Origin of the sequence: Bradyrhizobium centrosematis, assembly GCF_045571495.1 — a bacterium.
GTDB lineage: Bacteria > Pseudomonadota > Alphaproteobacteria > Rhizobiales > Xanthobacteraceae > Bradyrhizobium > Bradyrhizobium centrosematis.
The window spans coordinates 4,822,972-4,879,212 of sequence record NZ_CP120703.1 but is presented as its reverse complement, the minus strand read 5'-3'; the positions used below and the strand labels follow the sequence as shown (position 1 = coordinate 4,879,212).

Annotated in this window: 54 protein-coding genes and 3 riboswitches (2 of these 57 cut by a window edge); of the genes, 39 read left to right on the top strand and 15 right to left on the bottom strand. The window is 66.1% G+C overall.

Going from position 1 to position 56,241, the window contains the following annotated elements; all coding sequences use genetic code 11:
- The 8 genes from P6U31_RS23485 to P6U31_RS23450 all read left to right on the top strand — a co-directional run.
- On the top strand, positions 1 to 744 hold the 3' portion of the coding sequence (locus tag P6U31_RS23485) for a sugar-binding transcriptional regulator (RefSeq protein ID WP_407184153.1). Its footprint begins 207 nt before the window's first position; only the last 744 of its 951 coding nucleotides appear in the window; its start codon lies off the left edge, out of view; its stop codon occupies positions 742 to 744.
- Positions 745 to 997: 253 nt separating this feature from the next.
- Positions 998 to 2,344 carry an ABC transporter substrate-binding protein gene (locus P6U31_RS23480; protein ID WP_407184152.1) on the top strand — a complete coding sequence of 449 codons (1,347 nt, stop codon included), beginning with the start codon at positions 998 to 1,000 and terminating at the stop codon, positions 2,342 to 2,344.
- An 85-nt stretch (positions 2,345 to 2,429) separates the two neighbouring features.
- On the top strand, positions 2,430 to 3,302 hold the full coding sequence (locus P6U31_RS23475) for a carbohydrate ABC transporter permease (protein ID WP_407184151.1): 873 nt from the start codon (positions 2,430 to 2,432) through the stop codon (positions 3,300 to 3,302).
- Positions 3,303 to 3,305: 3 nt separating this feature from the next.
- Positions 3,306 to 4,136, top strand: a complete 831-nt coding sequence (locus P6U31_RS23470) for a carbohydrate ABC transporter permease (protein WP_128924845.1) — start codon at positions 3,306 to 3,308, stop codon at positions 4,134 to 4,136.
- A gap of 10 nt (positions 4,137 to 4,146) precedes the next feature.
- The gene (locus tag P6U31_RS23465) at positions 4,147 to 5,154 is read left to right on the top strand and encodes an ABC transporter ATP-binding protein (RefSeq protein ID WP_407184150.1); all 1,008 of its coding nucleotides are present in this window, start codon (positions 4,147 to 4,149) and stop codon (positions 5,152 to 5,154) included.
- A 31-nt stretch (positions 5,155 to 5,185) separates the two neighbouring features.
- On the top strand, positions 5,186 to 5,959 hold the full coding sequence (locus P6U31_RS23460; protein ID WP_407184149.1) for an SDR family NAD(P)-dependent oxidoreductase: 774 nt from the start codon (positions 5,186 to 5,188) through the stop codon (positions 5,957 to 5,959).
- A 40-nt stretch (positions 5,960 to 5,999) separates the two neighbouring features.
- Positions 6,000 to 7,646, top strand: coding sequence for an FGGY-family carbohydrate kinase (locus tag P6U31_RS23455; RefSeq protein WP_407184148.1), 1,647 nt, complete (start codon positions 6,000 to 6,002; stop codon positions 7,644 to 7,646).
- 5 nt (positions 7,647 to 7,651) lie between these two features.
- The gene (locus P6U31_RS23450; protein WP_407184147.1) at positions 7,652 to 8,587 is read left to right on the top strand and encodes a carbohydrate kinase family protein; all 936 of its coding nucleotides are present in this window, start codon (positions 7,652 to 7,654) and stop codon (positions 8,585 to 8,587) included.
- A gap of 7 nt (positions 8,588 to 8,594) precedes the next feature.
- Here the strand turns inward: P6U31_RS23450 and P6U31_RS23445 are convergent, their stop codons facing one another.
- The gene (locus P6U31_RS23445; RefSeq protein ID WP_407189924.1) at positions 8,595 to 9,482 is read right to left on the bottom strand and encodes a LysR family transcriptional regulator; all 888 of its coding nucleotides are present in this window, start codon (positions 9,480 to 9,482) and stop codon (positions 8,595 to 8,597) included.
- A gap of 123 nt (positions 9,483 to 9,605) precedes the next feature.
- On the opposite strand from P6U31_RS23445, the gene P6U31_RS23440 reads away from it, so the two are divergent.
- The 9 genes from P6U31_RS23440 to P6U31_RS23400 all read left to right on the top strand — a co-directional run bounded on the left by P6U31_RS23440 (position 9,606) and on the right by P6U31_RS23400 (position 19,637).
- Positions 9,606 to 11,027 (top strand): amidase, encoded by a 1,422-nt coding sequence (locus P6U31_RS23440; protein WP_407189923.1) that lies wholly within the window; start codon positions 9,606 to 9,608, stop codon positions 11,025 to 11,027.
- A gap of 84 nt (positions 11,028 to 11,111) precedes the next feature.
- Positions 11,112 to 12,062, top strand: a complete 951-nt coding sequence (locus P6U31_RS23435; protein ID WP_407184146.1) for an ABC transporter permease — start codon at positions 11,112 to 11,114, stop codon at positions 12,060 to 12,062.
- Positions 12,059 to 12,952 carry an ABC transporter permease gene (locus P6U31_RS23430; protein WP_407184145.1) on the top strand — a complete coding sequence of 298 codons (894 nt, stop codon included), beginning with the start codon at positions 12,059 to 12,061 and terminating at the stop codon, positions 12,950 to 12,952. The genes P6U31_RS23435 and P6U31_RS23430 overlap by 4 nt, the downstream gene beginning before the upstream one ends.
- A gap of 2 nt (positions 12,953 to 12,954) precedes the next feature.
- Positions 12,955 to 13,968: an ABC transporter ATP-binding protein gene (locus P6U31_RS23425; protein ID WP_407184144.1), complete on the top strand. Its 1,014-nt coding sequence runs from the start codon at positions 12,955 to 12,957 to the stop codon at positions 13,966 to 13,968.
- Positions 13,965 to 14,990: an ABC transporter ATP-binding protein gene (locus P6U31_RS23420; protein ID WP_407184143.1), complete on the top strand. Its 1,026-nt coding sequence runs from the start codon at positions 13,965 to 13,967 to the stop codon at positions 14,988 to 14,990. Before P6U31_RS23425 ends, P6U31_RS23420 begins: the two co-directional genes overlap by 4 nt.
- Positions 14,991 to 15,023: 33 nt before the next feature.
- The gene (locus tag P6U31_RS23415) at positions 15,024 to 16,517 is read left to right on the top strand and encodes an ABC transporter substrate-binding protein (protein WP_407184142.1); all 1,494 of its coding nucleotides are present in this window, start codon (positions 15,024 to 15,026) and stop codon (positions 16,515 to 16,517) included.
- Between the two features lie 156 nt (positions 16,518 to 16,673).
- Positions 16,674 to 16,937, top strand: coding sequence for a hypothetical protein (locus tag P6U31_RS23410; RefSeq protein WP_407184141.1), 264 nt, complete (start codon positions 16,674 to 16,676; stop codon positions 16,935 to 16,937).
- 98 nt (positions 16,938 to 17,035) lie between these two features.
- Positions 17,036 to 18,238, top strand: coding sequence for a calcium-binding protein (locus tag P6U31_RS23405; RefSeq protein ID WP_407184140.1), 1,203 nt, complete (start codon positions 17,036 to 17,038; stop codon positions 18,236 to 18,238).
- 193 nt (positions 18,239 to 18,431) lie between these two features.
- Entirely contained in the window at positions 18,432 to 19,637 is a 1,206-nt protein-coding gene (locus P6U31_RS23400) for a calcium-binding protein (protein ID WP_407184139.1), read from the top strand.
- A 144-nt stretch (positions 19,638 to 19,781) separates the two neighbouring features.
- On the opposite strand, the gene P6U31_RS23395 is transcribed toward P6U31_RS23400, so the two are convergent.
- A complete protein-coding gene (locus tag P6U31_RS23395; RefSeq protein WP_407184138.1) occupies positions 19,782 to 21,401 on the bottom strand; it encodes an alpha-amylase family protein in 1,620 nt (539 codons plus the stop codon).
- Positions 21,402 to 21,739: 338 nt separating this feature from the next.
- Positions 21,740 to 22,360: a uridine kinase gene (locus tag P6U31_RS23390; RefSeq protein WP_407184137.1), complete on the bottom strand. Its 621-nt coding sequence runs from the start codon at positions 22,358 to 22,360 to the stop codon at positions 21,740 to 21,742.
- A gap of 292 nt (positions 22,361 to 22,652) precedes the next feature.
- On the opposite strand from P6U31_RS23390, the gene P6U31_RS23385 reads away from it, so the two are divergent.
- The gene (locus P6U31_RS23385; protein WP_407184136.1) at positions 22,653 to 23,195 is read left to right on the top strand and encodes a 2'-5' RNA ligase family protein; all 543 of its coding nucleotides are present in this window, start codon (positions 22,653 to 22,655) and stop codon (positions 23,193 to 23,195) included.
- A 132-nt stretch (positions 23,196 to 23,327) separates the two neighbouring features.
- Here P6U31_RS23385 and P6U31_RS23380 read toward each other — a convergent pair whose 3' ends face one another.
- On the bottom strand, positions 23,328 to 23,954 hold the full coding sequence (locus P6U31_RS23380; protein WP_407184135.1) for an alpha/beta hydrolase: 627 nt from the start codon (positions 23,952 to 23,954) through the stop codon (positions 23,328 to 23,330).
- Positions 23,951 to 24,889, bottom strand: coding sequence for a ring-cleaving dioxygenase (locus P6U31_RS23375; RefSeq protein WP_407184134.1), 939 nt, complete (start codon positions 24,887 to 24,889; stop codon positions 23,951 to 23,953). Before P6U31_RS23375 ends, P6U31_RS23380 begins: the two co-directional genes overlap by 4 nt.
- Positions 24,890 to 25,016: 127 nt before the next feature.
- Here P6U31_RS23375 and P6U31_RS23370 point away from each other — a divergent pair, with 127 nt between their 5' ends.
- Positions 25,017 to 25,922, top strand: a complete 906-nt coding sequence (locus P6U31_RS23370; protein WP_407184133.1) for a LysR substrate-binding domain-containing protein — start codon at positions 25,017 to 25,019, stop codon at positions 25,920 to 25,922.
- Here the strand turns inward: P6U31_RS23370 and bluB are convergent.
- The 3 genes from bluB to cobU are packed head-to-tail and all read right to left on the bottom strand — an operon-like array spanning position 25,919 to position 27,838.
- Entirely contained in the window at positions 25,919 to 26,551 is a 633-nt protein-coding gene (gene bluB, locus P6U31_RS23365) for a 5,6-dimethylbenzimidazole synthase (protein ID WP_407184132.1), read from the bottom strand. The genes P6U31_RS23370 and bluB overlap by 4 nt on opposite strands.
- Before the next feature lie 4 nt (positions 26,552 to 26,555).
- Entirely contained in the window at positions 26,556 to 27,338 is a 783-nt protein-coding gene (cobS, locus tag P6U31_RS23360) for an adenosylcobinamide-GDP ribazoletransferase (RefSeq protein ID WP_407184131.1), read from the bottom strand.
- Positions 27,335 to 27,838, bottom strand: a complete 504-nt coding sequence (gene cobU / locus P6U31_RS23355) for a bifunctional adenosylcobinamide kinase/adenosylcobinamide-phosphate guanylyltransferase (protein ID WP_407184130.1) — start codon at positions 27,836 to 27,838, stop codon at positions 27,335 to 27,337. The genes cobS and cobU overlap by 4 nt, the downstream gene beginning before the upstream one ends.
- A 168-nt stretch (positions 27,839 to 28,006) precedes the next feature.
- Here cobU and cbiB point away from each other — a divergent pair, with 168 nt between their 5' ends.
- Both cbiB and cobD read left to right on the top strand, forming a co-directional pair.
- The gene (gene cbiB, locus P6U31_RS23350) at positions 28,007 to 28,930 is read left to right on the top strand and encodes an adenosylcobinamide-phosphate synthase CbiB (protein WP_407189922.1); all 924 of its coding nucleotides are present in this window, start codon (positions 28,007 to 28,009) and stop codon (positions 28,928 to 28,930) included.
- Positions 28,931 to 28,941: 11 nt separating this feature from the next.
- A complete protein-coding gene (cobD, locus tag P6U31_RS23345; protein ID WP_407184129.1) occupies positions 28,942 to 29,907 on the top strand; it encodes a threonine-phosphate decarboxylase CobD in 966 nt (321 codons plus the stop codon).
- Here the strand turns inward: cobD and P6U31_RS23340 are convergent.
- Together P6U31_RS23340 and cobO are read right to left on the bottom strand one after the other, a co-directional pair.
- On the bottom strand, positions 29,896 to 31,344 hold the full coding sequence (locus P6U31_RS23340) for a cobyric acid synthase (protein WP_407184128.1): 1,449 nt from the start codon (positions 31,342 to 31,344) through the stop codon (positions 29,896 to 29,898). The genes cobD and P6U31_RS23340 overlap by 12 nt on opposite strands.
- A 5-nt stretch (positions 31,345 to 31,349) precedes the next feature.
- Positions 31,350 to 31,985: a cob(I)yrinic acid a,c-diamide adenosyltransferase gene (gene cobO, locus P6U31_RS23335; protein ID WP_407184127.1), complete on the bottom strand. Its 636-nt coding sequence runs from the start codon at positions 31,983 to 31,985 to the stop codon at positions 31,350 to 31,352.
- Positions 31,986 to 32,025: 40 nt separating this feature from the next.
- Positions 32,026 to 32,246, top strand: a riboswitch (cobalamin riboswitch).
- 93 nt (positions 32,247 to 32,339) lie between these two features.
- Between cobO and P6U31_RS23330 the strand changes: the two genes are divergently transcribed.
- From P6U31_RS23330 to cobJ, 7 genes are read left to right on the top strand one after another with little or no spacing between them, the layout of a single operon-like run.
- Positions 32,340 to 32,714, top strand: coding sequence for a DUF1636 family protein (locus P6U31_RS23330; protein ID WP_407184126.1), 375 nt, complete (start codon positions 32,340 to 32,342; stop codon positions 32,712 to 32,714).
- A complete protein-coding gene (cobW, locus tag P6U31_RS23325) occupies positions 32,711 to 33,745 on the top strand; it encodes a cobalamin biosynthesis protein CobW (RefSeq protein WP_407184125.1) in 1,035 nt (344 codons plus the stop codon). The genes P6U31_RS23330 and cobW overlap by 4 nt, the downstream gene beginning before the upstream one ends.
- Entirely contained in the window at positions 33,745 to 36,993 is a 3,249-nt protein-coding gene (gene cobN / locus P6U31_RS23320) for a cobaltochelatase subunit CobN (protein ID WP_407184124.1), read from the top strand. The genes cobW and cobN overlap by 1 nt, the downstream gene beginning before the upstream one ends.
- The gene (gene cobG, locus P6U31_RS23315) at positions 36,990 to 38,153 is read left to right on the top strand and encodes a precorrin-3B synthase (RefSeq protein ID WP_407184123.1); all 1,164 of its coding nucleotides are present in this window, start codon (positions 36,990 to 36,992) and stop codon (positions 38,151 to 38,153) included. Before cobN ends, cobG begins: the two co-directional genes overlap by 4 nt.
- Entirely contained in the window at positions 38,153 to 38,782 is a 630-nt protein-coding gene (locus P6U31_RS23310; protein WP_407184122.1) for a precorrin-8X methylmutase, read from the top strand. The genes cobG and P6U31_RS23310 overlap by 1 nt, the downstream gene beginning before the upstream one ends.
- A 2-nt stretch (positions 38,783 to 38,784) precedes the next feature.
- On the top strand, positions 38,785 to 39,516 hold the full coding sequence (locus P6U31_RS23305; RefSeq protein ID WP_407184121.1) for a precorrin-2 C(20)-methyltransferase: 732 nt from the start codon (positions 38,785 to 38,787) through the stop codon (positions 39,514 to 39,516).
- A complete protein-coding gene (gene cobJ, locus P6U31_RS23300; RefSeq protein WP_407184120.1) occupies positions 39,513 to 40,247 on the top strand; it encodes a precorrin-3B C(17)-methyltransferase in 735 nt (244 codons plus the stop codon). Before P6U31_RS23305 ends, cobJ begins: the two co-directional genes overlap by 4 nt.
- Here cobJ and P6U31_RS23295 read toward each other — a convergent pair.
- Entirely contained in the window at positions 40,223 to 40,987 is a 765-nt protein-coding gene (locus P6U31_RS23295) for a cobalt-precorrin-6A reductase (RefSeq protein WP_407189921.1), read from the bottom strand. The two genes, cobJ and P6U31_RS23295, sit on opposite strands and share 25 nt — an antisense overlap.
- Between P6U31_RS23295 and cbiE the strand changes: the two genes are divergently transcribed.
- The 8 genes from cbiE (at position 40,965) to cobT (ending at position 48,168) form a co-directional block, all read left to right on the top strand.
- The gene (gene cbiE / locus P6U31_RS23290) at positions 40,965 to 42,146 is read left to right on the top strand and encodes a precorrin-6y C5,15-methyltransferase (decarboxylating) subunit CbiE (RefSeq protein WP_407184119.1); all 1,182 of its coding nucleotides are present in this window, start codon (positions 40,965 to 40,967) and stop codon (positions 42,144 to 42,146) included. The genes P6U31_RS23295 and cbiE overlap by 23 nt on opposite strands.
- Positions 42,143 to 42,511: a cobalamin biosynthesis protein gene (locus tag P6U31_RS23285; RefSeq protein WP_407184118.1), complete on the top strand. Its 369-nt coding sequence runs from the start codon at positions 42,143 to 42,145 to the stop codon at positions 42,509 to 42,511. The genes cbiE and P6U31_RS23285 overlap by 4 nt, the downstream gene beginning before the upstream one ends.
- Entirely contained in the window at positions 42,508 to 43,290 is a 783-nt protein-coding gene (cobM, locus tag P6U31_RS23280) for a precorrin-4 C(11)-methyltransferase (protein ID WP_407184117.1), read from the top strand. The genes P6U31_RS23285 and cobM overlap by 4 nt, the downstream gene beginning before the upstream one ends.
- Positions 43,290 to 44,600, top strand: a complete 1,311-nt coding sequence (locus P6U31_RS23275; protein WP_407184116.1) for a cobyrinate a,c-diamide synthase — start codon at positions 43,290 to 43,292, stop codon at positions 44,598 to 44,600. Before cobM ends, P6U31_RS23275 begins: the two co-directional genes overlap by 1 nt.
- A complete protein-coding gene (gene cobA / locus P6U31_RS23270; RefSeq protein ID WP_407184115.1) occupies positions 44,597 to 45,328 on the top strand; it encodes a uroporphyrinogen-III C-methyltransferase in 732 nt (243 codons plus the stop codon). The genes P6U31_RS23275 and cobA overlap by 4 nt, the downstream gene beginning before the upstream one ends.
- 45 nt (positions 45,329 to 45,373) lie before the next feature.
- A riboswitch (cobalamin riboswitch) is annotated at positions 45,374 to 45,595 on the top strand.
- 36 nt (positions 45,596 to 45,631) lie between these two features.
- A complete protein-coding gene (locus tag P6U31_RS23265; protein WP_407184114.1) occupies positions 45,632 to 46,309 on the top strand; it encodes an energy-coupling factor ABC transporter permease in 678 nt (225 codons plus the stop codon).
- Positions 46,310 to 46,349: 40 nt separating this feature from the next.
- On the top strand, positions 46,350 to 47,099 hold the full coding sequence (gene cobF, locus P6U31_RS23260) for a precorrin-6A synthase (deacetylating) (protein ID WP_407184113.1): 750 nt from the start codon (positions 46,350 to 46,352) through the stop codon (positions 47,097 to 47,099).
- Between the two features lie 10 nt (positions 47,100 to 47,109).
- Positions 47,110 to 48,168, top strand: coding sequence for a nicotinate-nucleotide--dimethylbenzimidazole phosphoribosyltransferase (gene cobT, locus P6U31_RS23255; protein WP_407184112.1), 1,059 nt, complete (start codon positions 47,110 to 47,112; stop codon positions 48,166 to 48,168).
- 87 nt (positions 48,169 to 48,255) lie between these two features.
- Here cobT and P6U31_RS23250 read toward each other — a convergent pair whose 3' ends face one another.
- Positions 48,256 to 48,828, bottom strand: a complete 573-nt coding sequence (locus P6U31_RS23250; RefSeq protein WP_407184111.1) for a histidine phosphatase family protein — start codon at positions 48,826 to 48,828, stop codon at positions 48,256 to 48,258.
- Between the two features lie 72 nt (positions 48,829 to 48,900).
- Positions 48,901 to 49,102: riboswitch (cobalamin riboswitch) on the top strand.
- A gap of 116 nt (positions 49,103 to 49,218) precedes the next feature.
- On the opposite strand from P6U31_RS23250, the gene P6U31_RS23245 reads away from it, so the two are divergent.
- Both P6U31_RS23245 and P6U31_RS23240 read left to right on the top strand, forming a co-directional pair.
- Complete coding sequence (locus P6U31_RS23245; RefSeq protein WP_407184110.1) at positions 49,219 to 51,558, top strand: TonB-dependent receptor; 2,340 nt, start codon at positions 49,219 to 49,221, stop codon at positions 51,556 to 51,558.
- A 10-nt stretch (positions 51,559 to 51,568) separates the two neighbouring features.
- Entirely contained in the window at positions 51,569 to 53,002 is a 1,434-nt protein-coding gene (locus P6U31_RS23240) for a PepSY domain-containing protein (protein WP_407184109.1), read from the top strand.
- A 237-nt stretch (positions 53,003 to 53,239) separates the two neighbouring features.
- Here P6U31_RS23240 and P6U31_RS23235 read toward each other — a convergent pair whose 3' ends face one another.
- The 3 genes from P6U31_RS23235 to P6U31_RS23225 form a co-directional block, all read right to left on the bottom strand.
- Positions 53,240 to 53,908: a siderophore-interacting protein gene (locus P6U31_RS23235; protein WP_407184108.1), complete on the bottom strand. Its 669-nt coding sequence runs from the start codon at positions 53,906 to 53,908 to the stop codon at positions 53,240 to 53,242.
- Between the two features lie 99 nt (positions 53,909 to 54,007).
- A complete protein-coding gene (locus tag P6U31_RS23230) occupies positions 54,008 to 54,697 on the bottom strand; it encodes an O-methyltransferase (protein ID WP_407184107.1) in 690 nt (229 codons plus the stop codon).
- Between the two features lie 106 nt (positions 54,698 to 54,803).
- Positions 54,804 to 55,673, bottom strand: a complete 870-nt coding sequence (locus tag P6U31_RS23225) for an AraC family transcriptional regulator (RefSeq protein ID WP_407184106.1) — start codon at positions 55,671 to 55,673, stop codon at positions 54,804 to 54,806.
- 547 nt (positions 55,674 to 56,220) lie between these two features.
- On the opposite strand from P6U31_RS23225, the gene P6U31_RS23220 reads away from it, so the two are divergent.
- Positions 56,221 to 56,241: the 5' portion of a hydantoinase/oxoprolinase family protein gene (locus P6U31_RS23220; protein ID WP_407184105.1), read on the top strand. It continues 1,989 nt past the right edge of the window; only the first 21 of its 2,010 coding nucleotides appear in the window; it begins with the start codon at positions 56,221 to 56,223; its stop codon lies beyond the right edge, outside the window.

Sequence of the window (56,241 nt, the reverse complement as noted above, 5' to 3'; positions counted from 1 at the left end):
GCGCGCCTGAAGGAGCGTTTCGACCTTGTCCATTGCGAGGTCGTGCCGGCCGATCCCGCCGCGCCGCAGGCCACCGCAGGCATCGCTGAACGCTGCGCCAATCTGCTCGACTCGACGCTGCGTTCGGAGACACCCGTGATCGTCGCTCTCGGCACCGGCCGGGCAGTGCGTGCCGCCGTCGAGCGCGTCACGCCGATCGACCGTCCCAATCACCAGATCGTCTCGCTGGTCGGCAACATCTCCGCCGACGGTTCGGCGAGCTTCTACGACACCGTCGGCCGGCTCGCCGACCGCACTGGCGCGCGGCACTATCCGATGCCGCTGCCGTTCCTGATGTCGTCAGAGGACGAGCGCAACAAGATGGTCCGTATCGAGCCGATCGCGAGGGTGAAGGCCGTGGCGGCCAAGGCGGATTTGCGTCTCGTCGGCATCGGCCAGATGGACCAGAAGGCGCAGGTTCACATCGACGGTTTCGTCACTCGCGACGAATTGTTCGAGATGATGCGGCTCGGCGCCATCGGCGAGATCACCGGCTGGGCTTATGATTCCAAGGGGCGCCTGCTCAAGGCGGGCACCAACAAGCGCCTCACCAGCATCCCGCCGCAAGTGCCGGCAAAGGCCACGACGATCGGCGCCGCGGTGGGGGCGGCGAAGGTGACGGCAATCGCCGCCGCGCTGAGCGGCGGCCTGATCAATGGCCTGATCACGGACGAGACGACGGCAAGGGCGATTCTGGAGCGGTAGGGCGGCGAGCTCGCGACTTGCGCTGCTGTCATCGTCCGCCTTGTGCGCAATTGCGCACTCGGGCGGACGATCCAGTACGCCGCGGCTCCCCTTGCGGCAAATCACCCATTGCACGGAGTGCTGGATGTCCCGCCTTCGCGGGGCACGACAGAGTGGATTGTCGCACCGCAGCACTCATAAGTTGCGGGAACATCCACGCGCCTGCTTGACAACGGCCGTTCCTCTGTTGAACATACGCTCAACGCGTGGGCATATGCTCAAAAGCGCGAATCCAAGGGAGGTCACCGTGAAACATGTCCTGGGCGCCGTCTGCGGCGCGTCTGCACTTTTGCTGGCCGTCCCCGCGATGGCCGAGACGACCCTGACGATCGCGACCGTCAACAATGGCGACATGATCCGCATGCAGGGGCTGACCGGCGAATTCACCAAGAAGAACCCCGATATCACCGTGAAATGGGTGACGCTGGAGGAGAACGTCCTGCGCCAGCGCGTCACCACCGACATCGCCACCAAGGGCGGCCAGTTCGACGTGCTCACCATCGGCACCTATGAGGTGCCGATCTGGGCCAAGAAGGGATGGCTGGTGCCACTCGCCAATTTAGGGGCCGACTACGACGTCGCTGACCTCTTGCCGAAGATCCGGGATGCGGTCTCCGCCGACGGCAAGCTCTATGCCGCGCCGTTCTACGGCGAGAGCTCCATGGTGATGTACCGCACCGATCTGTTCGAGAAGGCCGGTCTGAAGATGCCGGAAAAGCCGACTTGGGATTTCGTGATCGATGCGGCCAAGAAGCTCACCGACAAGAGCGCCGGCACTTACGGCATTTGCCTCCGTGGCAAGGCCGGCTGGGGCGAGAACATGGCGTTCCTCTCGGCCATGGCCAATTCCTACGGTGCGCGCTGGTTCGACGAGAAGTGGCAGCCGCAATTCAACACGCCGGAATGGAAGACGACGCTGACGACCTACGTCAATCTGATGAAGGAAGCCGGCCCGCCCGGCGCGAGCTCCAACGGCTTCAACGAGAACCTGGCGCTGTTCAACGCCGGCAAATGTGCGATGTGGATCGACGCCACGGTGGCGGCGTCCTTCGTCACCAACCCCAAGGACTCCAAGGTCGCCGACAAAGTCGGCTTTGCGCTGGCGCCCAACACCGGGCTCGGCAAGAACGCCAACTGGCTGTGGGCCTGGAATCTCGCGATCCCCGCCGGCTCCAAGAAGACCGAAGCGGCCGAGAAGTTCATCGCCTGGGCGACCAGCAAGGACTACACCAAGCTTGTGGCGTCGAAGGAGGGCTGGGCCAACGTGCCGCCGGGCACGCGCACCTCGCTGTACAAGAACGAGGACTATCTGAAGGTCGCCCCGTTTGCGAAGTTGACGCTCGCCTCGATCGACGCAGCCGATCCGAACAAGCCGACGGTGAAGCCGGTGCCTTATGTCGGCGTGCAATACGCCGCAATCCCCGAATTCCAGGGCATCGGCACGCAGGTCGGCCAGCAATTCTCGGCCGCGCTCGCGGGATCGATGACGGTCGATGCCGCGCTCACTGCGGCGCAATCGGCGACCGAGCGCGAGATGAAGCGCGCCGGCTACATCAAATGAACCCGAGCTCCTCCTCCTGAGCTCCGACTTGCGGCCATCCGGCACCATGGATGGCCGCCTTCTTCCCGCCAGCGGAGAAGCGTTGATGGCAACCCGGCAGACGCAGTTCCTTGCGCGCTCGCTCCTGACGCCGGCCGTCGGCCTGCTGTTCATCTGGATGATCGTCCCGCTGGCGCTGACGATCTACTTCTCGACGCTGCATTACAGCCTGCTCGATCCCGGCTCCGAGTCCTTCATCGGACTGGAAAACTTCCGCTACTTCCTCACCGATCCCGCCTTCCTCGCCTCGCTCCAGAACACGCTAGTGCTGGTGGGCTCGGTGCTGGCGCTGACCATCTTGCTCGGCATTCCCCTGGCGCTGTTGCTCGACCAGCCGGTGGTCGGACGCAATTTCGTGCGGCTGATGGTGATCGCACCGTTCTTCGTGATGCCGACGGTGAGCGCACTGGTCTGGAAGAATTTGTTGATGCATCCGGTGTCCGGCCTGTTCGCCTGGCTCGCCTCGCTGTTCGGCCTGACGCCGATCGACTGGTTTAACGACGTGCCGCTGTTTGCGGTCATCCTGATCGTGACATGGCAATGGCTGCCGTTCGCGACGCTGATCCTGCTCACCGCGCTGCAATCGCTCGATGAGGAGCAGAAGGAGGCCGCCGAGATGGACGGCGCCAGTGCGGTCTCGACCTTCATCTACATCACGCTGCCGCATCTGGCGCGGCCCATCACGGTGGTGCTCCTGATCGAGACCATCTTCCTGCTGACGGTGTTTGCCGAGATCTTCGTCACAACAGGGGGAGGGCCGGGTCTGCAGACCACCAACATCGCCTTCCTGATCTATTCGCAGGCGCTGATCCAGTTCGACGTCGGTAGCGCCTCCGCGGGCGGCCTCGTCGCCGTGGTGATCGCCAACGTCGTCGCCTTCTTCCTCGTCCGCATCGTCGGCCGCAATCTGGAGGCCTAGAGCATGGCACGAATGGCAACGACGCGGCGGGTGGTGGTCTCGACGATCGCAGCGTGGTTCTTCGGCTTCCTGATCTTCTTCCCGATCCTCTGGATGGTGCTGGCGAGCTTCAAGACCGAGCTCGAGGCCTTTGCCATCCCGCCGTCTTTCCTGTTCTTCCACTGGACCACGGAAAACTATGCGACCGTGCAGGAGCGCAGCGACTATGTCCTGCACGCGATGAACTCGATCATCATTGCCGGCGGCTCGACCTTGATCGCGCTCCTGATCGCGATTCCCGCGGCCTGGTCGATGGCGTTCTCGCCGACCAAGCGCACCAAGGACGTCCTGCTCTGGATGCTCTCGACCAAGATGATGCCGCCCGTCGGCGTGTTGGTGCCGATCTATCTGATCTACAAGAGCTTCGGCCTGCTCGACTCCCGCATCGGCCTCGTCTTCATCCTGTGCCTCGGAAACCTGCCGATCGTCATCTGGATGCTGTTCACCTATTTCAAGGAGATCCCGCGCGACATCCTCGAAGCCGCGCGCATGGACGGCGCCACCATCGGCCGCGAGCTCGTTTACGTGCTGACCCCGATGGCGATCCCGGGTCTGGCGTCCACGCTGCTGCTCAATCTGATCCTGGCCTGGAACGAGGCGTTCTGGACGCTCAATCTGTCGACCTCGAACGCTGCGCCGCTCACCACGTTCATCGCCTCCTATTCCAGCCCGGAAGGGCTGTTCTGGGCGAAGCTGTCGGCGGCATCGACGCTGGCGATCGCGCCAATTCTCGTCCTCGGTTGGTTCAGCCAGAAGCAGCTCGTGCGCGGGCTCACCTTCGGCGCGGTGAAGTAGAGGGGCTGCCATGGGTCAGATCACACTTCAGGGCGTGCAAAAATCCTTTGGCCCCGTGCACATCATCAAGGGCGCCGACCTCGACATCGCCGACGGCTCGTTCGTGGTGTTCGTCGGCCCATCCGGCTGCGGCAAGACCACGCTGCTGCGGCTGATCGCCGGGCTCGAAGATGTCACCGGCGGCAGCATCCTGATCGATGGCAGGAACGTGGTCGACACCCCGCCGGCCAAGCGCGGCCTCTCGATGGTGTTTCAGTCCTATGCGCTCTATCCGCATATGAGCGTGCGCGGCAATATCGGCTTCGGCCTGAAGATGGCGGGGCTGCCGAAGGACGAGATCAACCGCAAGGTCGAGGCCGCCGCCGCCACCTTGAACCTGACGCCCTATCTCGACCGCAAGCCGCGCGAGCTCTCCGGCGGCCAGCGCCAGCGCGTCGCGATCGGCCGCGCCATCGTGCGCGAGCCCAAGGCGTTTCTGTTCGACGAGCCGCTGTCCAATCTCGATGCTGCGCTGCGCGTGCAGATGCGCATCGAGGTGACGCGGCTGCAGAAGCAGCTCGGCACCACCGCAATCTACGTCACCCACGACCAGGTCGAAGCCATGACCATGGCCGACAAGATCGTGGTGCTCAACGGCGGCAAGATCGAGCAATACGGCTCGCCGCTTGAGCTCTACGAGCGGCCCGCCAATCTTTTCGTCGCCGGCTTCATCGGCTCGCCGAAGATGAATTTCGTCACCGGCGAGAATGCCCTGCAACGTGGCGCGGCCACTATCGGAGTCCGGCCGGAGCATCTGAAGATCGAACGCGACGGCGCCAGCGGCTGGCTGGGCACGATTTCGGTTGCCGAACATCTCGGAAGCGACACCTTTCTTTACGTCGATGCCGGCCCGCTCGGCATGCTGACGGCGCGCTATGTCGGCGAATTGAGTCTGCATGCCGGCGACCGCGTCTCGCTGCTGCCGGACCCCGCGCGCATCCATCGCTTCGACGAGGCCGGCAATGCGCTTCGAGGCTGAGAAGAAACGGCAATAGAACGGAAAGACCACCATGTACCTGGAAAAATTCAAGCTGAACGGCAAGACCGCGTTCATCACCGGCGGCGGACAGGGCATCGGCCTTGGCTGCGCGGAAGCGCTGGCTGAAGCCGGCGCCAGGGTCATCATCGGCGACCGCGACAGCAAGGTCGCCGACAGCGCCAAGGCCAGCCTGGAGGCGAAGGGATTCGACATCGAGACGGCGATCATGGACGTGACCGACACCAAGCGGGTGGCGGAGGTCGCGAACGACCTCGTCGCCCGCCATGGCAAGGTCGACATTCTCGTCAACAACGCCGGCATCGCCCGCAGCGAAACCCCGGCCGAGACCGTCACCGACGAGCACTGGCTCAACGTCATCGACGTCAATCTCAACGGCACCTTCTGGTGCTGCCGCGAGTTCGGCAAGCACATGCTGAACGCGAAAAGCGGCGCCATCGTCAATGTCGGCTCGATGTCCGGCTTCATCGTCAACAAGCCGCAGGAGCAGTGCTTCTACAACGCCTCCAAGGCGGCAGTGCATCATCTGACCAAGTCGCTCGCCGCCGAATGGGGCGCGCGCGGTATCCGCGTCAACGCGGTGGCGCCGACCTATATCGAGACGCCGCTTAACGCTTTCGTGAAGAGCAATCCGAAAATGTACGACGCCTGGATCGGTGGAACTCCGATGGCGCGGATGGGACAGGTCGAGGAGATCGCCTCCGTCGTGCTGTTCCTCTCGTCCGAGGCCGCGAGCCTGATGACCGGCAGCATCGTGCTGGTGGATGGCGGTTACACTTGCTGGTAGGCTCACCGTCAAAACTGACGGAAAGCGACCGGGAGCGAAAATGCCGCGAGCGTATATCGGCGTCGACGTGGGGACCACGAGCACGCGGGCGGGTGTGTTTGACGAGGCGGGCACGCTTCTGGCCACGGCCCGGCATCCGATCAGGATCTGGCACGAGGCCGGAGACATCGTCGAGCAGTCATCCCAGGACATCTGGGAGGCCTGCGTCAGATCGGTGCGTGCGGCGATGGCGGACGCGGAAATCCTGCCCGACAGCGTCGGCGGCATCGGCTTTGATGCGACATGCTCGCTGGTTGTCCTCGACAGGCAGGGCGTGCCGCTCACCGTCAGCGCATCCGGCGACAAGCAACGCAATGTCATCGTCTGGATGGATCATCGCGCCGTTGCCGAGGCGCGGCTGATCAACGAGACCGAGGACGCCGTGCTGCGCTATGTCGGCGGTTCGATCTCGCCCGAGATGGAGATGCCGAAGCTGTTATGGCTGAAGCGACACCTGCGCGAGAGCTTCGACGCCGCTGGCCACTTCTTCGATCTCTCGGATTATCTGACCTGGCGCGCGACCGGCTCGCTGCAGCGCTCGACCTGCACCGTCACCTGCAAATGGAACTACCTCGCCCATGACGGCGGCGGCTGGAGCGCGCCATTCTTCAAGCGCATCGGCCTGTCGGACTTCGTCAACGAGAAATATGCCCGCATCGGCACCGAGATCGTCGCCCCCGGCACGCGGCTCGGCACCGGTCTCACCCGCAGCGCCGCGGCCGAGCTCGGCCTGCCGGCGGGCATACCGATCGGTGCCTCGTTGATCGATGCCCATGCCGGCGGCATCGGGGCGATCGGCGGCCGCGATGGTGCAGGCGGAGCGAGCGACGTCTGTGACCGGCTCGCCTACATCATGGGAACGTCGGCCTGTATCATGGCGACGACGAGGGAGCCGTGTTTCGTGCCGGGCGTATGGGGGCCTTATTACTCCGGCATGGTCCCGGACTTCTGGCTCAACGAGGGCGGCCAGTCGGCGGCGGGCGCGGCGATCGACCATCTCCTCAAGTCGCATCCGGCTCATGCCGAGGCGAGCGCGGCAGCGCGCAGCGAGGGCCTCGACCTCATCGATTTCCTCGAGCGCCGCATCATCGCGCGCGCCGGCAATGCCAGCCGCGCCGCGCTCTTGGCCCGCGATATCCATGTGCTGCCCGAGTTCATCGGCAACCGCTCGCCTTATGCCGATCCTGACACCCGCGCGGTGATCGCCGGCCTCGATCTCGACACCGACATCGCCTCGATGGAGCGGCTGTTCGTCGCGGGCCTGTGTGGACTCGCCTATGGGCTCGCCGAGGTGATCGAGGCCTTTGCCGCGCATGGCGTGCGCTCCAGCATCATGATCATGGGTGGCGGTGCGAGCCGCAGTCCACTGGTGCGGCAGATCATGGCGGATACGACCGGCCTCACGGTCGCGCTGCCGCAGACCAGAGAGCCGGTGCTGCTGGGTGCGGCGATGCTGGGGGCGGTGGCGGGCGGCGCCTATGCTTCGATCGGCGAGACCATGGCCAGCATGTCGGCGTTGGGAGGGAAGAGCGAGCCGACCGCGCCCGACATGGCCGCGTTTCACACGCGCAAGCGTCAGGTCTACAAGCTGCTGCGCGAGGTCGACCGCGGTAGCCGTGCCGCGATGGGCGGCATCGCGAGAGGGTGAAGGACATGCTGATTGCCTGCGGCGATGCGCTGATCGATTTCGTGCCGACGCGAACCGCCGAGGGGCGCGAGGCCGTGATGCCGGCGGTCGGCGGTTCCTGCCTCAACGTCGCGATCGGCATGGCGCGGCTCGGCGCGCCGGCCGGCTTTGTCGGCGGCGTCTCGACTGACATGTTCGGGCGGATGATCGCGGACCACGCCGTAGCCTCGCAAGTCGATCTCAGCCTCGCCACCCGCAGCGATCACCAGACAACGCTCGCTTTCGTCCGCATCGTCGCCGGCGAGTCGCACTACGCCTTCTACGATGCCGAGACCGCGGCGCGGCACTGGACTTATCGGCGCGGGACCATTCCGTTCGCGGACATTGAGGCCGTCCATGTCGGCTCGACCACGCTGGTGAACGACCAGGGCGCCGCTGAGACCAAGGCGCTGATCGCAGGTGCGCGCGCGTCCTCGACGATCTCCTTCGATCCCAACTGTCGCCCCAATCTCGTCAAGGACAAACCGTCTTATCTGGCGCGGATGGCGGAGTTCGCCGGCCACGCCGATCTCGTCAAGATGTCGGATGTCGATTTCGCCTATCTCTATGGCGACGAGCCCGATCAGCAGCGCGCGGGCACTCTGCTGGGGCAGGGCACCAGCCTCGTCGTCATCACCCGCGGCAACAATGGTGCGGTCGCCTGGCACGCCGGGGCAGGGCAGATCGAGGTGCAGGCTCCGAAGGTCGAGGTTGCCGACACCATCGGCGCCGGCGACAGTTTTCAGGCGGCGCTGCTGTTCGCTCTGCACAAGCAGGGTCGTATCGCCCGGCAAGCATTAAAGGACATCGGTGCCGACGAGCTTCGCCGCGCGCTGTCCTTTGCCGCCAATTGCGCCGGCCTGACCTGCACGCGCCCGGGCGCCGATCCGCCCTGGAGCCACGAGATCAATTGGAGCTGGTAGGGCCGACTCACATCCGCGCGACGGCCTTCTCGGCGCATTTGATGAAGGTCCCGATCAGCGGGCTCTGGGAATCCCGCCGCCAGCATACCGCGATGTCAAGGGAGTCGGTGGCATCGCGCAGCGGCCTGAACACGATGCCGCGCGGCGCGCCGAGCTGCGCGCAGGCCGGCAGGATGGCGAGGCCTTCGCCGGCCAGAACCAGGCTCATCGCCGAATGCACGGTCTCCACCCGGCTCGCGATCGGCATCACCACCTGGTGCCGGCGCAGCAGGGGGACCACGGCGGACGATGCGGGACCATGGTCCGGATGCGGGAGCGCGATCAGCGGACGGCCGTGCAGCCGCGCCATCGGTACTGAGCCCAGGCGGGCAAGCGGCGAGCTGCTCGGCATGGCCAGCATGAAGCGTTGCACCCCGATCCGCGCCACCTGGATCTCGGGATGGTTGATGGCCGGCATGCACAGTGCGACTGTGACGCTGCGATCGAGCACCCGCGCCTCGCGCGTCGAAGCGCTGAGCTCTGCGAATTCGAGGTCGACGCCGGGAACCGAGCGGCGCAGCTCGGGGATCAGCCGCGGCAGCATCGCATTCGCCAGCACGAACATGTAGCCGACCGAGAGCCGCCCGCGCTTGCCGGCGGCGACCGCGCGCGCCGCCTCGGCGCCGTCCGCGGCCAGCGCCAGCGCCTCGCTGGCGCGCGCCAGCAGCGCCTGGCCTGCCTCGGTCAGGTCCATGCCGCGGGTGCCGCGGCGGAACAGAGGCGCGCCGATCTCGGCCTCCAGCTTGCGGATCTGGACCGAGAGCGGCGGCTGCGCCATCCGCAGCCGCTCGGCGGCCTTGCCGATGCTGCGCGCCTCGGCCACGGCGACGAAATAGCGGAGCCGGCGGAGATCCATTGGCATACCGAATGCGTATGGGTTGGCGATCAAAATCGTATTGGACGGCGAGTTAACAAAACTGTCATTCTCGCTGTCAATGCTTTGGGCCAACGAGGACCAGCTGCGGAGCGTGATGTGACGATGAACGGCGATCCCTGTCTCCTGTCCGCAACCGAGCTGCGCGGTCTCATTGCCGCCAAGCGGATTTCGCCTGTCGAGATCGTCAGTGCCGTGCTCGCGCGCGCCGAGGCGCTCCAGCCCGAGTTGAACTGCTTCATCACGCTCTGCGGCGAGGAGGCGATGGCGCAGGCGCGCGCGGCCGAGCGCCAGGTGATGGCTGGCGAGCCTCTCGGCCTGCTGCACGGCATCCCCATCACCGTCAAGGACATCGTCAACACCAAGGGCGTCAAGACCACCTTCGGCGCCATTCCCTACAGGAACAATGTGCCGAACGAGGATGCCGTCGCGGTGGCGCGGTTGCGCAGCGAAGGTGCGATCCTGATCGGCAAGACCACGACGCCGGAGTTCGGCAGCAAGTGCCTGACGGATTCCCCGTTGTTCGGCCGTACCCGCAATGCGTGGGACGCCTGCCGCTCCTCCGGCGGCTCCAGCGGCGGCGCGGCGGTGGCAGTGGCGAGCGGCATCGCGCCGCTTGCGATCGCGACCGACGGCGGCGGCTCGACGCGGATTCCCGCCGCCTGCAATGGCGTGGTCGGCCTGAAACAGAGCAACGGCATCATCCCGCACAGCCAGGCGCTGGACGCGTTCGGCAACCAGACCTATGTCACGCCGACCACCCGCACCGTCGCCGACACCGCTCTGATGATGCAGGCGATGGCCGGGGAAGACCCTTGCGATCCCTGGTCGATCGGCGTGCCCGTGCCCAACTTCGTCGGCGCCGCCGCCCCGCGCGGCGATCTGCGCGGGCAGCGGATATTGTACTGCCTGACGCCGCCGGGCCGCCCAGTCTCCGCTGAAGTCGCCGGCAATTTCAAGGCGAGCCTCGACCGGCTGGCGGGGCTCGGCGCCGAGCTGGAGGAATTCTCCGGCGACGGCTTCGACATCGAGCCGATCTGGCGTGCCATCAACCACACGGTCTGGCGCACACGCTTTGCAAAGCTCGCTGCCGAGCACGGCGAGGAGCTGAGCGAGGCCTTTCTCAAGCAGCTCGCGCTCGCCACGGAGCTGAGCGGCGTCGATTACCAGGAGGCGATGTTCGCGCGCACCGCGCTGTTCCGTCGCGTGCAATCATTGCTTGCGCGCGGGCACGTCCTGGCGATGCCGACCCTGACGCGCACGGCGCTGCCGATCAGCCAGGACCTGTTCGGCAGCATCGAGATCGATGGGCGACATTTCGACAGCGTGCGGCCGCACTGGTTCCCCTGGACCATGCCATTCAACATGACCGGCCACCCCGCCATCAGCGTGCCCTGCGGCTTTGGCCGCGACGGCCTGCCGATCGGGCTTCAACTCGCCGGCCGCTTCCGCGGCGATGCGGAATTGCTGCGCGTGAGCGCGCTGTTCGAGGCGTCCAGCGACCTTCTGTCCCGCTGGCCGGCTTGAGGAGATAGGCATGCAGCAAAGAGCTTGCCTCCGGCGTCCGGACATGGTGTTCGTGCCGCGGTTGAGCCCTGAAGCCGAGCGCGCATGAGCGTATTTCTCCTCCGACGTCTGTTGACCTTGCTGGCGACGCTGGTCGGCGCGTCCCTGATCATATTCCTGGTGCTGGATGCTCTTCCCGGCAATGCCGCGCAGATGCTGATGGGCGCGGATGCCTCGGCGGATGCGGTCCGCGCGCTCACCGTCAAGCTTGGGCTCGACCAGCCGCTGGCGGTTCGCTATCTGCAATGGATCAAGGGCCTTCTCGTCGGCGATCTCGGCAACTCCTATGTCTACGGCACGCCGGTCGCCAGTCTGATCGCGGAGCGGCTGGCGCTGACCGTTCCGCTCGCCATCATGGCCATGACGATCACGGTGACGCTGGCGCTCTCGGCCGGCATCTACACCGCCGCCAACCACAACAAGCTTGGCGACGTCGGCGTGATGTCGCTGACGCAGGTCGGTATCGCGCTGCCGAATTTCTGGTTCGCGATCCTGCTGGTGCTGTTGTTCGCGGTGCGGCTGCAATGGCTCTCGGCGGGCGGCTTTGCCGGCTGGGAGGACGGCATCTGGCTGGGCGTGAAATCGCTGCTGCTGCCGGCGATCTCGCTCGCGGTGGTGCAGGCCGCGATCCTCGCGCGCGTCACGCGTTCGGCCGTGCTGGAGGTGCTGCGCGAGGATTTTGTTCGAACGGCGCGCGCGAAGGGGCTCGGCAAGCGCGAGGTGCTGTGGAGCCACGTGCTGCGCAACGCGATGATTCCGGTCATGACGGTGATGGGGCTGCAATTCGCCAATCTGCTGGCCGGCACGATCGTGATCGAGAACGTGTTCTACCTGCCGGGTCTCGGCCGGCTGATCTTCCAGTCGATCGCCAACCGCGACCTGATCGTGGTGCGCAACTGCGTGATGCTGCTGGCGACCATGGTCGTCATCGTCAATTTCGTGGTCGACGTGCTCTATGCCTTCATCGATCCCCGCATCAAGGTGCACGACCTGTGAGCGCGCCCCTGACCACGCCGGTTGAGGTGCCGATGGCCGCGCGCCGTGTGCCGGCGCGCACGTTCTGGGGCCGTGCGCTGCGCCACCGCAGCTTCGTCCTCGGTGGCACGCTGAGCCTTCTGGTGCTGAGCTCGGCGCTCCTGTCGCTGGTGTGGACGCCGTGGTCGCCCTATGAGATCGATATCGCCTCGAAGCTGCGGCCGCCATCGGCCGCTCACTGGCTCGGCACCGATTCCTTCGGCCGCGACATCGTCTCGCTGCTGCTCGCCGGTGCCCGCTCCACCATCATGGTCGGCATCATTGCCGTCAGCATCGGTCTTACCTTCGGCGTCACGCTCGGCCTGATCGCCTCGGCCCGGCGCGGCTGGACCGAAGAGATCATCATGCGCTTCTCGGATTTCACCTTCGCTTTTCCGGCGGTGCTGTCGGCGATCATGCTCGCCGCGGTCGTGGGACCCGGCATGGTCACCTCGATCGTCGCGATCGGAATCTTCCAGATCCCGACGTTGACCCGACTGACGCGCGGCTCGGCCAATGCGATCTGGGCGCGCGAATTCGTGCTGGCCGCGCGCGCCGCGGGCAAGGGCGCCTTCCGCATCACCATCGAGCACGTGCTGCCCAACATCCTGTCGATTCTGATCGTGCAGGTCACCATCCAGTTCGCGCTCGCCATTCTCGCCGAAGCCGCTTTGTCCTATCTCGGCCTCGGCACGCAGCCGCCGCAGCCGTCCTGGGGACGGATGCTGAACGATGCGCAGACGCTGCTGTTCCAGTCGCCGATGCTCGCGGTCTATCCGGGCGCTGCGATCGCGATCGCGGTGCTGGGCCTCAATCTGCTCGGCGACGGCTTGCGCGACCTGCTCGATCCACGACTGGCGCGGGAGCGATGACGATGGGCGAGCGACAGGCCGTGCCGCTGATCGAGGTCGACAATCTCGGCGTCCGGCTCAACACCAGCCGCGGGCCGGCGCAAGCCGTGCGCGGCGTCAGCTTCTCGCTCAAGCGCGGCGAGACGCTGGGACTCGTCGGCGAGTCCGGTTGCGGCAAGTCGGTCACCGCGATGTCCCTGATGGGGCTGCTGCCCGAGAGCGCGGTGGTCTCGGGCAGCATCAAGTTGGACGGCAACGAGCTCGCGGGGCTGCCGGATGCGGATTATTGCCGCCTGCGCGGCAATCGCATCAGCATGATCTTCCAGGAGCCGATGACCGCGCTCAATCCGATGCATACGATCGGGCATCAGGTCGCCGAGCCGCTGCGACGCCACAAGAAGCATTCGGCGGCGCAGGCGCGAAAAGAGGCGATCGCCTTGCTCGACCGCGTCGGACTGCCCGATCCGGCCAAGCGCGTCGATGCCTATCCGCACCAGTTTTCCGGCGGCCAGCGCCAGCGCATCACCATCGCCATGGCGCTCGCCTGCGAGCCCGATCTGTTGATCGCGGACGAGCCGACCACCGCGCTCGACGTCACCATCCAGGGCCAGATCCTCGACCTCATCGCCGATCTCGTCGAGGAGCGCGGCATGTCCATGATCCTGATCTCGCACGACCTCGGCGTCATCGCCGAGAACGTGCAGCGCATGATGGTGATGTATGGCGGCACTGTCGTCGAAAGCGGGCCGACCGACGAAGTCTTCCGCCGCATGGGCCATCCCTACACGCAGGGCCTGTTCCGCGCGCGGCCGAAGCTCGGCGCGCGCAAGGGCACACGCCTGAAGACGATCGCGGGGACCGTGCCGGAGCTTGCCGATTTGCCGTCCGGCTGCACCTTCTCGGACCGCTGTCCGCTCGTGATCGATCGGTGCCGCGCCGCGCTTCCGGCGATGGTCGACGTCGGACCCGGACATTTCGTCCGCTGCATCAGGACCGATGTTTCGATGGCAGAACGCGTCGGAGCGCTGATCGCATGAGCGCCGCACCGCTTCTCGACGTGAGGGATCTCGAACAGCGCTACGCTCTGCCGCGCGAGAGTCTGTTTCGCCCGTCGGGCCAGGTGCGCGCGCTCAACGGCGTCAGCGTGCAGGTCGAGGCGGGAAAAAGCCTCGGCATCGTCGGCGAATCCGGTTCGGGCAAGTCGACCTTCGCGCGCGTGGTGATGGCGCTGGAGCGGCCGACCTCGGGGCAGGTGGCGCTGCTCGGGCGCGATCTCAATCGTATCCCGGCCGACGAGCTGCGCCGCGCCCGCCGCGATTTCCAGATGGTGTTCCAGGATCCCTACGGCTCGCTCGATCCGCGCCAGACCATCGCCCGCATCGTCGCCGAGCCGCTGACGGTGCTCGAAGGGGCAGACCGCGCCACCTTACGCGAGCGCGTCGCCACGGTGTTGCGCCAGGTGGGCTTGCGCGATGCCGACATGGACAAATACCCGCACGAATTCTCCGGCGGCCAGCGCCAGCGCATCGCCATTGCGCGCGCGCTGATTACCCAGCCCAAGCTGATCGTCGCCGACGAGCCGGTCTCCGCCCTCGACGTCTCGGTCCAGGCCCAGGTGCTGAACCTGATGCAGGATCTGCAGGAGCAGTTCGGCCTCAGCTATATCCTGATCAGCCATGACCTCGCCGTGGTCGACTATCTCTGCGACGAGGTCGCGGTGATGTATCTCGGCCGCATCGTTGAGCAGGGCCGGCCGGAGGATCTGTTCGAGCGCTGCGCCCATCCCTATACCCGGGCGCTGCTGGAGGCCGTGCCGCGGGCGCGCGCCGGAGGCACCCGGCGCCGGCGCGGAGGCCAGGCGATCGCCTCGCAAGCGGCCGCAATGGCCGGATGCCCCTATGTCGCGCGCTGCCCGCTCGCCGACCAGCATTGCCGCGAGGCCCTGCCTGCGTTACGCAAGGTCGGCGAGGGGCACCTTGCCGCCTGCCACAGGGCGGAAGCCGTGATGGCGTTGCCGCCGGCGGCCATGGAAGTAGTGTCCGGAGCAGGATTGGCGTAGGCTTAAGAACAGAACAGGGCCGGGGAGTTGCGCATGTTCAGGAAATTATCGATCGTCGCGTTTGCCGCCGCGCTTGCCGCGGCGCCGTTGCCGGTGCTGGCGCAGAGCAAGAAGGACAGCGTCGTCATGGCGATGACGCTGGAGCCGCCGGGGCTCGATCCGACCAATGCCGCTGCCGCGGCGATCGCCGAGGTCACGCTCTACAACATCTACGAGACCCTGACCAAGATCAACGAGGATGGCTCGACCTCGCCGCTGCTGGCAGAGAGCTGGACCGCTTCGCCTGATCTGAAGACCTATACGTTCAAGCTGCGCAAGGGCGTCAAATTCCACAATGGCGAGCCGTTCGATTCCGCGGCGGTGAAGTTTTCGTTCGAACGCAACGCGGCACCGACCAGCACCAATAAGGACAAGAGCCTGTTTCAGGCGTTCGAGAAGGTCGACGTCCCCGATGCCGACACCATCGTGATCACCCTGAAATATTCCGAGCCGAACCTGCCGTTCCTGCTCGGGCAGGCGAGCGGCTCGATCGTCGAGCCGAAAAGCGCGGCGACCAACGTTACCCAGCCGGTCGGAACCGGACCCTACCAGTTGGGAGCCTGGGCCAAGGGCTCCTCGATCACGCTGAACAAATGGGCCGACTACCGCAACGCCTCCGCGATCAAGCTCTCGAAGGTGACGATCCGCTTCATCTCCGATCCGGCCGCGCAGGCGGCGGCGCTGCTGTCGGGCGACGTCGACGCATTTCCGCGCATCGCAACCCGTGTCGTGGCTCAGTTCAAGAGCGACCCGCGCTTCACCGTGCTGATCGGCGGATCCAGGGCCAAGACCATCGTCGCGATCAATCATCGCAAGAAGCCGCTGGACGATGTCCGCGTCCGCCGCGCCATCCTCGCTGCGATCGACCGCAAGGCGTTGATCGATGGCGCGGTCGAAGGCTTCGGCACGCCGATCGGCAGCTTCTACACGCCCGGATCGCTCGGCTATGTCGACACCACCGGTGTCAATCCATACGACCCCGACAAGGCCAAGAAGCTGCTCACCGAAGCCGGCGTCACCACGCCGCTCGAGCTGTCGCTGAAGCTGCCGCCGCCGCCCTATGCGCGGCAGGGCGGCGAGATCGTCGCGGCGCAGCTCGCCAAGGTCGGCATCGTCGCCAAGATCGAGAACGTCGAATGGGCGCAATGGCTGTCGCAGGTGTTCGCGCCGAACGGTCCGCACAATTTCGATCTCACCATCGTCAGCCATGTCGAGCCGTTCGACCTCGTCAAGCTCACCGAGCCGGACTACTATCTCGGCTACAACAACGAGGCGTTCAACGCGCTCTACAAGCAGATCGTGTCGACGCCGGATGAGGCCGCTCGCGCGAAGCTTCTCGGCGACGCCCAGCGCATGCTGGCCACCGATGCCGTGTCCGCCTACCTGTTCCAGCCGCAATGGCCCACCGTCATCAACAAGAAGCTGAAGGGCGTCTGGAAGGAAGTTCCGCAGTTCGAGAACGATTTCTCAGCTTGGGCTTGGGAGTAGCAACGCTCGATCACGTCGAGCCTGTCGCTTCGATTTGGCCTCTCCCCATCGGGGGGAGGCCAATCGTCTCGCCCATCCAAAACAGAAAACTGAAAAACAACCCCATGCACAGTAGCCGGGCGCAGTCATTTCAATGGCTTGCGCGAGGCCCAGTTCATGGTCGATACGGCTGCGCCGAAGGTTGATCCGTCGGGCAAAACAGCGGCAATCCATCATCCGCGCGGCCTCATGGTTCGGAAGACCGTCGGGAGAAGCAGACCGACCGAGACTTCACGGCTCGCGCTTGTCAGCGATCAGGTGCTGCGGATCGCACCCACCGACAAGCCCGATGTCAATTTCGAGCGCAACGACGCGACCGCAAGTTCCATCCGCAAACTCTCTCCCGAATTCCTGCAAATCTCTGCCATCTACCAAAGGTAGATTCGCTCCCGGTGAAGCGTGGTCAACAACGCGTCTTGCAAGAAACGAGAATTCTGCAGGCGTCAGGCTCGCTTCCGACAATGAAATGGGAGTACGCCATGCAGCATCTGCCGAACGATACCTACGACGTCACGCTTGACCAATTTGGCCAAACCGCGGCCATCTACGGAGACCCCGGCTTTCCGGCCTCCACCGACGTCGTGGGCGGCAACGACACCGTGACGGCCAATATCGACGCGATCAATGCAAGACTCACGATCTTCGGCGACGACCACACGATGTTGCTCGGTCATTCCCAAGGCGGAAACGACACGCTGATCGCCGACATCGACGGTGGCTGGGACACCGCCGTCGTGATCGGCGATACCCAGTCGATGATCGATGACGCCAAGGGCGGCAACGACACCATCGTCGCGGATGCCAGCCGCACCGTCTACACGACGATCTCGGCCTTCGGGGACGTTGCGGGCGACATGTCGGGCAATGCGCAGGGCGGCCATGACGACATCAGCGGCTCGATCGCCTGGCGCGGCGGCGCCAATCTGTTCGCCGGCGATGCCGGCGGTTCCATGATGGACACCTCGCGTGGTGGCAACGACACGCTCGATGTCAGCGTGCTCACAATGGACGGCGGGGCAACCGTCAGCGGAGACGCCATCGGTTCCTTGCGAGGCCTCGCGCAGGGCGGCAACGACAGCCTGTCCATCACCTTGAACGGTGACAGCGCCATTTCAGGCGGAACCTTGTTCGGGAATTCGGCGACATCCCTGATGGATTTCGCCAAAGGAGGCGACGATGTGCTCACCGCCAAGCTCGCCGGCCTCTACACGAATGCCGTCGCGCAGATGTATGGCGATGCCCCAATCATGGTCGGCCATTCCCAAGGCGGCAACGATGTGCTCAATGGCGGTGCGGGCCGCGATTTCATGTATGGCGATGCGGGAAGCTATGAACCGGCCGCACCTGGTGCGATCACTGGCGGCGTCGACACGCTGAACGGCGGAGCCGGCGACGACCAGATGTGGGGCGGGGGAAACAGCGACTTGTTCGTCTTCCACACGGGCTCCGGCAACGACACGATCAACGACTTCGATCAGGGCAACAAGGCCCTCGGCAGCACCGCGGTGGAACAGGATTTGATCGATGTGCAGGACTACGGCTTTGCAGACTGGACGGCGCTGTCGAAACTGATCAGCGACAACAGCGCCGGCGATGCCGTGATCCATCTTTCCGCCAACGATTCGATCACGCTGGACGGGGTTCACGCGGCGAACCTGCATCAGACCGACTTCATCATCTGAGGACGCAGAGCAAAAGCAGCGACGTCGCGATTGCGACGGCGCAATGACGAATTTTGCCTGCTCCGCATTCCGGCAAACCTTCGCCATCGACCAAAACTAGATTCGTCTCCGTGAAGCGTGGTCAACAACGCGTCTTGCAAGAAAATACTGCAAGCGTCAGGCCCGCTTCCGACAATGAAATGGGAGTGACACCATGCAGCATCTGCCGAACGACACCATCGACGTCCTGCTCGACCAGTTTGGTCAAATCGAAACCATCTACGGCGATCCGAACTTCCCGACCACCGCGGACGCCTGGGGCGGCAACGACACCGTAACGGCAACCATCACCCAGCCCGAGGCAGACGTCACGATCTTCGGCGACGACAACACGACGTTGCATGGCCAGTCCCACGGCGGCAACGACACGCTCACGGTCAACTTCAATTACGGCTGGAACGAAGCCCTCGTGACCGGCGACGCCCAGGCGATGACCGACAACGCCAGCGGCGGCAATGACACGATCAGTGTCTTGGCCGATTCGATGTACACCAGCGTGCATGCTTTCGGCGACGTTGCCGGTGACATGTCGGGGAGTTCGCACGGCGGCAGTGACACCATCATCGGCGCGGTGGGCTGGCGCAGCTACGACCATTTGTACGCTGGCGATGCCGGCGGTTCCATGACCGGCACGGCGCAGGGCGGCAATGACACAATCGCTATCACTGTGGACACCATGGAGGGCTCAGCGACAGCCAGCGGCGATGCCATCGGTTCCATCGGCGGCGATGCGCTCGGCGGCAACGACAATATCACTCTGACCTTTGGCACGGACATCGTCTGGACCAGCGGATTTGCGTACGGAGATTCAGTGACCTCACTGACCGACAATGCCAAGGGGGGAGACGATATCATTACACTTGAGTTCAATGGCCCCGATACCCTCCAACTGACGAACCCGGAGCTCTTCGGAGATGCGCGGACCATGTCCGGCAACGCGGCCGGCGGCAACGATATTCTCACCGGCGGGGCAACCAACGATCACCTCTATGGTGATGCCGCGATCTATGACCCCGCGACGCCTGGCTCGATCACCGGCGGCAGAGACATCCTCAACGGCGGCGCCGGCAACGACGAACTCACGGGCGGCGGAAACAGCGACATCTTCGTCTTTAATGTCGGCTCCGGCAACGACCTCATCACCGACTTCGATCAAGGCAACAAGGCGGTCGGCAGCACCGTGATGGAGCACGACCTGATCAACGTGCAGGACTACGGATTTGCGGACTGGGCGGCGCTGTCGAAGGTGATCAGCGACAATGCCGCCGGCGACGCCGTGATCCATCTGTCGGCGAGTGATACCATCACGCTCGACGGCGTCCACGCCGCGAGCCTCCACTCGACTGACTTCCTCGTCTGAGCGAGTCGCTCCCGGCGCAACGATCTCGCTCCGCCTCCAGCGGGGCGAGACGAAGGTTGCGCCATTCATTTCCATGGGGCGTTGGGGAAGTGCTCTTTCCGGAGGTGCGATCCGAGTTATTCTCATCGGACGGCACCAATCAAACTACTCCACGCGAAACCAGCGGTATCCGTAACCATCAAGCTCGATCGCCCCATCGGCCTCCGGCTTCGATGGATAGATCCGATTGCCGAACAGGTCCGTCAGCTTCTTTCCCTTCGAAAGATCATTGATATGGGTCGTACATTCGACGTGCGACAGGTTGTGCAGGATGAGCACTGATCGGCTCTCCCAGATGAACAGTTGGACGAGAACCGGGGGACAATCGGCTTCGGGGAGCGTCCACTCACCCCAACCGATCTCGGCACAGGACTGGCGCATTTCCACGAGCCGCCGAAGCCAGTTGAAGAGGGAGTCCGGGTCGCGCTGCTGGGCGGTTGCGTTAACCTTCGCCGGTGAGTAGGCATGATCCTGGATCAGGTGATGCAGCAATCGATCCGGGGCCCGCGAGGAGAATCCGCCATTGTCGTCCTCGGTCCATTGCATGCAGGCCCGCACGGGCCATCGTTCCGGAAGCGCGAGGTCGTCGCCCATTCCCAGTTCGTCTCCGTAATAGACGACCGGGGTGCCCGGAAGGCTGAAGAGCAGGCTGAAAGCCAACTCTATGCGCCTGCGGTCGTTACCGAGCATGGGCGCCAAGCGGCGGCGAATTCCGCGCCCGTAAAGCTGCATTTTGCGCGAGGGCGCGAACTGCGCGTAGATTTCTTCGCGCTCTTCAGCGGTCAAACGTCCGAGATCCAGCTCATCATGATTGCGCAGGAACTGAGCCCATTGTCCGAACTGCGGCAAGCGCGGCAGGGACGTCAGACAGCGCCGCAAGGACTCGGCGTTCTCGCGCGCCAGCGCAAGAAAAAGGTACTGGTTGATCAAGAACGCAAAGAGGATGTGGATCCGCGATCCATCGCCGAAATAGTGTTTCAGCTCGTCAGGAGAAACGTTGGCTTCGGCCAATAGAACGGCGTCTCCTTTCCGCCAGGAGAGAAAGTTGCGAAGCTCGGCAAAAAATTCATATCGCCGCGTCGGCGGATGATCGGGCCGCACTTCTTCAACGACGAACGGCGCTGCGTCAATGCGGAAGCCCGACACGCCAAGCTCGAGCCAAAAGCCGAAGATCTTGAAGATCTCCTCGCGAACTGCCGGGCAGCCGATGTTCAGGTCGGGCTGGTGCTGGTAGAAGCGGTGATAGTACCAAGCTCTCGCGCAAAGGTCGTAAGTCCATACGCTCAGCTGATACCCTGGAAAGACGACCCCTTCCGTGCTGTTTTCGGGCTCTGCGGCTGACCAGACGTAGTATTCCCGGAAGGGTGATGCCGGATCGGCACGCGCCTGCTGAAACCAGGGATGCCGATCAGAGGTATGGTTGATCGGCAGATCGACGATCAGTCTCAGTCCCCGCAGCCTCGCTTGGTGACTGAATTCGACGAAGTCGCCCAGCGTGCCAAGTGCCGGAGCGACGTTGTAGTAGTCAGTCACATCGTAGCCATGGTCGAGCCCGGGGCTCGGATAGAACGGAAGTAACCACAGGCAGTTTGCGCCCAGCTGGGCAATATGATCGAGCTGCTCCGTCAGCCCCTTGAAATCGCCGATGCCGTCTCCGTTGCCATCCTTGTACGTGGCGACGTTTAAACTGTAGATGACCGCGTTCTTGTACCAAAGGTCGAGCAATCGTTGTCATCCACAGCTGCGCCAGCACGCACGCCTCCTCAAGGCGAGAAGCTCAGCGTGATCGTGGTCACAACCTTCCAGATTGCCACTTGTTCCCGAGTTAAGTGCGGTTCGATTTGTCGGTGCTCGACATCACTCTGGACACCGTGGAGGGCTCAGCGACAGCTAGTGGCGATCCCATCGGTTCCATCGGCGGCGATGCGCTCGGCGGCAACGACAACATCACCCTGACCCTTGGCACCGAGATCGGCGCGAGGCGGTCCCCCGCTGGTGAACGATCGACTGCCGCTTGCCGTCCTCCGTGCAGTCGGTGCGGACAGACCGTGTCGTTTGAGTGCTCAGATGACGATCGAGGGCGCTGAAAGGTCGTTGTAATCGATTACGATTGTGGCCTTCGCTTCAGGTTGGCAGCTCCGAAGATAAAGCCGCTGTCCCTCAACGTAGCGTCGGTTCGATGGAGCCTCAGGGTCGGGCGACGAGCCGTCGCGCGAAGCGCACCGCGCAACGGACACGGCAAAGTCCGTGCGGAGGAAGATTGTAGCGTCCCAATAGGCGAGCAGCTCGGGCCGGTGCAGGAAGATGCCGTCGATCAGCAAAATGGACGATGGCTCGGCCTCCAGATCATCAGCTGGCACAATTTCATCGGTCACGTGATCGAAGAATGCCCGACGATAGCGGCGAGAACCATCGGGGCTTAGCGGGTCCAGCAGGTATTGCTTCAATGCCGGATAGTTGTAGGAGTCCTCGAAAAAGCCTTCCGGTGAATGCCGCCCGCGCTGATATCTCACCGCCCTCGGATTGTGGAATCCGTCTACCGATGCTCGGATCACAGGCCGCCCCTTGGTCGCTACGAAGATTCCGAGTTCGTTGGCGAATGTGGTCTTTCCAGCCCCGTCGACGCCGTCGATGGCGACGCGGACCGTTCGATCTGGCGAGGTCACGACGAGGCGATCGGCCAAGTCGGATAGAAGCGTCCTTCTCTTTTCCATCTGGATCGAAATGCGCCCAAGAAAAGTCAGTCGAGCCTACGACGGGGGCGTCACTTCGGCAATCGGCCATCGCGTTGCCGACCGGCGAACTGTCAGCTTGCGGCTCGAATTGGCCCGTTCCTGACCTCAGTGCGCCCCGAGATGCGTTTCCTGAAGGCGACCCGTACGGGCGATGCGAACGAAGCTAGTGAGCCTTTGACCATTGCGGACCGTCGACCGGCCGATCAAGATGACGGAGTTTCTCAGCTCGAGCAGGACCTCGATGGCGGTTGCTATCAACATTCGAGCCGATAACGCGTCCGCGGACGAGATCGAGCGGCTGTGGGATCAGGTCGCGGTTTTCGAGGATGAGCCATCGATGCGGGTCCTGGCTTACCGGCCACATCTCACATTCGCCATCTATGATTCGCCTGACATCGAAGCGAGGATCGCGTGGGACGCAATGCTCCGTGCAACTGCAGGCGAAGCACAGCTGTCCATCGCCTTCAGACGGATTCGATGGTTCGCAGGCCCGCCTCTCGTGCTATGGGCCGAGCCTGAGGCGAGCTCGACCCTCGGAAGGTGGCACGCTTCGATCAGCGCGGCCATCGACCCGGTCCATTGTCGGCCGCATTATCGGCCCGGCACCTGGACGCCCCATTGCACGCTCGGCACGCGAATCCTGGACGGGAACAGTAAGAGCGCCATCGCCTTTGCGCAGTCATTCGACCGACGGATCGAAGTTGTTTTCGACGTGATCGATTGCGTCACTTTTCCGCCGGTGCGGATCGTTGCGCAGAAGGAGCTGCCGAAGGACGCTGCATAAGCCGGTGTGCGGCCGACCGCCAAGTATTGAAACATGACTGGAAGTCGGCTTCTGGCCTGTCGCCACACCTCGCGCTGCCGGTGGTTCGAAAGGCAAGTGGCGCACCGTCTTCGAGACGATGCGCCGCTCCTCTCATGCGGCTTCTGCGGCGACGTTGCCGATCCAGTCGCGGGCGAGCGTCACGTCAGCTTGCGACAATTGATGGCCCGCCGGCAGGACCCTGTGGGTCACGCTCGCGCCGGCTTGCGAGAGCAGAGCCGCAAGCTTTGCCGAATTGCTCGCCGGCACGATCGGATCGGCCTGTCCCGACAACAGCAGGACCGGCTTGCCGCTGAGCTCGGCCTTCGGCGAAACCGACAGCGGCACCATCGCACGCAGCAGGATCGCGCCGGCAAGCACGTCCGGCTTCAGCAGCAACAGCGCGGCTGCGATATTGGCGCCGTTGGAGAAGCCGACCGCAACGGGTGCGGCGATGCCGTATCTCTGTCGCGCCTCCACCACGAACTCGCCGAGCTCCTGCGCGCGACGGCGTACGTCCTCCTCGTCGAACACGCCTTCGGCCAGACGGCGGAAGAAGCGCGGCATGCCGTGCTCGAGCACACGGCCGCGCGGCGAGAGCAGGGCTGACGTCGGCGAGATCATCCTGCCGAGCCCGAGCAGATCGTTCTCGTCGCCGCCGGTGCCGTGCAGCAGCAACAGCGGAGGGGAGCCCGCCTCGCCTGCGGGCTCGAAGCGATGGATGAAGGTAGTCTCGGTCATGACGCGGTCTCTTCCAGGCTCGGCAGCACGCCTTCGATCTGCTTGCGGTGTTGCTCGAGGAAGGCGGGCAGCTTGAGGTCACGTCCCAGCGTCGCGACGGGCTCGTCGACGGCGAAGCCGGGGATGTCGGTGGCGATCTCGAACAGCACGCCGCCGGGCTCGCGGAAATAGATCGAGCGGAAGTAGTTGCGGTCGCGCTGCTCGGTCGGATGCAGGCCGTGATTGCTCACGAGCTTTTGCGCCATCTTGCCCTGCTCGGCATCGTCGGCCGCGCGGAAGGCGATGTGGTGGACGGAGCCGCCGCCCTGATGGCCGCGCAGGAATCCTTTGGCCTCGTAGATGTCGACGACGCTGCCCTCTGCATCGCCGGGCGCCTTGAAGCGGATCACCGAGCCTTCGCGTCCCGTCTCCTTGAAGCCCAACACGTCGGTGAGGATGGCGGCCGTCTTCGCCGCGCTGTCGAGCAGCAGGGTCACGCCGTGGAAGCCGCGGATCGCGTGCTCGGCCGGCACGTCGCCGTTGCTCCAGCCGGGCTCGTTCTCCGCACCCGGCACGCCGACCAGCGCGAGCGCCATGCCATCAGGATCGGTGAACGGCAGCACCGATTCGCCGAAGCGCTTCTCCAGCGCCTCATAGGCAATGCCCTTCTCGGTGAAGCGCTGCGTCCAATAGCCGAGCGAGCGCTGCGGCACCCGGAAGGCGGTCTGATGAGTCTCGCCGACGCCGCGGCGCCCGGCGGGAACGCCGGCCCAGGGAAAGAAGGTGAGGATGGTGCCGGGCCGGCCGGTCTCATCGCCATAGTAGAAGTGATAGGTGCCGGGATCGTCGAAATTGACTGTCTTCTTGACGAAGCGCAGGCCGAGATCCCGCGTGTAGAAGCCGAAATTGCGGATGGGGTCGCCGGCGATCGCGGTGACATGGTGCAGTCCAGACATTGTCGTCCTCCAAGTTCGGGGAGTGTGTTGCTCTGGCCGGAAATATTGTTCCGCTTTGGATTGGAGACAATCCATGCAAATATGACGGCTATGTCTACGATTTGGAAACAATCCGCGGAGGCCGGCCTTGGATAAGCTCGGCAGCCTCAGGGCCTTCGTGAAAGTGGTCGAAAGCGGCAGCTTTGCCGAGGCGGGTCGGCAGCTCAGGCTGTCGCGCTCGGCGATCAGCAAATATATCGCCGACCTCGAAGAGAGCCTCGGCGTCCAGCTCCTGAACCGGACCACCCGACACGCCAGCCCGACCGAGAACGGTCAGCGTTATTTCGAGCGCGCGCTCGTCATCCTTTCGGAGGTCGAGGCGGCCGACCAGGCGGTGACGCAGGCGCAGTCGGCACCGCGCGGGCTGCTCCGCGTCAACGCGCCGATGTCGTTCGGCACGATGCGGTTAGGTCCCGTGCTCGCCGATTTCATGGCGCGCTATGGCGAGCTGCAGCTTCAGATCGTGCTCAGCGACGACCTGCTCGATCCCGTTCAGGACGGCTTTGACGTGACCTTGCGGATCGCAGAGCTGGAATCCTCCAGCCTGATCGCGCGAAAAATCATGCCGGTGCCGCGCATGATCTGTGCCTCGCCGGATTATCTGGCCCGGCACGGCACGCCCAGACATCCACAGGATCTGCGCGAGCACGCTTCGCTCACCTACGGCTTCCTGCTGACCGGTAATCAGTGGAAGCTTAGCGGCGCCGATGGCGACCACTGGATCCAACCGGCCTGGTCGCTCTGCGTCAACAATGCTGAGGTGCTGCGCGACGTCGCGATCAAGGGCAGGGGACTTGCGCTGCTGCCGGAGTTCATTGCGGCAGATGCGTTGAAGAAGGGAGAGCTGCGGACGGTGTTGGATGATTATTCCGCGCCGCCGCTCGCGCTCTATGCGGTCTATCCGCCGACGCGGCATCTATCGGTGAAGGTGCGGCTGTTCATCGACTTCCTCGTCGAGCGGTTTGGGCGGGAGGAGGTCCCCGCCTCTCGCTAACGCCGCAGCGTAAACTCATCCGCGCCGCGCCGATGCTCCCATTTCGCCTGCTCCAGCTCCGGCTGGTCACACTCGGCTTCCGGATAACCGATGCAGAGATAGGCGATGAATTTCCAGGTCTCGGGCACGTCCAGGATGGCGTGGATGCGCGCGGGGTTCAGGATCGACACCCAGCCGAGGCCGATGCCTTCCGCGCGCGCGGCCAGCCACATCGCCGTGATGGCGGCGACGACGGAATATTCGGTGGTCTCCGGCATGGTGGCGCGGCCGAGGCCGTGGCCGATGTCGCTGGTCTTGTCGGCGAACACGGCGAGATGGCCGGGCGCCTGTTCGAGCCCCGACAGTTTCAGCGTGGCATAGCGTGCGGCGCGCTCGCCGGAATAGCAGTTCAGCGCTTCGGCATTGCATGCCCTGAAATCGTCGACCACAGCGCGGCGGCGCGCGGTATCGTCGACGATGACGAAGCGCCAGGGCTGGCTGAGCCCGACCGAGGGCGACAGGCAAGCGGTCGCGATCAGACGATCGATGGCGCCGTCCGGCAGCGGATCTGTGCGAAAGCGGCGCACGTCGCGGCGCCACACGAACAGCTCGTGCAGTTGCCGGCGGAAGCTGTCGTCGAAATCGACCATGAGGTCAGCGTCCCATCTGAAAGGCAGCGGCGACCAGCAGGATCAGGATCTCGCCGGATTGCTCGAACGCGCCGAGAATGTCGCCGGTCTGTCCGCCAATCTGGCGGATTGCAAGCCGCGCCAGGAGCAGGCCGGCGAGCGACAGCAGGATCAGGCTGACGAGCGCCTTGCCCGGCCCGAGCATGAGGGCGAGTGCGAGCGTTCCAAGGGCGAATGCAATGGCGACGCTGCGGCCCGGCGGCGCTCCGGCGCTCGCGGAAAGCCCGTCCGGCCGCGCCGGCGGGACCAGCAACATGAAGGCCGGCACACCTGCACGCGCGGCAGCGTGCGCAGCGCACAGCGCAAGCGTGACGGCGAAGGGATTGGCGATGGTCGCCAGCGCGCTCCAGCGCAGGCCGAACGAGAGGATCAGCGCGCAGACACCGTAAGTGCCGATCCGGCTGTCGCGCATGATCTCGAGCTTGCGCTCGCGCGTCCGGCCGCCACCGAGCCCGTCGGCGGTGTCGGCGAGGCCGTCTTCATGCAGCGCGCCGGTGATGAGCGCGGTGGCGGCCAAAGCGAGCAGGGCGGCAAGGTTCGGCGTCAATCCGAAGCGGATGGCGACCTTGTAGACCAACGCACCGGCAAGGCCGACCAGCAGCCCAGCGACGGGCAGGGCCCAGGTCGCCCGCGCGACGGCGCCGTCGCCCGCAGGCTTCGAGGAGGCCACCGGGAGAATCGTCACGAACGATGCCGCCATCCTGAGATCGGCGAAGATGTCTTTGAGCAGCCCGGCGCGCGCCATCATTTCAGCTTCATGGGCAGGCCGGCGACGACGAACTCGACCTCGTCGGCAACGCCAGCGATCGTCTGGTTCATGATCCCGGCGGCGTCGCGAAAGCTGCGCGCCAGTGCGTTGTCGGGGACGATGCCGAGGCCGACCTCGTTGGTGACGAGGACGACGGGGCTGGTCACGCGGGGCAGGGCCGCGGCGAGCTCGGCCACTTCACGCTCCCAGTCGCGCTCGGCGAGCATCAAATTGGAGAGCCATAGCGTCAGGCAGTCCACCAGCCTTGCACCGCCGCCATCGCTTGCAGCCAGCGCCTTGACGAGATCGAGCGGGACCTCACGTTCGATCCAGTCGGTTCCGCGTCGCGCGCGGTGCCTTGCGATGCGCGCCTCCATCTCGGCATCGAGCGCCTCGGCCGTCGCGACATAGACCGGCAGCCCGGGAAAGGCGCGTGTGCGCATTTCCGCATGCTTGCTCTTGCCCGATCGTGCTCCGCCCGTGATCAAGATGACGGCCATGAAGGTCTCCTCAAGCGCCTGACTAACCACCAATCGCGGGCAAAGACAAAGCCGAAATCAGGCGGGTAGGGGCTTGCGCTCCGCCGTCGCTTTGCGCAACAGGGGCGGGACAGGAGGCGGGCTTTGCAGATAGGCTCTTTGCAGGCAGGCTTGGGCTTTGCGGGCGCGATGGTGGTGGCGATGGCGGTGGATGCTCTCGTGGGCTGGCCGTCGTGGCTGTTCGCGCGGATCGGCCATCCCGTGACGTGGCTTGGGCGGCTGATCGGCGCCATCGATCGCGGCTGGAATCGCGCCTCCGATCCGCCGGCGCTGCGCCGCGCGGCCGGCATCGTCGCAGCGCTTTTTGTGATCGCATGCTCCGTCGTGATCGGCTGGCTGCTTCAGGCCTTGCTTCCTGCTGGCTCGATCCAGATCGTGCTGATCGGCGTCCTCGCCTGGCCGCTGGTCGCGCTGCGCTCGCTGCATGATCACGTCGCGGCCGTCGCTCGTCCCTTGCTGGCTGGCGAGATCGCCGCCGCGCGTGAGGCCGTCTCGCGCATCGTCGGGCGCGATCCCTCAGCGCTCGATGAAGCCGGGATCGCGCGCGCGGCGATCGAGAGCCTCGCGGAGAACGCCTCCGACGGTATCGTCGCGCCGGTGTTCTGGGGCGCGCTGTTCGGCCTGCCGGGCATTCTCGGTTACAAGGCGATCAACACGCTGGATTCCATGATCGGTCACCGCAACGAGCGCCACGAAGCCTTCGGCTGGGCGGCGGCGCGTATCGACGATCTCGCCAATTTCATTCCGGCGCGCCTGACCGGATTTCTATTCGTATTGCTGGCACCGCATCGGTCCGAGGCGCTGGCGTGCATGACGCGCGATGCGCGGCGGCATCGCTCGCCGAACGCCGGCTGGCCGGAAGCCGCCATGGCCGGCGGGCTTGGCGTGCGGCTCAGCGGACCCCGCATCTATCATGGCAGCATCGCCAACGAGCCTTGGCTGAACGAGGGCGCGCGCGATCCGCGCGCCGCCGACATTGGCGAGGGACTGGCGGTCTACCGCCGTGCCATGCTGCTGCTCGCCGGCATGCTTGCGATCCTCGCCTTCGCGTGAAAGAACGGGGCATGCGCGAGCACGGTGGAAATCTGGATCAAGCTCAGCAGCGTTTTGGCGGACGCGCCGAAGACTGGATCGACCTGTCGACCGGGATCAACCGGCTGCCTTATCCCGTGGGCGAGGTGAGCGCGCGAGCGTGGAGCGCGCTGCCTTCGCGCGCGGAGATCGAGGCCCTGCATCAGGCGGCGCGGCACGCGTACCGCACCAGTGCGCCGATCGTGGCGCTTGGCGGCGCGCAGGCCGCGATCCAGTTGCTGCCGCAACTCGCGTCGCCCGGCCGCGCGTGCATTCTCGCGCCGACCTATAATGAATATGCAGGCGTGCTGTCGGCCGCGGGCTGGGATGTGCAGGAGGCCAGCGAGCTCGACGCGCTCGAAGGCGCGGACCTCGCCGTCGTCGTCAATCCCAACAATCCCGATGGCCGATGCTATTCGCCGAAGGATCTGCTCGCGCTGCTGCCGCGCGTCGGTCGTCTCGTGATCGACGAGAGCTTTGTCGATACCGTTCCGCAACTGTCGCTCGCGCCTGAGGCGGACCGGCCGGGATTGTTGATCTTGCGCTCCTTTGGAAAGTTCTACGGCCTGGCCGGCCTGCGGCTCGGCTTTGCGATCGGGAACGCCGCCGATATCGACCGGCTCGCGGCGTCGTCCGGGCCCTGGCCGGTCTCGGGCGCAGCGATCGCGATCGGCTGCCGCGCCTTGCACGACGACGCCTGGGCCGAAGCTACGTCCGCGCGGCTTGCGAAGGACTGTGCTCGCCTCGACGAGATGGCGCGGGCGCAAGGCTGGCGGCTTGTCGGCGGCGCATCGCTGTTTCGCCTCTACGAGACGCCTGACGCGCTCGCCGCGCAGGAGATGCTCGCGCGTGCCCGGATCTGGTCGCGTGTATTCGCGAAGGAGCCGAAATGGCTGCGCCTCGGGCTTCCAGGCAGCGAAGCCGAATGGAGCCGCCTTGCCGGGGCGCTAGCGCGCTAGCGCGAGCAGGCCTTCGACGTCGAGATGCTTTTCGATGTGATCGGCCAGCGCATCGAGCGCGCTCTCGACCCTGGCATGATAGGGCTCGTCGCCTGCGGGAATGTCGAGCTTCGCCAAAAACGCCTTGCGGAAGTCGTCCGACGTGAAGAGGCCGTGCAGATAGCTGCCCTGCACGCGGCCGTCGCGCGAGATTGCGCCTTCCGGCTCGCCGTTCAGGGTCGCGAAGGGGCGCCCGCGATCCGGCCCTTCGGTGCGGCCGATGTGGATCTCGTAAGCTGCGATCGGCTGCCCGGTGGCGGCATGCACGGCGGCGACACGCGTCAGCGTCTTCTGCGGGCTCATCACCGTGTCCACGTCGAGCAGCCCGAGGCCCGGCGTGTTGCCTGCGGGGCCTTCGATGCCATCGGGGTCCGCGACGCTGCGCCCGAGCATCTGGTAGCCGCCGCAGAGGCCGAGCACATGGCCGCCCCGGCGGTGATGTGCAAGCAGATCGATCTCCCAGCCCTGTGCACGCAGGAAGGCGAGATCGCCGCGGGTCGATTTGGAGCCGGGAATGATGACGAGCCTGACATCGCCAGGAATTGCTTCGCCGGGACGCACCATCACGAGATCGACACCCGGCTCGAGCTTGAGCGGATCGAGATCGTCGAAATTGGCGATCCGCGATAGTACGAGGCATGCGATCTTGCACTGGCCGGGCTTGCGCGCATCGCTCAGGCCCAGCGCATCCTCGGCCGGCAGCTCGCCGGCGCGCGGAAACCAGGGCAGCACGCCAAGGCCGCGCCAGGCGGTCTTTTGCGCGATCAGCCTATAGCCGTCGTCGAACAGCGTGGGATCGCCGCGGAACTTGTTGATGACGAAACCGGAGATCATCGCGGCATCCTCAGGGTCGATCACCGTCTTGATGCCGACGAGCTGGGCGATGACGCCGCCGCGATCGATGTCGCCGACCAGCACGACGGGCACGTCGGCCTTGCGCGCAAATCCCATATTGGCGATGTCGGCCTTGCGCAGATTGACCTCGGCCGGGCTGCCGGCGCCTTCGACCAGCACCAGATCGGACTTTGCCTTCAGGCGCTCGAAGCTCTCCAGCACGGCGCCCATCAATGAAGGCTTCATCGCGGCGTAGTCGCGCGCACGTGCGGTTGCGATGCGCTTGCCCTGGACGATCACCTGCGCGCCGACATCGGTCTCGGGCTTGAGCAGCACCGGGTTCATGTCGGTGTGCGGCTCGGCGCCGGCGGCCAGCGCCTGCAATGCCTGCGCGCGGCCGATCTCGCCGCCATCGATCGTGACGGCCGCGTTGTTGGACATGTTCTGCGGCTTGAATGGAAGCACGCGCAAGCTCCGCCGCGTGAAGGCTCGGGCGAGGCCGGCGACGATGAGCGATTTGCCCACGTCCGAGCCGGCCCCCTGGATCATCAGCGCGCGTGCCATCGAATTCAGAACTCGACGCCGGCCTGCGCCTTGATGCCGGAGCGGAAGGGGTGCTTGACCAGCGTCATCTCGGTGACGAGATCGGCGATCTCGATCAGCTCGTCCTTGGCGTTGCGACCGGTGAGCACGACGTGAGTCATCGGCGGCTTCGAGCTCGTCAGGAACTCGACGATTTCGGCGATGTCGAGATAGTCGTAGCGGAGCGCGATGTTGATCTCGTCGAGCACGACCATGCGCAAATTCGCATCGGAGATCAGCTCCTTGGCCTTCTCCCAGCCGGCGCGCGCGGCGGCGATGTCGCGGGCGCGGTCCTGAGTCTCCCAGGTGAAACCTTCGCCCATTGCGTGGAACTGGCAGAGCTCGCCGAAATGGCCGGTGAGCAGGCGCCGCTCGCCGGTGTCCCACGCGCCCTTGATGAACTGCACCACCGCGCAGGGGAAGCCGTGGGCGACGCAGCGGACGATCATGCCGAAAGCCGAGGAGGACTTACCCTTGCCGGCGCCGGTGTGGACGATAATGAGGCCCTTCTCACCGCTCTTGGTCGCCATGATCTTATCGCGGGCGGCCTTCTTCTTCGCCATCTTCTGGGCGTGCCTGATGTCGGTATTCTCGGCTATTTGGGTATCCGGTTCAGAGGTCATGGGACCCGGTCCTTCGGCTTGACAAGAGGCGGCCACCGGCAAATGGTGGCCCGGCGTTGGTTCCTGTCCTATGACAGGCGAAGAGGGAATGCGATAGGGTCCGAATCGGCAAGATTTGGGTCCAAAATGCAGCCGCCCCCGCGACCGTGACCGGAGAGATGCCCGAAGCCACTGATTCCTTCTGGAATCGGGAAGGCGGGGATCGAAGGGCAAGACCCTGCTCCGCAAGCCGGGAGACCTGCCAGCGCGGACGAGTTTTGGACCGGCGGACGGGGTGTTCCGCGACGGGGAAACGGGCCTTCCGAAGAATGGTCCGTGTGCCTCATCGCCTCCCGCTGTTATCTGGAAGAGGCGATGACCGTCACACTTCACGTCTGCATCACCTGCCGTGCCGGCCAGACGCTTGGCGAGGGCGAGACGACGCCCGGCAAGCGCCTGCACGGCGCGATCCTCGAGGCCGGCGTGCCCGACGGCGTCAAATTGGTTCCCGTGGAGTGCCTGTCGGCCTGCAGCCAGGGCTGCTCGGTGGCGCTGAGCGCGCCCGGCCGCTGGTCCTATGTCTACGGCCGCTTGTCGGATGCGAATGCGCACGACGTGGTCGCGGGCGCTGCGGCCTATGCGGCCGCACCCGACGGGATCGTGCCCTGGCGCAGCCGTCCTGAAATTTTCCGCAAGCAGTCGCTTGCACGCATTCCCCCAATTCCCGCCTTGCCGGAGGCCGCCGAATGAACTCGCTCGCAAAAGTCCCGGTCACGGTGGTCACCGGTTTCCTCGGCTCCGGCAAGACGACGCTGATCCAGCATCTGCTCAGCAACGCCGGCGGCAAGAAGCTCGCCGTGCTCGTCAACGAGTTCGGCAGCGAGGGCGTCGACGGCGAGATCCTGAAATCCTGCGCCGATGCGAACTGCCCCGAGGAGAATATCGTCGAGCTCGCCAATGGCTGCATCTGCTGCACCGTTGCCGATGATTTCATTCCGACGATGGAGCGGCTGCTGGCGCGACCGGTGCGGCCCGATCACATCCTGATCGAGACCTCGGGATTGGCATTGCCGAAGCCGCTCTTGAAGGCGTTCGATTGGCCGGAAATTCGCTCGCGCATCACGGTCGATGGCGTGATCGCGCTGGCCGATGCCGAGGCCGTGGCGGCGGGCCGCTTCGCGCCCGACCCGGACGCCGTCGAGGCGCAGCGCGCGGCAGACGACAATCTCGATCATGAGACGCCGCTGTCCGAAGTGTTCGAGGATCAGATCGCCTGCGCCGATATCGTGCTGCTGACCAAGGCCGACCTTGCCGGCGCCGCCGGCATCGAAGCAGCCAAGGCGGCGATCACCGCCGAGATGCCGCGTCGCGTGCCGATGCTGCCCGTCACCGAGGGCGCGATCGACGCGCGCGTCATCCTCGGGCTCGGCGCTGCCGCCGAGAATGATCTCGCCGCGCGCCCTTCGCATCATGACGGCGAGGAGGAGCATGAGCACGACGATTTCGCCTCGGTCGTGATCGATCTTCCGGAGGTCGCCGATATCGACGCGCTGGTCGCATCCGTGCAGCGTCTTGCGCGCGAGCAGAACGTGCTGCGCGCCAAGGGCTATATCGCGGTCGCGGGCAAGCCGATGCGACTATTGTTGCAGGCCGTCGGCGAGCGCGTGCGCCATCAGTTCGACAAGCCCTGGGGCGCAGGGCACAGGCAGTCGAAGCTCGTCGTGATCGGCGAGCACGGCGATATCGATGAAGCAGCGATCAGGTCAGGACTAGGCATCTGATGCACGTCGTCTTCCGCGAGAGCCGCGGTCTGGAGGAGACCGCGACGCCAAGGGACATCGGCCAGGACCCGGCCGATCTCGTGGTGCTCTCGTATTCGGATTCCGACCTGGCGGCGTTCGCGGCCGGCTGGCGGCGTGGCCGCGGCAGTCTGCCGTCGCTGCGGCTCGCCAATCTCGCGGAGCTGCGCCATCCGCTGTCGGTCGACACCTATGTCGAGCGCACGCTGTCGCAGGCGCGTGGCATTTTGGTGCGCTTGATCGGCGGGGAGTCTTACTGGACGTATGGGCTTGCGGCCCTGCAGCAGCTTGCCAAGGACCGGGGCATCGTGCTCGCCGTGCTGCCGGCCGACGGCCGCGATGACGCGCGGCTCGATCAATATTCGACGTTGCCTGTCTCGACGCTGCGGCGGCTCAAGGTGCTCTGCGATGCCGGCGGACCAGTCGCGGCGCAGGCGGCGATCGCGCAGCTCGCGCTGGCTTCGGGCCTCTACGCAGGTCCCGTCATCGGCGAGATGAGCGTGCCCGAGAGGGGCTTTTACGATCCTGCGCGCGGCGTCATCGCCGGGCCGGAGACCGGCGAGGGCAGGCCCCGCGCGCTGGTGACGTTCTATCGCTCCTATCTCACCGCCGCCGACACCGGCCCGGTCGACGCGCTGATCGCCGCGCTGCGCGACAAGGGCTTTGACGCCTACGGCGCGTTCGTCACCTCGCTGAAGGCCGCAGGCGTCGCCGATTGGCTGCGCGCGCATCTGGCGCAACATCCTCCGGCCGTGATCGTCAATGCGACGGCGTTCTCGGCCCTCGGCTACGACGGCACGACGCCGTTCGATGCTGCGCCTTGCCCCGTGTTTCAGGTCGCGCTCTCCACGGCGCGCCGCGAGGACTGGGCGACCTCGCTGCGGGGTCTGTCGCCCGGGGATCTTGCGATGCATGTGGTGCTGCCCGAGGTCGACGGCCGGCTGTTCGCGGGCGTGGTGAGTTTCAAATCGGTCGCGATGCGTGATCCGGATCTGCAATTTTCGCATCTGGCCCACACGCCCGACGAGGAGCGCGTGAGGGCTGTTGCTGCGCGCGCCCTGGCCTGGCGGCGCCTCGCAGAAAAGCCGGCCGGCGAGAAGCGGCTGGCTATCGTGCTCTCGAACTATCCGGGCCGTCCGCACCAGATCGCGCACGCGGTCGGGCTCGATGCACTGGCTTCAGTGGAGGCTCTGGTATCCGATCTCGGTGAGACCGGTTTCGATCTCGCGCCAGTGCATGCTCTCGGTGAAACGCTGCTCAGGCAGAATTTGACCTGGAGCGTTGCCGATTACCGCGCGGCGCTCTCGCGCCTGCCGCAGTCCCTGCAGGACGATCTCGCGCAGGCCTGGGGGGCGCCCGAGAGCGATCCGGCTTGCCGCGATGGCGCGTTTCAATTCGCTGCCATCGCGTGCGGCAAGTCGGTCATTGCGGTCCAGCCGGAGCGTGGCGATGCTGCCACGCGCGATGCCGATTATCACGATCTCGCCCGCACGCCGCGCCACGCCTATGTCGCGTTCTATCTCTGGCTCCGGCAGCAGGGGTGTGACGCCATGGTGCATATGGGCGCGCACGGCACGCTGGAATGGCTGCCCGGAAAGTCGGTTGCGTTGTCGTCCGCCTGCTGGCCGGAGGCCCTGATCGGCGATCTCCCCGTCATCTATCCCTTCATCGTCAACGATCCCGGCGAGGCCGCGCAGGCGAAACGGCGCATCGGCGCGGTTACGATCGGCCATCTTCCGCCGCCACTCGCGCAATCCGCGGTGCCGGAGAGATTGCGGCGGCTCGAACGGCTGCTCGACGAATATTCGACCGCCGATGGTCTCGATCCCGCACGCCGTCAGCGGCTGATTGCCGCGATCCGCGACGAGGCGCGCGCGGCAGGTCTCGAAGACGACCTCGGTCTCGACGCCGCGGCGGCACCGGCCGAAGCGATTCCGCGCATCGACCGCTTTGTCTGCGATCTCAAGGAAAGCCAGTTCGGCGATGGGCTGCACGTGTTCGGTCGCGGCGCCTGCGGCGAGGCGGAGCGCGATGCGCTGCGGGCCGCGCTCGCCGGCAGGCGCGTCGCACCGGGGCCGGCGGGCTCGCCCTATCGCGGCCGCACCGACGTGTTGCCGACCGGGCGCAATCTCTTCGCGGTCGATCCGCGCGCGGTGCCGACACCATCGGCGCATGCGCAGGGGATAAAGCTCGCAGAGGAGCTGCTGCGCCGTCATTTGCAGGATCACGGCGATTGGCCGAAGGGCCTCGTCGTCGACCTCTGGGGCTCGGCGACGATGCGCACGGCCGGCGAGGAGTTCGCGATGGCGCTGCATCTGGCTGGCCTCGCGCCGCGCTGGGATCACGCGTCCGGCCGGGTCACCGGCTACGACATCATCGCGCCGGCCGAGCTCGGCCGGCCCCGCATCGACGTGACGCTGCGGGTATCGGGCCTGTTCCGCGACGTCTTCTCAGGCCTTGCGCAATTGTTCGAGGCCGCCTCCGAGGCGCTTGCGGGCCGCGAAGACGAGGGCGAGGAGAATCCATACCGCCACCGCGCCTCGCGCGTGTTCGCGCCGCGTCCCGGACAATACGGCGTCGGCCTGTCGGCGATCCCCGATGCCTTCACGCCGGAGACGCGCGAGGCCGCCGGCGAAGCCTGGCTGTCGGCCTCGTCCTGGACGTTCTCGGCTGCCGGCGAGATGCAGCACGATCGCGCCGGCATCGAACAGCGCCTCGCTGCGGCCGATGCCTTCGTCCACGCCCAGGACCTGCCCGAAACCGATCTGCTGCTCGCCGCCGATTATGCCGCGCATGAAGCCGGCGTTGCGGCGGCAGCGGCGCATCTCGGCGCGACGGGACCATCGCTCTATCACCTCGACACGACGCGCCCCGAGCAGCCGCGCGCACGCTCGCTGACGGAAGAAATCTCGCGCGTTGTCCGCGCACGCGCGGCCAATCCGGACTGGATCGCCGGCATGATGCGGCACGGTTTTCGCGGGGCGGCCGAGATCACCGCGACCTTGGAGCACATGGCGGCCTTCGCCCATCTCGCCGGCGCCGTGCCGCCGCATCTGTTCGATCTCTACTACGAGGCGACGCTCGGCAATGACGACGTTCGCGCCTTCATGGCGCGTGAAAATCCGTCGGCGCTCGCCGCGATGCAAACCTGCTTTGCGCGCCTGCATGATGCCGCGCTCTGGCAAACGCGCCGCAATTCGATCGCGGCAGCGCTCCGGGAGGCCTCATGAACACGGCCACGGTCAAGGGCTGGTGTCCCGGCGCGCTGCGCCCGATGCCGTCGGGCGACGGGCTCGTGGTGCGCGTGCGTCCGTTCGGCGGGCGGCTTGAAGCCGCACAAATCGCCGGACTTGCCGAACTCGCCGGGCGACACGGCAATGGTCTGATCGATGTGACGAGCCGCGCCAATCTCCAGATCCGGGGCGTCAGCGAGCAAAGCCACCTGGCGCTGCTCGACGGCCTTGCGCAGCTCGCGCTGCTCGACCCCGACGCCGATATCGAAGCCCGGCGCAACATCCTGGTGACGCCGTTCTGGAGCGGCGGCGACGAAACGCAGTCGCTCGCCGCCGAGCTGGAGGAGGGGCTTGCCGATAGCGGCCTCGCGCTTCCCACCAAGTTCGGCTTCGCCATTGACGATGGACGATCGCGGGTGCTGGCGGGCGATTCCGCCGACATTCGTATCGAGCGCGACCGCGAGGGCCGTCTCCTGGTGCGGGCCGACGGTGCACCGCTCGGCCGCTCCGTCGCGCGCGGCGAGGCCGTGAGCACGGCGCTGGCGCTCGCGAGCTGGTTCCTGGTCTCCGGCGGCGCGAGGAGCGGGCGCGGGCGGATGGCCGCCCACATCGCCTCCGGCGCGGCATTGCCTGCATCGCTGCGCGGCGAGACCGAGCCTGCGCCGGTGATGGCCGCCTCGCGGCCCGGGCACTATCCGCAAGGCGCGATGGTCGGCGTCGCGTTCGGGCAGATGCTGCACACGACGCTCGGCCAATTCGCCGGTTGTGGTCACGCGCTGCGGATGACGCCGTGGCGGATGGTGCTGAGCGAGGGCAAGCGGGAGATGCCGAGCGGGGCCGGTCTCATCACCGAGCCGTTCGATCCCGCGCTGCGCGTCATCGCCTGCAGCGGCGCGCCGCGCTGCCGCGAAGCCCATGCCGATACGCGTGCCCTCGCTGCAGCGCTCGCCCCGCGCATCGCCGCCGACGCGCGGCTCCACGTCTCCGGCTGCGGCAAAGGCTGCGCCCATTCCGGCACGGCCGCCGTTACGCTGGTTGCGACGCGCGCCGGCTTCGATCTCATCCGTGACGGCTCGACGCGTGACGAGCCGGTCCTGCGCGGCCTCAACGGCGCCGACATCGTCAGCGATCCCTCGATCCTCGTCGGAGGGAACTGATGCCGCACGCTTATGAGACCGATGGCGCGGCGATCTATCGGCAATCCTTCGCCACCATCCGGGCCGAGGCCGATCTTGCGCGCTTCACGCCGGACGAGGAGCAGGTGGTGGTGCGGATGATCCACGCGGCCGGCATGGTCGGCCTGGAGGCGCATATCCGCTTCACGCCAGGTATGGCGATTACCGCGCGCGCGGCCTTGCAGAAGGGCGCGCCGATCCTGTGCGACGCGCGCATGGTCTCCGAAGGCATTACGCGCGCAAGATTGCCCGCCGCCAATGCCGTGATCTGCACGCTCGGTGAGGCCGCCGTGCCCGCCCTGGCGCAATCCATGCACAACACCCGGTCGGCCGCGGCACTCGAGCTGTGGCGGCCGCATCTGGGCGGCGCGATCGTCGCGATCGGCAACGCGCCGACCGCGCTGTTTCATCTGCTCAACATGCTGGAGGACCCAAACTGTCCGCGGCCGGCGGCAATCATCGGCTGTCCCGTCGGCTTCGTCGGCGCAGCCGAATCCAAGGCCGCGCTGATGGCCGATCCGCCGGCGCCGGCGCTGACGGTCGAGGGCCGCCTTGGCGGATCGGCGATCACCGTTGCCGCAGTGAACGCACTGGCGAGCCGGAGCGAATAGCAATGGGACGCATCATCTGTTGCGGTCTCGGCCCCGGCGCCCCTGATTTGATGAGCGTGCGCGCCGATCGCACCGTGCGTGCCGCCCAACACGTCGCCTATTTCCGCAAGAAGGGCAGGCCGGGCCAGGCGCGGCGCATCGTCGAGGACATGCTGATGGCTGGCGTCACCGAATATCCGATGGAATATCCGGTCACGACGGAGATCGCATTCGACAGTCCAGAATACGTCCAGTTGCTCGCCGGCTTCTACGACGAATGGGCCGAGCGTCTGGCGCGGCTGTCGCGCGCGGTCGACGTCGTCGTGCTCTGCGAGGGCGATCCTTACTTTTACGGCTCCTTCATGCACCTGCACACACGCCTGCAGGGGCGTGTCGAGATCGAGGTGATCGCGGGCATTCCCGGCATGGTCGGCTGCTGGAACGGCGTGGGCCAACCGATCGCGCTCGGCGACGACGTGACGACGGTGCTGATGGGGACGCTTCCCGAGGATCAGCTCGAACGGCACATGCGCGATTCCGATGCGCTGGTCATCATGAAGACCGGGCGCAATCTCGCAAAAGTGCGCCGCGCGCTTTCAGCCGCCGGGCGGCTCGACGATGCCTGGCTGGTCGAGCGCGGCACCATGCCGGGAGAGCGCGTCGTGCGGCTCGCGGAGATCGACGGCGCGGACTGTCCCTATTTCGCGATCGTGCTGGTGCACGGCAGGGGCCGGCATCTGGACGCCGCCGAATGACGGGCACCTTGACCATCGCGGGCCTCGGCCCCGGCAGCGATGCGCTGGTGACGCCGGAGGTCACCGCTGCCTTGGCCGCGGCGACCGATATTCTGGGCTATGCGCCCTATGTTTCGCGCGTGCCGCCGCGACCGGGCCTCACCCTGCATCCTTCCGATAATCGCGAGGAGCTGCATCGCGCCAACGAAGCCCTGCGGCTGGCATCCGAAGGCGGGCAGGTCGTCGTCGTGTCCTCCGGCGATCCCGGCGTCTTCGCGATGGCGTCCGCCGTGTTCGAGGCACTCGAACAGGCGCCGCAATGGCAGGACCTGCCGATCCGCGTGCTGCCCGGCATCACCGCGATGCTGGCGGCCGCCGCGCGTGCCGGCGCGCCGCTCGGCCACGATTTCTGTGCGATCAACCTCTCGGACAATCTCAAGCCGTGGACCGCCATCGAGAAGCGGCTGCGGCTCGCCGCAGAAGCCGATTTCTCGATTGCACTGTACAATCCGCGCTCGGCGAGCCGGCCGGAAGGATTTGGCCGCGCGCTCGCGGTGCTGAAGGAGGCCGGCTGCGGCGAGCGCCTGGTGATCTTTGCGCGGGCGATCAGCACGGCTGATGAGACGATCACGACAGTGACGCTGAATGAAGCGAGGCCCGAGATGGCCGACATGCGCACGCTGGTGATCGTCGGCAATTCGCGGACACGCCGCGTCGGCCGCTGGGTCTATGCGCCAAGGCGGGTCGAATGACCGAGCCACTGCATCACGTCCGTGACGCTCTCGACCCGCCGGCGCTCGGGCAGCTGCGGCCGCGAGATCATGACCACGGGCAGGCCGAGCCGGCGGGCCGCGTCGATCTTCGCGCGTGCGCCGTCGCCGCCGGAATTGCGGGCGACGATCCAGGCGATGCCGCGTGTGCGCATCATCTCGAGCTCGCTATCAAGCCTGAACGGTCCGCGCGACACGATCACATCCGCTGGAAAGGGCAGGGCTTCCGGCGGGTCGACGAAACGCAGCGTGTAGGCATGTTGCGGCTTCGTCGCAAACGGCGCGATATGCTGGCGGCCGATGCCGAGGAACACGTTTGCGGGCGCCTCGGGCAGCGCAGCGACTGCGGCGCCGACATTGGCGACCTCTATCCAATTGTCGCCAGGCGTTTTCAGCCAGGGTGCGCGTTCCAGCGCGATCAGCGGCGTATCGGTGTCCGCGCACGCCCCGACCGCGTTGCGGCTCATCTCGGCCGCGAACGGATGCGTCGCATCGATCACATGCGTGATGCCTTCGCGGCGGATGTAGTCGGCCAGCCCGCTCGCGCCACCGAAGCCGCCGACGCGGGTCGGCAGCGGCTGACCGGCCGGCGCATGAGTGCGACCGGCGTAGGAATAGACGGCATCGATGCGCGCGCGCGCCATCTCCCCGGCGAGCAGGCTCGCGTCGGCAGTTCCACCCAGTATGAGGGCGCGAATTGTGGCTGATCCCTGGCTGACCATCATCGGTATCGGCGAAGATGGCCTTGCCGGGCTGTCGGAGGCAAGCCGAAAGGCGCTTGCTTCGGCGGAAATCGTGTTCGGCGGCGAGCGCCATCTTGCGCTTGCTGACATTGGAAGCCGTGGCCGCGCGTGGCCGGTGCCTTTCGATGCGAATGTCGTGCTGAGCTGCCGCGGCCGACCGACGGTGGTGCTGGCCTCCGGCGATCCGTTCTGGCATGGCGCCGGCGCTGCGCTCGCCGAAAAGCTCGGCAGCGATGAGTGGATCGCGCACCCCGCGCCGTCGACCTTCTCGCTCGCCGCCGCGCGCCTGGGCTGGCGGTTGGAGGCCACGACGTGCATCGGCCTCCATGCGGCGCCGTTCGAGCGTCTCGTGCCGCATCTGGTGCGGGATGCTCGCATCATCTGCCTGGTGCGCAACGCAGCGGCAGTGGGCGATCTCGCGAAATGGCTGACGGATCGCGGATGGGGCGCTTCACGCTTGTGGACGCTCGTGGCGCTTGGTGGTCCTCGCGAAAGCATCAGCCAGCACCGCGTCGACCTCTTTGCCGAGAAGATTGCTGGAGATCTGGTCGCGGTGGCGCTGCTGGCGAGGGGGACGCAAGGCATTCCCCGCAGCTCGGGATTTTCGGACGATCTGTTCGTCCATGACGGCCAGATCACCAAGCGGCCAGTGCGCGCGCTCGCGCTCTCGGCGCTGGCACCGCGGCCCGGCGAACGGCTGTGGGATATCGGCGCGGGCTCCGGGTCGATCTCGGTGGAGTGGGCGCTGTGCGGCGGGACCGCGATCGCGGTTGAGGCGCGCGAGGATCGCGTCGAAAACATCCGCAAGAATGCTGCAGCGTTCGGACTGGGGCATCAGATCACGGTCGTCAGCGGGAGGGCACCAGAAGCGATCGCCGGGTTGGAAGCGCCGGATGCCGTTTTCGTGGGCGGTGGCCTCGATCGCGCAATGTTCGATGCGATCTGGCCCGGGCTTGCGCCGGGGGCGCGGCTGGTTGCACATTCGGTCACGCTGGAGACGGAAACGCTGCTCGGCGAGCTTCACCAGTGCCACGGCGGCGAGCTGATGCGGGTGGAGATCGCGCGTGCCGCGCCGCTCGGCCGCTATCGCTCCTGGGAAGCGTCTCGCCCGGTGGTGCAATGGAGTGCGGTCCGATGAAGGTCGCCGGGCTCGGATTCAGAAGGGATGCCACGCTGGCTTCGCTGCGCGAGGCGCTAGAGGCGGCCGGCGGTGCCGCAGGTCTCGCGGCGGTGGCGACTGTCAAGGACAAGGCCGATGCGGAGGTGCTGAAGCAGCTCGCGCGCGAATGCAGTCTACCGATCAGGGCCGTTCCGGCCGATGTGCTCGCGAAGGTCGACACGCCGACGCGGTCAAAGCTCGTCGCAGAAAAGTTCGGCACCGGGTCGGTTGCGGAAGCCGCAGCGCTCGCGGCCGCGGGCCCTCGCGCGCGTCTGATTGCGACGCGCGTGGTCTCGCAGGACCGCACCGCGACTGCCGCCATTGCCGAAGGAGACGGCCCATGACGGTGCATTTCATCGGCGCCGGCCCGGGCGCGCCCGATCTGCTGACGCTGCGCGGCCGCGACCTGATCGCGACCTGTCCGGTCTGCCTCTATGCCGGCTCGCTAATCCCCGAAGGCGTCTTGGCGTATTGCCCGCCCGGTGCGCGCATCGTCAACACCGCGCCGCTGTCGCTCGACGAGATCATTGCAGAGATCGCCGCCGCGCATGCCGAGGGCAAGGATATCGCGCGGCTGCATTCCGGCGACCTCTCGATCTGGTCGGCGATGGGCGAACAGCTGCGACGCCTGCGCGCGCTCGGCATTCCCTATACCGTCACGCCTGGCGTTCCCTCGTTCTCCGCCGCTGCGGCAGCGCTGGAAGCCGAACTGACGCTGCCCGGGTTGGCCCAGACGGTGGTTTTGACGCGCACGCCGGGCCGCGCCAGTGCCATGCCTGAAGGCGAGAAGCTGGCCGCATTCGCCGCGACCGGCGCGGTGCTCGCGATCCACCTCTCGATCCATCTGCTCGACCAGGTCGTCGGCGAGCTCACGCCGCATTACGGCGCGGATTGCCCGGTTGCTGTCGTCTGGCGCGCCAGCTGGCCGGAGCAGCGCATCGTGCGCGCGACGCTGGCAACGCTCGATGCCGCCATCGGGACCGAAATGGAGCGCATGGCGCTGATCCTGGTCGGCAAGACGCTTGGCGATGCGGATTTCGACGAGAGCCGCCTCTATGCTGCCGACTATGACCGCCGTTATCGGCCGGTTGGCGCGGAGCCGCGCTTTCCGGAGGCGTCGTGATGCCGGCAGGGCTCGTCATCTCCGCGCCTGCCTCCGGTGTCGGCAAGACCACGCTGACCCTGGCGCTCGCGCGTGCCTGGTGCAATCGCGGCTTGAAGGTGCAGTGCTTCAAGAGCGGGCCAGACTATATCGATCCCGCCTTCCACGCCACCGCCACGGGCCGCGCCTCCGTCAACCTCGATAGCTGGGCGATGGACCGCGGCACGATCGAACACCTCGTTAGCCGCGGTGCGGATGCCGATGTCGTGCTCGCCGAGGGATCGATGGGCCTGTTCGATGGAGTCGCCGCGCGCGGCGTGTCCGGCACCGGCGCCACCGCCGATGTCGCGGAGATGCTGGGCTGGCCGGTGCTGCTGGTGATCGATCCCTCGGGGCAGGCGCAGACGGCAGCCGCAATCGCCGCGGGCCTTCGCGACTACCGCGCCGGCGTGCGTCTTTCGGGTGTCGTGCTCAATCGCGTCGCCAGCCCGCGCCACGAGGACCTGGTGCGGCGCGCGCTCGACGATGCCGGCATTGCCGTGTTCGGCGCGCTGCCGCGTCATGCCGAGATCAGCCTACCGAAGCGGCATCTCGGCCTGGTGCAGGCCGAGGAGCAGGCGGAGATCGGCAAGCTGATTGAGGAAGCCGCACGCTTCATCGCCGAGCATGTCGATCTGGACGCGGTGCTGCGCTCCGCGGCCGGCTGGTCGCTGCAGCCGGCGGCGAGCCGCTTGAACGTGGTGCCGCCCGGCCAGCGCATCGCGCTGGCGCGCGATGCCGCCTTCTCCTTCGTCTATCCGCATATGCTGGAAGCCTGGCGCGCAGCGGGCGCCGAGATCTTGCCGTTCTCGCCGCTGGCCGATGAGGCGCCTGACGCCAGCGCCGATGTCTGCTGGCTGCCCGGCGGCTATCCCGAGCTTCACGCCGGCAGGATCGCGTCCAATCTCCGTTTTCGCGGTGGCTTGCGCAGCTTCGCCGAAACGCGGCCGGTGCACGGCGAATGCGGAGGCTATATGGTGCTGGGAACTGCGTTGACCGACGCGGACGGTGTCCGCCATGAGATGACAGGCCTGCTTGGTCTCGAGACGAGCTTTGCCAAACGCCGCATGCATCTGGGCTATCGCCTCGCGACACTCGCCGCGCCGATGCCGGGACACCGCTCCGGTGCGCGCCTGCGCGGCCATGAGTTCCACTATTCGACCATTCTTGCCCAGCCTGATGCGCCGCTCGCGACTGTGCATGATGCAACGGGCGCAGTCATCGCCGAGACCGGCTCGCGCCGCGGCCGTGCCACCGGCACGTTCTTTCATCTGATCGCGGAGGATCGGTGAGCGGATTCGTCTCCTTCATCTCCGCCGGGCCCGGCGACCCCGAGCTGCTCACGCTCAAGGGCGCCGCGCGGCTGCGCGAGGCCGACGTCGTGCTCTATGACGATCTCGCCTCGGGCGCGATCCTCGATCTCGCTCGGCCCGATGCCAATCTCGTCGCCGTGGGAAAGCGGGCAGGGCGGCCCTCGACCAAGCAGCATCACGTCAACCGCCTCCTGATCGACTATGCCGCAACCGGTGCGCGCGTGGTGCGGCTCAAGTCGGGCGATGCCGGCATTTTCGGCCGGCTCGAGGAAGAGCTGGAAGCGCTGCGCGAGGCCGGCATCGGCTATGAGATCGTTCCCGGCGTCACCTCGGCTTGCGTGGCGGCGGCGCGGGCCGGCATTCCCCTGACCCGGCGTCACACCTCGCGCCGGGTGCAGTTCGTGACCGGAGCTGACGTCACCGGCGAGCTGCCGCCAAATCTGAATTGGGCGGCGCTGGCCGATCCGGAAGCGACCACCGTGGTCTATATGGGCCGGCGCACTTTTCCGGCGCTTGCCGCAAAATTGATTGCCCACGGCCTCGCGCCAACCACCCCGGCGCTGTTCGCCGAATCCCTCGGCCGACCTGACGAGCGGCTGGTCCGCACCACGATTGCCGAGCTTGCCGAGCAGCTTGCCCGTGGCGGTGCCGCTTCGACCGCCGCCGTGATTCTGTTCGGTGCGCTGGCGGGGGATTACCCGTCATGATCGCCCCGGCCGCGCCTCGCCCCTTGACGCAGGCGCGGCGAAAGGGGCACACAGGAGAGGCATGGTGCTCAACGCGGCGCAAAGCGCCGGAGCATAATCGGGAATGGGGGTGGGCGGACCCAGTTGCGGCGCCCAAAACCCCAGCCGCCCCCGCGACTGTAAGCGGTGAGGGACTCCGATCAGCCACTGGGCCGCAAGGCCCGGGAAGGCCGGAGAACCGCAAGTGAGCCGCCAGCCAGGAGACCGGCCCTGCACGTTTTGAGGCCAAGGCCGTCGGGTGTGACGGCAGGAAGGATCTGAGCCATGCATATCGAACCCGGTATAGTGACGGGCGCCAAGCTCGTGTTGAGTTACGCAACCGGCATCGCCGCAGGCGGCGTTGCCTTGAAGCTCGCGGCCGAGACCGTGCGCGAGCAGGGCATCGGCTCGTTCGCGGCGCGGACGCTCGCCACCACCGCTCTCGTCTTCACCTTCTTCGAGATCCTGCCGCACTTCCCGGTTGGGGTGTCGGAGGTGCACTTCATCCTCGGCTCGACCTTGTTCCTGCTGTTCGGCGCGGCGCCTGCGGCCTTCGGCCTCGCGTTCGGCCTGCTGCTTCAGGGCGTGTTCTTCGAGCCGGCCGACCTGCCGCAATACGGCATGAACGTCACGACGCTGCTGGTGCCGCTGTTCGCGATCCAGGCGATCGCCTCGCGGATCATCTCGCGCAACACCGCCTATGTCGATCTCAGGTATCGCCAGGCGCTGGCGCTGTCGACGACCTATCAGGCCGGCGTGATCGGATGGGTGGCGTTCTGGGCGCTCTATGGCTCCGGCTTTGCCATGACCAACCTCGCCAACATCGCGACGTTCGCGGCGTCCTACGCGCTGGTCATCGTGATCGAGCCGCTCGCCGATCTCGCCGTGCTGGCGCTGGCCAAGTCGCTGCGCGGCGTCACCGCGCCGGGCTTCGTCACCCCGCGCCTGCATAACGCGACCTGAAGAGACAAGGGGCGGCCGTCATGGCCGCCCCAGGCGCGCGATGCTCACGCTTTCCCTGATCGGCATCGGTTGCGGCGATCCTGGTCAGCTCACGCACGCCGCCGTTCAGGCCATCAATGCCGCCGATCTCATCCTGATCCCGCGCAAGGGAACGGCGAAGTCCGATCTCGCCGACCTCAGGCGGACGATTTGCGCGGATGTGCTGACCAACGACAAGGCCGTTGTCGCCGAGTTCGATCTTCCGGTGCGGGACGCCGGTGAAGCAGACTACCGCAAGGGCGTCGACGATTGGCACGATGCGGTTGCCGCGACCTGGCAGCAAGCGATCGCAGATCATCTCGGGAGCGAAGGCAGGGTTGCACTGCTGATCTGGGGCGATCCTTCGCTCTATGATTCCTCGCTGCGCATCGCGCGAAGATTGGATCCGTTGCCCGGCATCGAGGTCGTGCCCGGCATCACCTCGATCCAGGCGCTGTGCGCGGCGCATGCGCTGCCGCTCAACGACATCGGCGCGCCGTTTCTGGTCACGACGGGGCGACGCTTGCGCGAAGGCGGCTGGCCGCAAGGTGTCGACACCGTGGTGGTGATGCTCGACGGCGGCACGGCGTTTCAATCGCTCGATCCGGCCGGGCTTCAAATCCATTGGGGCGCCTATCTCGGCATGCCCGATCAGATCATCATGTCCGGCGTGCTGGCCGAGATCGGTCCGCGCATCGTCGCGGCACGGCAGGAGGCGCGTGCGCGGCATGGCTGGATCATGGACAGCTACATCCTCAAGCGTATGCGTTAAGCGAGGCAGCATGCTCCCCGAATGGATCCCCCAGAATTGCCCCGAGATCTCCGCGCACCATCGCGAGGCTGCGACTGCGCGACAGGCGCAGCTGACAAAGCCGACCGGCGCGCTCGGACGGCTGGAGCAGCTCGCGATCGAGCTCGCAGGCCTGCAGGCGACCGAGCAGCCGCGCGCGGCACGCGTGCCGATCATCGTCTTCGCCGGCGATCACGGCATCGTCGCGCAGGGTGTCTCGGCCTATCCGCAAGCGGTGACCATCGCGATGATGGCGAATTTCGCTACCGGGGGCGCGGCGATCTCGGTGCTGGCACGCGAGCTGGGTTCGAGCCTGGAGGTGGTCGACGCCGGCACGCTGGCGCAGGAGGCGATGCCGGGCATCGTCACCGACAAGCCGCGCCATGGCACCCGCGACTTCAGCGTGGAGGCCGCTCTGCTGCCTGCTGAGCTGGCGTTCGCCTTCGAGGCGGGCAAGCGCGCCGTTACGCGTGCGGCAATCGAGCAGCCCGACCTGCTGATCTTCGGCGAGATGGGCATCGGCAATACCACGACATCGGCGGCAATGGCCGCAAGTCTGCTTGGCGTGAGCGCCGAGGAGATCGCGGGCAGCGGCACCGGGGTTGATGCGGCCGGCCGTGCGCACAAGGCGCGGGTGATCGATGCAGCGATCGCCCGTCATGGCATCGCGGGCGCTTCGCCGGAGAAGATCCTGTGCGCCGTCGGCGGCCTCGAGATCGCGGCGATCTCGGGTGCGATCATTGCGGCCGCGCAGCGCCGCATTCCCGTGTTGATCGACGGCTTCATCGTATCGGTGGCCGCGCTTGCGGCCGTGCGGCTCAACCCGTCGTGCCGGCCGTTCCTGCTGCCGTCGCATCAATCGGCGGAGCAGGGCCATCGGCTGGTGCTGCGCGCGCTGAACGTGCAGCCGTTGATCAGCCTCGATCTCAGGCTCGGTGAGGGATCGGGTGCGGCGATCGCGCTGCCGCTGGTGCGCATCGCCTGCGCGCTTCACAACGGCATGGCCACCTTTGCAGAGGCCAATGTGCCGGATCGGCCTCAAGCGCGATGAGATTTAGATGAATCGCCATCGCGCTTTAGGTTGTTGTTTGCGCATGATCTTTCCGGAAAACCGCTTCGCACTTTTCCGGATCATGCTTTAGCTGATCCGCTGATTGACCGAAACGACGCGCCAGCCGCTCGCGAGGCGATCGATCCGGGTCAGCGACAGCGGATCGATCACGAAGCGCAAGGCGGCCTGCGGCGTGAGATCCAGCGCGATGCAGAGCGCGGCGCGGATGGTGCCGGAATGCACGATGAGCGTGGCGGGTCCAGCTCCGATCCGCGCCAGACCCAGTCGGACGCGCGCAACCTGATCCGCAAAGCTCTCGCCGCCCGGCGGCCGTCCGCCGGCGGGATCATTCCAGAACTGCGCATAGGCAACGCCGCCGGTGGCCGAGAGCGCGTCGTGCCGATGGCCGGTCCATTCGCCGAAGTCCTGCTCGCGGAATTCAGCGACGAGCTCCGGTTCGAGTCCCAGCGCGCGCGCAGTCTCGACCGTGCGCCGCGAGGGGCTCGCATAGCTGGAGCCATTCGCGGGCAGATGCCGCCGCAGAACGTCCAGCTGCGCGCGATCACCGAGATCGGCCGGTGCGTCGGCTGCGTGGATCGTTCCTTTGACGCCGTCGACCGGCGCATGCCGTATCAGCCAGAGGAAGGTCTCGCCTTCCATGCTCGTCTCCAAGGAAGTGGGGCGCTGTGGCAATAACGCCGCAACTGGCACATTGACTCCATCTTGATGGTAATCCTAGATGCTCGCGACGGTTTCCCCGAAAGGGGATGAAAAGGGAATGCGGTGCGGGGACGTTGTCCCCAATGCCGTGGCTGCCCCCGCAACTGTGAGCGGATAATCCTTCGTCACAAGCCACTGGGTCCTCGGCCCGGGAAGGCGACGAAGCGGTGATGACCCGCGAGCCAGGAGACCTGCCGTCAGCCGTGGTCACACGCGAAGATGTCGGTCGGGGTGTACAGACATTCGGCTTCATCGGACGGCTGCAAGGCCAACAGGTGAGACCTCGTTCGCTGTGACGTGCCACTGACGTCATGCCGAGGTCCAACAACCGTGTCTTGCATCCCTGTCGTACGGCCGCGCCGTTTCCTGCTCGCGGCGCTCACATCGATTGTCGCTGCGGATCCGCCGACGGCGCTGGCGCAGCAGGCCCGCGAACCCCTGCCGCCGGTCGAGGTCTCGCCCGACCAATCCCGCAAGCAGACCAGGCCGTTCCGGGAAGCGCAAAGCACGCGCCGCGCGGCCGTGCGCAGGCCTGCTGCCGCGCCCAAGCCGGCCGTGCCGGCAGCGACGGCGCAAACGCCGCTCAACTCCAATGCAGTCGCCGAGAGCGCCTCGCGGCTCGGCCTGACGGTGCGGCAGACGCCGGCGACCGTCGAGGTGATCTCGGCCGAAACCATGCGCGAACAGGGCTATCGCACCGCGTCGGAGGTGGCGCAGGGCGCAGTGGGCGTCACCTCTGGCGACAATCCCGCCGAGCCCTCCGCCTTCTCCATGCGCGGTTTCACCAACAGCCAGATCAACACGCTCTATAACGGCATCAAGATCGGCCCGCAGAACATGACCTCGCGGATCATGGACACCGCCAATCTTGAAGCGGTGGAATTCCTGAAGGGCCCGGCCTCGCTGATCTCGGGCGAGGGCGCCGCCGGCGGCGCAATCAACTTCGTCACCAGGCAGCCGCATACAGGGGCGATCCGGAACGAAGCCGATTTCTCCTGGGACTCGCTGAACTCGTTCCGCGCCCATTACGGCTCCGGCGGCAGCACCCATGTGCAGGGCCTCGACTACCGCTTCGACATCAGTCGCTCCTCGCTCAACGGCTTTGCCGACGACACCAACACCAGGATGCTCGACGCTTCGGGCCAGCTCAACTACCGGATCTCCGACAGCCTCAAGATCTGGGGCGCGATCGAGTACCGCGAGGACCGCTCGAAAGCCTATTGGGGCGCGCCGCTGGTGCCGATCGCTTTCAGCGGCTCGCATGCGACGAGCGGCATCGTCTCCGGGAATTACGTCTCGAACTACAACGGAACCGATCTCGGTGCCGTCACCATCGACGACCGCACCTTCAACACCAATTACAACGTCCTCGACAACCGGAACGTCGCACAGGAGGTGTGGCTGCGCGGCGGCTTCGAGCTGAAGCTTGCGCCTGACCTGACGCTGAAGAGCCAAGCCTATGGTTACGGCGCCGAGCGCAGCTGGTTCAACAACGAGGTCGAGGCGTTCAACTCCGGGACGAACCTGGTCGATCGTGAGCGCTTCTACGTCGCACACAGCCAGCGCCTCGTCGGCAACATCACCGACTTGATCTGGGACGGGAACATCGCGGGTTTCGACAACCGGCTGGTGACGACGCTGTCGTCAAGCTATCTCGATTTCGTCAGGCCGGGCGCCGCGAATTTCCCTGGCAATTCCGTTTCGCTGATCGATCCGAATCGCGGCTTCTACGGCCTGCTCACGACGCAGCAGCAGACCGCGCGGATCGACAACGAGGCACTGTCGTTCGAGGACCGGCTGAAGCTGACGCGCAGCTTCGCCCTGGTCGGCGGTCTGCGCGTCGAGCATATCGGGCTCGACCGCAATTCGACCGACAAGAACGGCCTGGAGAAAGCGGGCTTCCCGTTCTCGAAGGACTGGGCGCCGGTGACCGGCCGTATCGGCTACACCTGGGAGGCGGTGCCAGGCCTGACCTTCTTCAGCCAGTATGCGACCGGCGCCGACGTCTCCGCGAACACCAGCTTTCTGCTGTCGCCGGCCCAGCCGCTCGATCTCACGACCGCGCGCACTTACGAGACCGGCGTCAAGCATCTGTTCTGGGACAACAGGGCAGAGTGGTCGTTCTCGGCCTACGACATCGCGCGTAAGAACGTCTACGCCGCGGCCGGCGGCGTGGCGCTCAACATCGCCGGGCGGCAGGAATCGAGGGGCGTGGAATTCGCCGCCGCAGTGCGGCCGATCGAGCCGCTGCGGCTGTGGGGCAACATCGCCTATGTCGATGCACGCTATGCCGACTACAATTTCGCCGGTGGCTCGTTCTCCGGCAATACGCCGCCCAACGTGCCGCGCGTCGTCGCCAATGCCGGCGCAGCCTACCGCTTCTTCACGCCGTGGCCGGTGGAACTCGGCATCACCGGTCGTCATGTCGGCGACCGCTACAACACCGATGCCAATGTGGTGACGATGAAGGCTTACACCGTGGCTGACGTCTATGCCTTCGTCGACATTCCCAAGACCGTGTTCAATGCAGTCGAGCAGGCTCGCCTGACCCTCCGCGTGCGCAACATCACCGACAGGCGCTACGCGGTCTGGGGCGATCCGTTCTATCCCGATCAGATCCTGCTCGGCACGCCCAGGACCTACGAGCTCTCCGCCGCGTTCAAGTGGTAGGCCTGAACGGATGATGCGCGCGATCGTCCTCTTGCACCGCTGGCTCGGCGTCGCGTTCTGCCTGCTGTTCGCGATGTGGTTTGCGACGGGAATCGTGATGCACTTCGTGCCGTTCCCGTCGCTCACGGAAATGGAGCGCTTTGCCGGCCTTGCCCCAGTGGATCCTGGGCAGGTCCGACTGGCGGTCCACGACGCGGTGGCCGCCAGCGAGATCAAGGATGCCACGCGCGTTCGGCTGATCCAGCGGAGTGACGGACCGGCCTACGTCGTGTCGGGACCATCGGGCGTGCGCGCCGTTCGCGCCTCCGATGGACAGGATGCACGATTGGCATCGTCCGGCGTCGCGCTGGCGATCGCGCAGGATCACGCCCGCCGCCGTGGTCTCGATGCCGGCCGAGCCGCGTTCAGCGCGCGCTCCGACCATGATCAATGGAGCGTGCCGAACGGCTTCGATCGTCATCGGCCCTTGTTTCGTGTTGCCCTCGGCGATGCCGCGGGAACGGAAGTCTATGTCTCGTCGCGCACCGGCGAGGTTGTGCTCGATACCACGCGAGGCGAGCGCGGCTGGAATTGGGCGGGCAGTGTGCTGCACTGGATCTATCCAACGGTCCTGCGCAGCAACTGGTCCCTGTGGGACCGCGTCGTCTGGACGCTGTCGCTGCTGGCCATGCTGGCAGCCTTGCTGGGCGCTGTGCTCGGCACTATACGGCTCAAAATGCGAGGCCGCCGGATCTCGACACCCTATCGCGGCTGGCACGCGCTGCATCATCTCATCGGCCTGGTGGCCACGGCGTTTGTGCTGACCTGGATCTTCAGCGGCTGGCTCTCGATGGACCACGGCCGCTTGTTCTCGCGCGGGGAGCTGAGGCACGCCGAAGCCGCCGTGATCAATGCTCCGCCGGATTGGGCGACGGTCACCTCGCTCGATCGAGAGCCGATATCGTTCGCGGCCCGCGAGGTCGAATGGTTCGCTTTCAACGGCAATCTCTACCGTCGCGAGCGCGTGAGCCTCGACAGGCAGATCCTGGTCGGCGGACGTGAAGCGGCACGCGATGGACGCGCGGAATTCCTCAGCGCGCCGGAAGTTCAGGGTCTCGTAAGCCGACTTGCTGCCGGATGCGATATGCCGTCCGTTCTTGCCGCAGAGGAGGACTACCGCACGCATCCCGCACTTCCGGGCGCTCCGGTCTACCGCGCCCGCTGCGGCGAGCTCTGGTTCGATATCGATGGTGCCGACGGCCGCGTGCTGCAACGGCTGGACGCCTCGCGGCGCGCCTATCGCTGGTTCCACAGCGCACTCCACACGTTCGATCTTCCGTTTCTGCTGGCGCATCCGCGTTTGCGCGACATCCTGATTGTCGGGCTCTGCTGCCTCGGATTGATGTTCTCCGTCACCGGCATCGTCATCGGCTGGCGACGCCTGCGCTCGACCTTTGCGGCTTAACGCGCCTCGGCGACGCGTGCGGCGGTCGCCGGTGACTAACCTCTCCCCGACGGGGAGAGGTCGGATTGCCCTGGCGATGCGAAGCATCGTCTCAGCGCAATCCGGGTGAGGGGCTTCGGTACTCAGCGAGACCAGATCCCCTCACCCGGACCGCATCTTCGATGCGCTCCGATCTCTCCCTGCGGGAGAGGTGAATCGAGCTGAGCGCACATCGATTCAACCAAAGCTCATCCTGCTCTAATCCAGTCCGGTCTTGCCCGGCGCCCAATACGCTTTTGCCTTGATCCGTGCCGGCGCGACGCCGGCGGCCTTCAAAGCGCGGCTGACGTGCTGGATCGAGGACGCCTTGCCTGTCAGCACGAACTGGGCCCGGTTTGCGGCAAGGCGCAGCATTTCCGCCTCGACTTTCGCAAGATGATCCTCGCCGCTACTGCGCGCGACCAGCCGCGACTCGCCGAGCGACATGGCATCCAGCACCTGCCGCGCTGCTGCGACATCCGTGGCCTCGAACATATGGAGCGAACCGCCGGCCTGCATCGTCCCGCGTAGCGCCGCCGCAAGGCCGAACGACGTCTCGTCGCCGAACAGGACGACAGGCGCCGCGAGTCCGGCAAGATCGAGCGAGCGTCGCGGACCGAAGAGGCGGCAAGCTCCGCCTTCGCGCAAGTTGTCCGCCCATCGGCTGCCGGGTCCGTCGCCATGCATAAAGGCGAGGAGGCGTGTCCGGCCGCGGCCGCTGTCCCACGACATCGGCGTGTAGGTGCGCGCGCTCAAGCCCGTGCCCATCGCGATCTGGATCTTCTGGCCGGCGGCCCAGGCGATGTCCTTGAGGGCATCGCCTTCGAGCTCGATGAGTCGAAAGCGTGGCGACAGGGACTCGATGGCGGCGACGCGCGCAGGGCGCATCAGCCACCGCAGCAACATCCGCGTGACGCGCCCTTGTCGCTGTGGCGAACCGGAGATATGCGGTGTCTGACCGGGCTCGTTCAGGATCTGGCTCCCCGGCTATCTGGTCTTGATCGTGAGTTCGTTGCCGCGGTCGGAATTGAACGGCAGCGCGAGGGAGAGATAGCCGTTGCCGGGATCGCGCACGTAATCGATATAGCCGGAGGCTTCCGCGAACGCGTTCTCGCCGACGATCACGGCGCCTTGCTTCAGATGCGGTTCGAGCACCTTGAGCACGGGGAGATAGAGCGTGAAGGCGCCGTCGAGCATCACCATGTCGATCTCGTCGAGGCCCGCGCTCAGCGTTTCGCGGGCATCGCCAAGCCTGAATTCGACCAGGTCGTCGAGCCCGGCTGCAGCGAGGTTGGCGCGGGCACGCTCGATCTTGCCGGGTTCGAGATCAGTCCCGATCAAGCGACCGCCGCCCATGTCGCGCAAGGCGGCGGCCATGTAGATGGCGGAAATTCCCATTGAAGATCCAAACTCCACAATGCGCGTGGCCTTGCAGGCACGGGCGCATAGGTAGAGAAAGCACCCGAATTCGGGGGAGACATTCAGGAAATTGCCCGCCAGCCCGCGATAGACTCCCGCGAGGTCCCTGGTCTCGCTTTCGATAAACGATCTGATCATGCTCGGGTGATCGCTCGCCTCGCTCATCTGGGTTTGCATCAGGGGCGCGTCGGCCGCCTCGGCTTCCCGATGAAGGCGAAGGAGAACGTCGGCGACGCGGCCGTTGGTCAGGGAGTTCATGCTCCAGGCTCCGGAAAATGCGCCCGCCGGGCGCTACGGGACCCTGGATACGAAATGGTCCTTCGGACCGCATTCCGCGAACGCGACAATCGATTGCGAATTCTGGTCAGTGTGAGCCGATGCGGCGTTCGGCCAGATATCGCGCCGGCGGCTTGCCCAGCACCTTGCGGAACATGGTGACGAAGGCGCTGGCCCCCTCATAGCCGAGATCCAGCGCCACGGCCTGGACCGACACGCCCTGGTCGAGACGCTGAAGCGCGATGAGGATATGGAGTTGCCGACGCCAGCGGCCGAAGCTCATGCCCGTCTCGCGATGCAGGATGCGGGTGAGGGTGCGCGGAGCAACGGCCATGCGCCGGCTCCAGTCCTCGATGGTCGCGCGATCGGAAGGGTCGGCCATCATCGCGCCGGCGATCCGGCGCAGCCTGGCATCGGCCGGCATGGGGAAACGCAGCTCTTCGGCGCGGGCCAGCGACAGCTGGTCGAGCAGCACCGCCGCGATCCTGCCGTCAGCTCCGTCGAGATCGTACATGACGGGCATGTGGGTGGCATGCACCAGCAAACGTTCGAGCAACGGCGAGATCGAGAGCGCGCAGCATTGCCGCGGCAATGTCGGCACCGCATCCGGCTCGATGAACAGGCAATGCATCTCGACGTCGCCGGCGACGCTCACGCTGTGCGGTACATGGCCGGGGATCCACACCGCACAGCGTGGCGGCACGATCCAGACGCCGCGCTCGGCCTCCAGCCTGACGAGGCCGCGCATGGTCAGGACGAGCTCGTCCTTGCGATGCTCGTGCATGGCCAGCTCGATGCCCTTGGTGATCATGTGGCCGCCGAAGGCGGCGATGGGGCGTGGCACGGTTTCAGGGTCGAAATCTCCAAGATCGTCGGGGCGAATATGGTCGTCGTGGAGCGTGAAGAAGGGCATAGTGAAGGGTGAACGATCGGAATGGGAGTGGCTGGTCCAGGTCATATCTGGCCCGCGATCGCCACTTTCAACGCAGGGCCTCCGAGTCTCGATCGTTTCTAACCAGTTCGGCTCCGCCGTTGCTTCGACGCGTCGTCGGGCCGGGCATCGTGCTCGCTTACTGATCGTACAATAAAGAGAGGCAGAGCCGACCACCGTGCATAGCTCGTGGGCGCCCAGCGGTCCCGCGTCGCCGTCCGGCCGCCTGGAAATTAGACAGATGATCTCCAACCCTCGGATTGCAGTGCAGCGAGCGTCGCGTTTTGCGCGGAGAAATCCGTGCTGCGCTGCACTTTTGCGGTGGGGACGCAGGTCGCGTTGGCGTGCTGTCTGCGCAGGCAGCGCTGCACCAAAACGTGCAGGACGCGCCGCGCCGACCGCGCGCTGGCGCAGTGGATTGCGACACCGCTGGCCCTATCCCGCACCCATCACTCTGTCGCACGCTCGCAGACGGTGGCATGACAGGCAATGCATGATGAAGCGCGCGCGAGGTTGCGATGAACGGGAACGACCCGGCGTCCGGTTCGGACGTCGCACGTAGCTGACCCCACACATGAGCTCCTCCGAACATCAT

Bases quoted from the DNA above. Each gene is read 5' to 3' on its own strand.
- P6U31_RS23480 (WP_407184152.1), top strand. From the start codon at position 998: ATGCTCAAAAGCGCGAATCCAAGGGAGGTCACCGTGAAACATGTCCTG.
- P6U31_RS23475 (WP_407184151.1), top strand. From the start codon at position 2,430: ATGGCAACCCGGCAGACGCAGTTCCTTGCGCGCTCGCTCCTGACGCCG.
- P6U31_RS23470 (WP_128924845.1), top strand. From the start codon at position 3,306: ATGGCACGAATGGCAACGACGCGGCGGGTGGTGGTCTCGACGATCGCA.
- P6U31_RS23465 (WP_407184150.1), top strand. From the start codon at position 4,147: ATGGGTCAGATCACACTTCAGGGCGTGCAAAAATCCTTTGGCCCCGTG.
- P6U31_RS23460 (WP_407184149.1), top strand. From the start codon at position 5,186: ATGTACCTGGAAAAATTCAAGCTGAACGGCAAGACCGCGTTCATCACC.
- P6U31_RS23455 (WP_407184148.1), top strand. From the start codon at position 6,000: ATGCCGCGAGCGTATATCGGCGTCGACGTGGGGACCACGAGCACGCGG.
- P6U31_RS23450 (WP_407184147.1), top strand. From the start codon at position 7,652: ATGCTGATTGCCTGCGGCGATGCGCTGATCGATTTCGTGCCGACGCGA.
- P6U31_RS23445 (WP_407189924.1), bottom strand. From the start codon at position 9,482: ATGGATCTCCGCCGGCTCCGCTATTTCGTCGCCGTGGCCGAGGCGCGC.
- P6U31_RS23440 (WP_407189923.1), top strand. From the start codon at position 9,606: ATGAACGGCGATCCCTGTCTCCTGTCCGCAACCGAGCTGCGCGGTCTC.
- P6U31_RS23435 (WP_407184146.1), top strand. From the start codon at position 11,112: ATGAGCGTATTTCTCCTCCGACGTCTGTTGACCTTGCTGGCGACGCTG.
- P6U31_RS23425 (WP_407184144.1), top strand. From the start codon at position 12,955: ATGGGCGAGCGACAGGCCGTGCCGCTGATCGAGGTCGACAATCTCGGC.
- P6U31_RS23420 (WP_407184143.1), top strand. From the start codon at position 13,965: ATGAGCGCCGCACCGCTTCTCGACGTGAGGGATCTCGAACAGCGCTAC.
- P6U31_RS23415 (WP_407184142.1), top strand. From the start codon at position 15,024: ATGTTCAGGAAATTATCGATCGTCGCGTTTGCCGCCGCGCTTGCCGCG.
- P6U31_RS23410 (WP_407184141.1), top strand. From the start codon at position 16,674: ATGGTCGATACGGCTGCGCCGAAGGTTGATCCGTCGGGCAAAACAGCG.
- P6U31_RS23405 (WP_407184140.1), top strand. From the start codon at position 17,036: ATGCAGCATCTGCCGAACGATACCTACGACGTCACGCTTGACCAATTT.
- P6U31_RS23400 (WP_407184139.1), top strand. From the start codon at position 18,432: ATGCAGCATCTGCCGAACGACACCATCGACGTCCTGCTCGACCAGTTT.
- P6U31_RS23385 (WP_407184136.1), top strand. From the start codon at position 22,653: ATGGCGGTTGCTATCAACATTCGAGCCGATAACGCGTCCGCGGACGAG.
- P6U31_RS23380 (WP_407184135.1), bottom strand. From the start codon at position 23,954: ATGACCGAGACTACCTTCATCCATCGCTTCGAGCCCGCAGGCGAGGCG.
- P6U31_RS23375 (WP_407184134.1), bottom strand. From the start codon at position 24,889: ATGTCTGGACTGCACCATGTCACCGCGATCGCCGGCGACCCCATCCGC.
- bluB (WP_407184132.1), bottom strand. From the start codon at position 26,551: ATGGTCGATTTCGACGACAGCTTCCGCCGGCAACTGCACGAGCTGTTC.
- cobS (WP_407184131.1), bottom strand. From the start codon at position 27,338: ATGATGGCGCGCGCCGGGCTGCTCAAAGACATCTTCGCCGATCTCAGG.
- cobU (WP_407184130.1), bottom strand. From the start codon at position 27,838: ATGGCCGTCATCTTGATCACGGGCGGAGCACGATCGGGCAAGAGCAAG.
- cbiB (WP_407189922.1), top strand. From the start codon at position 28,007: ATGGTGGTGGCGATGGCGGTGGATGCTCTCGTGGGCTGGCCGTCGTGG.
- cobD (WP_407184129.1), top strand. From the start codon at position 28,942: ATGCGCGAGCACGGTGGAAATCTGGATCAAGCTCAGCAGCGTTTTGGC.
- P6U31_RS23340 (WP_407184128.1), bottom strand. From the start codon at position 31,344: ATGGCACGCGCGCTGATGATCCAGGGGGCCGGCTCGGACGTGGGCAAA.
- cobO (WP_407184127.1), bottom strand. From the start codon at position 31,985: ATGACCTCTGAACCGGATACCCAAATAGCCGAGAATACCGACATCAGG.
- P6U31_RS23330 (WP_407184126.1), top strand. From the start codon at position 32,340: ATGACCGTCACACTTCACGTCTGCATCACCTGCCGTGCCGGCCAGACG.
- cobW (WP_407184125.1), top strand. From the start codon at position 32,711: ATGAACTCGCTCGCAAAAGTCCCGGTCACGGTGGTCACCGGTTTCCTC.
- cobN (WP_407184124.1), top strand. From the start codon at position 33,745: ATGCACGTCGTCTTCCGCGAGAGCCGCGGTCTGGAGGAGACCGCGACG.
- cobG (WP_407184123.1), top strand. From the start codon at position 36,990: ATGAACACGGCCACGGTCAAGGGCTGGTGTCCCGGCGCGCTGCGCCCG.
- P6U31_RS23310 (WP_407184122.1), top strand. From the start codon at position 38,153: ATGCCGCACGCTTATGAGACCGATGGCGCGGCGATCTATCGGCAATCC.
- P6U31_RS23305 (WP_407184121.1), top strand. From the start codon at position 38,785: ATGGGACGCATCATCTGTTGCGGTCTCGGCCCCGGCGCCCCTGATTTG.
- cobJ (WP_407184120.1), top strand. From the start codon at position 39,513: ATGACGGGCACCTTGACCATCGCGGGCCTCGGCCCCGGCAGCGATGCG.
- P6U31_RS23295 (WP_407189921.1), bottom strand. From the start codon at position 40,987: ATGGTCAGCCAGGGATCAGCCACAATTCGCGCCCTCATACTGGGTGGA.
- P6U31_RS23285 (WP_407184118.1), top strand. From the start codon at position 42,143: ATGAAGGTCGCCGGGCTCGGATTCAGAAGGGATGCCACGCTGGCTTCG.
- cobM (WP_407184117.1), top strand. From the start codon at position 42,508: ATGACGGTGCATTTCATCGGCGCCGGCCCGGGCGCGCCCGATCTGCTG.
- P6U31_RS23275 (WP_407184116.1), top strand. From the start codon at position 43,290: ATGCCGGCAGGGCTCGTCATCTCCGCGCCTGCCTCCGGTGTCGGCAAG.
- P6U31_RS23265 (WP_407184114.1), top strand. From the start codon at position 45,632: ATGCATATCGAACCCGGTATAGTGACGGGCGCCAAGCTCGTGTTGAGT.
- cobF (WP_407184113.1), top strand. From the start codon at position 46,350: ATGCTCACGCTTTCCCTGATCGGCATCGGTTGCGGCGATCCTGGTCAG.
- cobT (WP_407184112.1), top strand. From the start codon at position 47,110: ATGCTCCCCGAATGGATCCCCCAGAATTGCCCCGAGATCTCCGCGCAC.
- P6U31_RS23250 (WP_407184111.1), bottom strand. From the start codon at position 48,828: ATGGAAGGCGAGACCTTCCTCTGGCTGATACGGCATGCGCCGGTCGAC.
- P6U31_RS23240 (WP_407184109.1), top strand. From the start codon at position 51,569: ATGATGCGCGCGATCGTCCTCTTGCACCGCTGGCTCGGCGTCGCGTTC.
- P6U31_RS23235 (WP_407184108.1), bottom strand. From the start codon at position 53,908: ATGCGCCCTGCGCGCGTCGCCGCCATCGAGTCCCTGTCGCCACGCTTT.
- P6U31_RS23230 (WP_407184107.1), bottom strand. From the start codon at position 54,697: ATGAACTCCCTGACCAACGGCCGCGTCGCCGACGTTCTCCTTCGCCTT.
- P6U31_RS23225 (WP_407184106.1), bottom strand. From the start codon at position 55,673: ATGACCTGGACCAGCCACTCCCATTCCGATCGTTCACCCTTCACTATG.